The organism is Caballeronia udeis (assembly GCF_001544555.2).
Taxonomy (GTDB): domain Bacteria; phylum Pseudomonadota; class Gammaproteobacteria; order Burkholderiales; family Burkholderiaceae; genus Caballeronia; species Caballeronia udeis.
Map to the genome: position 1 here is coordinate 1 of NZ_FCOK02000062.1, position 56,078 is coordinate 56,078.

56 protein-coding genes and 3 pseudogenes (1 of these 59 running past the window's edge) are annotated in these 56,078 nt (G+C 60.6%); 29 read left to right on the plus strand and 30 right to left on the minus strand.

Going from position 1 to position 56,078, the window contains the following annotated elements; translation table 11 throughout:
• Nucleotides 1-237: hypothetical protein (locus AWB69_RS49755; protein ID WP_231937311.1), on the plus strand; the 237-nt coding region annotated here is incomplete at its 5' end.
• A pseudogene (locus tag AWB69_RS49760) lies at nt 176-322 on the plus strand (alpha/beta hydrolase); the annotation flags it as partial. The gene AWB69_RS49755 and the pseudogene AWB69_RS49760, both read left to right, overlap by 62 nt.
• A 16-nt stretch (nt 323-338) precedes the next feature.
• Here AWB69_RS49760 and AWB69_RS32400 read toward each other — a convergent pair.
• Nucleotides 339-1,340: an AraC family transcriptional regulator gene (locus AWB69_RS32400; RefSeq protein ID WP_062090958.1), complete on the minus strand. Its 1,002-nt coding sequence runs from the start codon at nt 1,338-1,340 to the stop codon at nt 339-341.
• Between the two features lie 257 nt (nt 1,341-1,597).
• Between AWB69_RS32400 and AWB69_RS32405 the strand changes: the two genes are divergently transcribed.
• From AWB69_RS32405 to AWB69_RS32445, 9 genes are all read left to right on the plus strand, one after another.
• On the plus strand, nt 1,598-2,653 hold the full coding sequence (locus tag AWB69_RS32405) for a BKACE family enzyme (RefSeq protein WP_062090909.1): 1,056 nt from the start codon (nt 1,598-1,600) through the stop codon (nt 2,651-2,653).
• Between the two features lie 153 nt (nt 2,654-2,806).
• A complete protein-coding gene (locus tag AWB69_RS32410) occupies nt 2,807-4,126 on the plus strand; it encodes an MFS transporter (RefSeq protein WP_062090910.1) in 1,320 nt (439 codons plus the stop codon).
• 117 nt (nt 4,127-4,243) lie between these two features.
• Nucleotides 4,244-5,224 (plus strand): quinone oxidoreductase family protein, encoded by a 981-nt coding sequence (locus AWB69_RS32415; RefSeq protein WP_062090911.1) that lies wholly within the window; start codon nt 4,244-4,246, stop codon nt 5,222-5,224.
• A 10-nt stretch (nt 5,225-5,234) separates the two neighbouring features.
• Entirely contained in the window at nt 5,235-6,083 is an 849-nt protein-coding gene (locus AWB69_RS32420) for a TauD/TfdA dioxygenase family protein (RefSeq protein WP_062090912.1), read from the plus strand.
• Nucleotides 6,080-6,628: an RBBP9/YdeN family alpha/beta hydrolase gene (locus AWB69_RS32425; protein ID WP_062090913.1), complete on the plus strand. Its 549-nt coding sequence runs from the start codon at nt 6,080-6,082 to the stop codon at nt 6,626-6,628. Before AWB69_RS32420 ends, AWB69_RS32425 begins: the two co-directional genes overlap by 4 nt.
• A complete protein-coding gene (locus AWB69_RS32430; RefSeq protein WP_062090914.1) occupies nt 6,615-6,977 on the plus strand; it encodes a Rieske (2Fe-2S) protein in 363 nt (120 codons plus the stop codon). The genes AWB69_RS32425 and AWB69_RS32430 overlap by 14 nt, the downstream gene beginning before the upstream one ends.
• Nucleotides 6,978-7,018: 41 nt before the next feature.
• Nucleotides 7,019-8,647 (plus strand): 3-(methylthio)propionyl-CoA ligase, encoded by a 1,629-nt coding sequence (locus AWB69_RS32435; protein ID WP_062090959.1) that lies wholly within the window; start codon nt 7,019-7,021, stop codon nt 8,645-8,647.
• Nucleotides 8,648-8,739: 92 nt separating this feature from the next.
• On the plus strand, nt 8,740-9,885 hold the full coding sequence (locus tag AWB69_RS32440) for a porin (RefSeq protein WP_062090915.1): 1,146 nt from the start codon (nt 8,740-8,742) through the stop codon (nt 9,883-9,885).
• 30 nt (nt 9,886-9,915) lie between these two features.
• Nucleotides 9,916-10,302 carry a BON domain-containing protein gene (locus AWB69_RS32445; RefSeq protein WP_062090916.1) on the plus strand — a complete coding sequence of 129 codons (387 nt, stop codon included), beginning with the start codon at nt 9,916-9,918 and terminating at the stop codon, nt 10,300-10,302.
• 160 nt (nt 10,303-10,462) lie between these two features.
• Here the strand turns inward: AWB69_RS32445 and AWB69_RS32450 are convergent, their stop codons facing one another.
• On the minus strand, nt 10,463-11,374 hold the full coding sequence (locus AWB69_RS32450; RefSeq protein ID WP_062090960.1) for an AraC family transcriptional regulator: 912 nt from the start codon (nt 11,372-11,374) through the stop codon (nt 10,463-10,465).
• A gap of 165 nt (nt 11,375-11,539) precedes the next feature.
• Here AWB69_RS32450 and AWB69_RS32455 point away from each other — a divergent pair, with 165 nt between their 5' ends.
• A complete protein-coding gene (locus AWB69_RS32455) occupies nt 11,540-12,373 on the plus strand; it encodes an oxidoreductase (RefSeq protein WP_062090917.1) in 834 nt (277 codons plus the stop codon).
• 7 nt (nt 12,374-12,380) lie between these two features.
• Here the strand turns inward: AWB69_RS32455 and AWB69_RS32460 are convergent.
• Nucleotides 12,381-12,749, minus strand: a pseudogene (locus AWB69_RS32460) (class II aldolase/adducin family protein); the annotation flags it as partial.
• Between the two features lie 106 nt (nt 12,750-12,855).
• Between AWB69_RS32460 and AWB69_RS32465 the strand changes: the two are divergent.
• Together AWB69_RS32465 and AWB69_RS32470 are read left to right on the plus strand one after the other, a co-directional pair.
• The gene (locus tag AWB69_RS32465; protein WP_062090918.1) at nt 12,856-13,182 is read left to right on the plus strand and encodes a hypothetical protein; all 327 of its coding nucleotides are present in this window, start codon (nt 12,856-12,858) and stop codon (nt 13,180-13,182) included.
• Between the two features lie 31 nt (nt 13,183-13,213).
• Nucleotides 13,214-13,627 carry a VOC family protein gene (locus AWB69_RS32470; protein WP_062090919.1) on the plus strand — a complete coding sequence of 138 codons (414 nt, stop codon included), beginning with the start codon at nt 13,214-13,216 and terminating at the stop codon, nt 13,625-13,627.
• A gap of 21 nt (nt 13,628-13,648) precedes the next feature.
• On the opposite strand, the gene AWB69_RS32475 is transcribed toward AWB69_RS32470, so the two are convergent.
• Entirely contained in the window at nt 13,649-14,407 is a 759-nt protein-coding gene (locus AWB69_RS32475) for an SDR family oxidoreductase (RefSeq protein ID WP_062090920.1), read from the minus strand.
• 147 nt (nt 14,408-14,554) lie between these two features.
• Nucleotides 14,555-15,304, minus strand: a complete 750-nt coding sequence (locus tag AWB69_RS32480) for an SDR family oxidoreductase (protein WP_062090921.1) — start codon at nt 15,302-15,304, stop codon at nt 14,555-14,557.
• 101 nt (nt 15,305-15,405) lie between these two features.
• Between AWB69_RS32480 and AWB69_RS32485 the strand changes: the two genes are divergently transcribed.
• Together AWB69_RS32485 and AWB69_RS32490 are read left to right on the plus strand one after the other, a co-directional pair.
• Complete coding sequence (locus AWB69_RS32485) at nt 15,406-16,323, plus strand: AraC family transcriptional regulator (protein ID WP_062090922.1); 918 nt, start codon at nt 15,406-15,408, stop codon at nt 16,321-16,323.
• Nucleotides 16,324-16,432: 109 nt separating this feature from the next.
• On the plus strand, nt 16,433-16,684 hold the full coding sequence (locus tag AWB69_RS32490; protein WP_231937308.1) for a beta/alpha barrel domain-containing protein: 252 nt from the start codon (nt 16,433-16,435) through the stop codon (nt 16,682-16,684).
• A 21-nt stretch (nt 16,685-16,705) separates the two neighbouring features.
• On the opposite strand, the gene AWB69_RS32495 is transcribed toward AWB69_RS32490, so the two are convergent.
• Nucleotides 16,706-17,596 carry a LysR family transcriptional regulator gene (locus tag AWB69_RS32495; protein WP_062090924.1) on the minus strand — a complete coding sequence of 297 codons (891 nt, stop codon included), beginning with the start codon at nt 17,594-17,596 and terminating at the stop codon, nt 16,706-16,708.
• Between the two features lie 124 nt (nt 17,597-17,720).
• Here AWB69_RS32495 and AWB69_RS32500 point away from each other — a divergent pair, with 124 nt between their 5' ends.
• The 3 genes from AWB69_RS32500 to AWB69_RS32510 all read left to right on the plus strand — a co-directional run bounded on the left by AWB69_RS32500 (nt 17,721) and on the right by AWB69_RS32510 (nt 19,943).
• The gene (locus AWB69_RS32500; protein ID WP_062090925.1) at nt 17,721-18,464 is read left to right on the plus strand and encodes an SDR family oxidoreductase; all 744 of its coding nucleotides are present in this window, start codon (nt 17,721-17,723) and stop codon (nt 18,462-18,464) included.
• Between the two features lie 43 nt (nt 18,465-18,507).
• Entirely contained in the window at nt 18,508-19,401 is an 894-nt protein-coding gene (locus AWB69_RS32505; protein ID WP_062090926.1) for an SDR family NAD(P)-dependent oxidoreductase, read from the plus strand.
• A 110-nt stretch (nt 19,402-19,511) separates the two neighbouring features.
• Nucleotides 19,512-19,943: a cyclic nucleotide-binding domain-containing protein gene (locus AWB69_RS32510; RefSeq protein ID WP_156529036.1), complete on the plus strand. Its 432-nt coding sequence runs from the start codon at nt 19,512-19,514 to the stop codon at nt 19,941-19,943.
• Nucleotides 19,944-20,099: 156 nt separating this feature from the next.
• On the opposite strand, the gene AWB69_RS32515 is transcribed toward AWB69_RS32510, so the two are convergent.
• The 8 genes from AWB69_RS32515 to AWB69_RS32550 form a co-directional block, all read right to left on the minus strand.
• On the minus strand, nt 20,100-20,438 hold the full coding sequence (locus AWB69_RS32515) for a type II toxin-antitoxin system HicB family antitoxin (protein ID WP_062090928.1): 339 nt from the start codon (nt 20,436-20,438) through the stop codon (nt 20,100-20,102).
• Entirely contained in the window at nt 20,435-20,689 is a 255-nt protein-coding gene (locus tag AWB69_RS32520) for a type II toxin-antitoxin system HicA family toxin (RefSeq protein WP_062090929.1), read from the minus strand. Before AWB69_RS32520 ends, AWB69_RS32515 begins: the two co-directional genes overlap by 4 nt.
• A 122-nt stretch (nt 20,690-20,811) precedes the next feature.
• Nucleotides 20,812-22,356 (minus strand): methyl-accepting chemotaxis protein, encoded by a 1,545-nt coding sequence (locus AWB69_RS32525; protein ID WP_062090961.1) that lies wholly within the window; start codon nt 22,354-22,356, stop codon nt 20,812-20,814.
• A 293-nt stretch (nt 22,357-22,649) separates the two neighbouring features.
• Nucleotides 22,650-23,816 (minus strand): GGDEF domain-containing protein, encoded by a 1,167-nt coding sequence (locus AWB69_RS32530; RefSeq protein ID WP_075644032.1) that lies wholly within the window; start codon nt 23,814-23,816, stop codon nt 22,650-22,652.
• Nucleotides 23,776-24,387, minus strand: coding sequence for a hypothetical protein (locus tag AWB69_RS32535; RefSeq protein WP_062090930.1), 612 nt, complete (start codon nt 24,385-24,387; stop codon nt 23,776-23,778). Before AWB69_RS32535 ends, AWB69_RS32530 begins: the two co-directional genes overlap by 41 nt.
• Before the next feature lie 544 nt (nt 24,388-24,931).
• Nucleotides 24,932-25,930 (minus strand): DUF1214 domain-containing protein, encoded by a 999-nt coding sequence (locus AWB69_RS32540; protein WP_062090963.1) that lies wholly within the window; start codon nt 25,928-25,930, stop codon nt 24,932-24,934.
• Between the two features lie 369 nt (nt 25,931-26,299).
• Nucleotides 26,300-26,605 carry a hypothetical protein gene (locus tag AWB69_RS32545; protein ID WP_156529037.1) on the minus strand — a complete coding sequence of 102 codons (306 nt, stop codon included), beginning with the start codon at nt 26,603-26,605 and terminating at the stop codon, nt 26,300-26,302.
• 80 nt (nt 26,606-26,685) lie between these two features.
• Entirely contained in the window at nt 26,686-27,648 is a 963-nt protein-coding gene (locus AWB69_RS32550) for a quinone oxidoreductase family protein (protein WP_062090932.1), read from the minus strand.
• 246 nt (nt 27,649-27,894) lie between these two features.
• Here AWB69_RS32550 and AWB69_RS32555 point away from each other — a divergent pair, with 246 nt between their 5' ends.
• A complete protein-coding gene (locus AWB69_RS32555; RefSeq protein ID WP_331712704.1) occupies nt 27,895-28,209 on the plus strand; it encodes a MarR family winged helix-turn-helix transcriptional regulator in 315 nt (104 codons plus the stop codon).
• 51 nt (nt 28,210-28,260) lie between these two features.
• Here the strand turns inward: AWB69_RS32555 and AWB69_RS32560 are convergent, their stop codons facing one another.
• The 6 genes and pseudogenes from AWB69_RS32560 to AWB69_RS32585 all read right to left on the minus strand — a co-directional run.
• Nucleotides 28,261-29,733: an MFS transporter gene (locus AWB69_RS32560; RefSeq protein ID WP_062090933.1), complete on the minus strand. Its 1,473-nt coding sequence runs from the start codon at nt 29,731-29,733 to the stop codon at nt 28,261-28,263.
• A gap of 65 nt (nt 29,734-29,798) precedes the next feature.
• Entirely contained in the window at nt 29,799-31,007 is a 1,209-nt protein-coding gene (locus AWB69_RS32565) for a CaiB/BaiF CoA transferase family protein (protein WP_062090934.1), read from the minus strand.
• Nucleotides 31,004-31,933 carry a hydroxymethylglutaryl-CoA lyase gene (locus AWB69_RS32570; RefSeq protein WP_062090935.1) on the minus strand — a complete coding sequence of 310 codons (930 nt, stop codon included), beginning with the start codon at nt 31,931-31,933 and terminating at the stop codon, nt 31,004-31,006. Before AWB69_RS32570 ends, AWB69_RS32565 begins: the two co-directional genes overlap by 4 nt.
• Nucleotides 31,934-32,117: 184 nt before the next feature.
• Complete coding sequence (locus AWB69_RS32575; RefSeq protein ID WP_062090936.1) at nt 32,118-33,011, minus strand: LysR substrate-binding domain-containing protein; 894 nt, start codon at nt 33,009-33,011, stop codon at nt 32,118-32,120.
• A gap of 109 nt (nt 33,012-33,120) precedes the next feature.
• On the minus strand, nt 33,121-34,158 hold the full coding sequence (locus AWB69_RS32580; protein WP_082913677.1) for an asparaginase: 1,038 nt from the start codon (nt 34,156-34,158) through the stop codon (nt 33,121-33,123).
• A 5-nt stretch (nt 34,159-34,163) separates the two neighbouring features.
• A pseudogene (locus tag AWB69_RS32585) lies at nt 34,164-35,237 on the minus strand (branched-chain amino acid ABC transporter substrate-binding protein); the annotation flags it as partial.
• 256 nt (nt 35,238-35,493) lie between these two features.
• Here AWB69_RS32585 and AWB69_RS32590 point away from each other — a divergent pair.
• On the plus strand, nt 35,494-36,561 hold the full coding sequence (locus AWB69_RS32590; RefSeq protein ID WP_062090939.1) for a GlxA family transcriptional regulator: 1,068 nt from the start codon (nt 35,494-35,496) through the stop codon (nt 36,559-36,561).
• 105 nt (nt 36,562-36,666) lie between these two features.
• Here AWB69_RS32590 and AWB69_RS32595 read toward each other — a convergent pair whose 3' ends face one another.
• Nucleotides 36,667-37,596: a glycosyl transferase family 90 gene (locus AWB69_RS32595; protein ID WP_062090940.1), complete on the minus strand. Its 930-nt coding sequence runs from the start codon at nt 37,594-37,596 to the stop codon at nt 36,667-36,669.
• A gap of 584 nt (nt 37,597-38,180) precedes the next feature.
• Nucleotides 38,181-39,131, minus strand: coding sequence for a LysR substrate-binding domain-containing protein (locus AWB69_RS32600; RefSeq protein ID WP_197500372.1), 951 nt, complete (start codon nt 39,129-39,131; stop codon nt 38,181-38,183).
• A 215-nt stretch (nt 39,132-39,346) separates the two neighbouring features.
• Between AWB69_RS32600 and AWB69_RS32605 the strand changes: the two genes are divergently transcribed.
• Both AWB69_RS32605 and AWB69_RS48120 read left to right on the plus strand, forming a co-directional pair.
• Nucleotides 39,347-40,669, plus strand: a complete 1,323-nt coding sequence (locus AWB69_RS32605; protein WP_062090942.1) for an aspartate aminotransferase family protein — start codon at nt 39,347-39,349, stop codon at nt 40,667-40,669.
• Between the two features lie 24 nt (nt 40,670-40,693).
• Complete coding sequence (locus AWB69_RS48120; protein ID WP_156529038.1) at nt 40,694-40,858, plus strand: hypothetical protein; 165 nt, start codon at nt 40,694-40,696, stop codon at nt 40,856-40,858.
• A gap of 142 nt (nt 40,859-41,000) precedes the next feature.
• On the opposite strand, the gene AWB69_RS32610 is transcribed toward AWB69_RS48120, so the two are convergent.
• A complete protein-coding gene (locus tag AWB69_RS32610) occupies nt 41,001-41,894 on the minus strand; it encodes a LysR family transcriptional regulator (protein WP_062090943.1) in 894 nt (297 codons plus the stop codon).
• A gap of 176 nt (nt 41,895-42,070) precedes the next feature.
• On the opposite strand from AWB69_RS32610, the gene AWB69_RS32615 reads away from it, so the two are divergent.
• From AWB69_RS32615 to AWB69_RS32635, 5 genes are all read left to right on the plus strand, one after another.
• On the plus strand, nt 42,071-43,324 hold the full coding sequence (locus AWB69_RS32615; protein ID WP_062090944.1) for an MFS transporter: 1,254 nt from the start codon (nt 42,071-42,073) through the stop codon (nt 43,322-43,324).
• A 39-nt stretch (nt 43,325-43,363) separates the two neighbouring features.
• Nucleotides 43,364-44,236 carry an amidohydrolase family protein gene (locus AWB69_RS32620; protein WP_231937310.1) on the plus strand — a complete coding sequence of 291 codons (873 nt, stop codon included), beginning with the start codon at nt 43,364-43,366 and terminating at the stop codon, nt 44,234-44,236.
• 51 nt (nt 44,237-44,287) lie between these two features.
• Nucleotides 44,288-45,175, plus strand: a complete 888-nt coding sequence (locus AWB69_RS32625) for an isocitrate lyase/PEP mutase family protein (RefSeq protein ID WP_062090946.1) — start codon at nt 44,288-44,290, stop codon at nt 45,173-45,175.
• A gap of 47 nt (nt 45,176-45,222) precedes the next feature.
• Entirely contained in the window at nt 45,223-46,536 is a 1,314-nt protein-coding gene (locus AWB69_RS32630) for an MFS transporter (protein WP_062090947.1), read from the plus strand.
• A gap of 303 nt (nt 46,537-46,839) precedes the next feature.
• On the plus strand, nt 46,840-47,142 hold the full coding sequence (locus AWB69_RS32635; protein ID WP_062090948.1) for a hypothetical protein: 303 nt from the start codon (nt 46,840-46,842) through the stop codon (nt 47,140-47,142).
• A gap of 88 nt (nt 47,143-47,230) precedes the next feature.
• Here AWB69_RS32635 and AWB69_RS32640 read toward each other — a convergent pair whose 3' ends face one another.
• From AWB69_RS32640 to AWB69_RS32655, 4 genes are all read right to left on the minus strand, one after another.
• Nucleotides 47,231-47,701, minus strand: a complete 471-nt coding sequence (locus tag AWB69_RS32640) for a MarR family winged helix-turn-helix transcriptional regulator (RefSeq protein ID WP_062090949.1) — start codon at nt 47,699-47,701, stop codon at nt 47,231-47,233.
• Nucleotides 47,702-47,743: 42 nt separating this feature from the next.
• Nucleotides 47,744-49,282, minus strand: coding sequence for an MFS transporter (locus AWB69_RS32645; RefSeq protein ID WP_062090950.1), 1,539 nt, complete (start codon nt 49,280-49,282; stop codon nt 47,744-47,746).
• Between the two features lie 247 nt (nt 49,283-49,529).
• Nucleotides 49,530-49,988, minus strand: coding sequence for a GNAT family N-acetyltransferase (locus tag AWB69_RS32650; protein ID WP_062090951.1), 459 nt, complete (start codon nt 49,986-49,988; stop codon nt 49,530-49,532).
• Nucleotides 49,989-50,048: 60 nt separating this feature from the next.
• Nucleotides 50,049-50,804 (minus strand): AAA family ATPase, encoded by a 756-nt coding sequence (locus AWB69_RS32655; RefSeq protein ID WP_062090964.1) that lies wholly within the window; start codon nt 50,802-50,804, stop codon nt 50,049-50,051.
• 152 nt (nt 50,805-50,956) lie between these two features.
• Here AWB69_RS32655 and fabV point away from each other — a divergent pair, with 152 nt between their 5' ends.
• Nucleotides 50,957-52,153, plus strand: a complete 1,197-nt coding sequence (fabV, locus tag AWB69_RS32660; protein WP_062090952.1) for an enoyl-ACP reductase FabV — start codon at nt 50,957-50,959, stop codon at nt 52,151-52,153.
• Between the two features lie 56 nt (nt 52,154-52,209).
• On the opposite strand, the gene AWB69_RS32665 is transcribed toward fabV, so the two are convergent.
• The 3 genes in view from AWB69_RS32665 to AWB69_RS32675 are tightly spaced (at most 20 nt apart) and all read right to left on the minus strand, a layout consistent with a single transcriptional unit that may run on beyond the window.
• Complete coding sequence (locus AWB69_RS32665; RefSeq protein WP_062090953.1) at nt 52,210-53,679, minus strand: efflux transporter outer membrane subunit; 1,470 nt, start codon at nt 53,677-53,679, stop codon at nt 52,210-52,212.
• Nucleotides 53,680-53,699: 20 nt separating this feature from the next.
• Nucleotides 53,700-55,301: a DHA2 family efflux MFS transporter permease subunit gene (locus AWB69_RS32670; RefSeq protein ID WP_062090954.1), complete on the minus strand. Its 1,602-nt coding sequence runs from the start codon at nt 55,299-55,301 to the stop codon at nt 53,700-53,702.
• On the minus strand, nt 55,294-56,078 hold the 3' portion of the coding sequence (locus tag AWB69_RS32675; RefSeq protein WP_062090955.1) for an HlyD family secretion protein. The gene runs 355 nt beyond the window's last position; the window shows 785 of its 1,140 coding nt (coding positions 356-1,140); its start codon lies off the right edge, out of view — the gene reads right to left on this strand; it ends in the stop codon at nt 55,294-55,296. Before AWB69_RS32675 ends, AWB69_RS32670 begins: the two co-directional genes overlap by 8 nt.

Here is a 56,078-nt window from a genome sequence, read left to right on the forward strand (position 1 = left end):
GCCCGAGGCGACAAGCTCAGGGATGTGGGCTGCACCTGCCCTCGGAAAAACCTTGACGGACCGCCTCAGGGCGTGACTCAGATGTTCCCGTCCTCTCAATCAACGACCGGTTCCCGATCTGAAACGGACGCTGCATCTGTGCTCGAGCGCGTGTGCGAACTGGCCGAGAGCGTGATTTTCGAAGCTCATCTGGTAGCTTGCATCGCCGAAATGGAGCGTCGACGATGCAACGTATGACCGGTCCACGGAGACCATCAGGAATCCAGATCATGTTGCAGTTGTGATTGACAACTATCGTTGGCGGCGGAAAATCATTGACGGCCCAAAGCGCAGCGCCATCATTTCAAATGGCTGTTGCGCCAGGCGCGCGGGGTCACGCCGAAGTGTGAACTGAACCAGTTGGTGAAGGAGCCCTGCTGTGAATAGCCCAGCAGGGCGGAAACCCGCCCGATGGGATAGCGTGGGTTGCTCATATAGCGCACGGCAAGTTCGCCCCTGACTTCCTCGACCAGACGCGAGAAGCTGGTATGCGCCAGTTCAAGTTGGCGCTGCATGGTGCGAACGCTCAGCCGTAAATGGCGGGCAACCAACTCGACGGTGGCCTGCTCGAGGGGCAGCAACAAGTAGATCGCCTTGCGCACTTCCAGCGCGGTCGAGTCGACACCCGTCACGTTGAGTGAATCCGCGAGGCTCTCGGCATATCGCACCAGTTCCGGGTCAGCGGAGGGATTCGGGTAATCGAGATCGGCGGCCGCGCACACGAAGCCGTTGAAATCGCTTCCGAACTCCAACGGACAGCCGAAGAACCGTCGATGAAACGTCAGGTCTTGCGGTCCCTTATGAACAAAATGGACGGACCGTGGTTTCCAGTGATCACCCAGCAGGGCGCTGGAGTGGCGCGAGAGGACACCGACCGCGAGTTCGATCGCCTGATTCGTCGGGGTACCCGGTTCGACGACCAGTTCTTCGCGGATGGTGACCGTTTCGCCCGCGTCCTCGACGTACACAGCCAGGGCTTCGTTCAGCAAATGCCGGTATTCGGCCGCGGCCAGCAACACTTCGCGCAGCGTGCGCTTGTGCGCGAGCAGGACATTGACCACACCGGTACCGAACTTCTGCCGGGTTTCGGCCATCTGCAGCGCGAAAGTCGGGCATGACGCCTTTTCAGCCGTCAGTTCCAGCAGCCGGCACGCGGCGGCTGCCGGAATGCGATCGTCGGGATTCGCAAGCGCAGCAGTATCGATCCCGACCTGCTGCGCAAGCTGGACCGGGTTCAGTCCAAGCCGCCGCGTCACGTCGAAATAGCCGCTCATGGCTACCGAGCGCAGCATCGATTCCATCGTCATGCCTCCGCGCGCATCTTATGGGCAGCGCCTTGCCCTCCGGCCATGAAAATGCCTCCCGCGCGCAAATACCGGTGTTACCGGTGTTAACGCGTAGTGGCATGAAATACTAAAAGGATGGCGCCCAATCAGAAAAGTGTAACGCAGGATTGCCGTATCGTGCGATCTCAACGGTTCATCATATTCCGACCAGTTTCCATGCGGCCAGCCGTGCCGGGAGCGTCGGAATACCGTCCCCCTTATTGGAGAACACGATGCAATTCCTCGACGATTCGCTGCACCCCGAGAACCAGGACAAGGTTGTCATCACGACCGCTCCGTACGGCCCGGAATGGATGCCCGAGGACTTTCCGGAAGACATTCCGGTGACGATGGAGGAGCAGATCCAGAAGGCCGTCGATTGCTACAACGCCGGCGCGACTGTCCTGCACCTGCACGTGCGTGAACTGGACGGCAAGGGCTCCAAGCGCCTGTCGAAATTCAACGAACTCATTGCAGGTGTACGCGCAGTCGTGCCGGACATGATCATCCAGGTAGGCGGCTCGATCTCGTTTGCACCGGAAGACGATGGGCAGGCCGCGAAGTGGCTGTCCGACGACACGCGTCACATGCTGGCCGATCTCGACCCGAAGCCCGATCAGGTGACCGTCGCGATCAACACCACGCAGATGAACATCATGGAGTTGCTCTACCCGGAGTATCTGGAAGGCACCTCGTTGTCCAACCCTGCGTTGATGGGCGCCTACAGCGAAATGACAGTGCCCGCGGGTCCGGCCTGGGTTGAGGAGCACCTGCGTCGCCTGCAGGCCTCGGGCATCCAGCCGCACTTCCAGCTCACGGGCATCCATGCGCTGGAAACACTCGATCGCCTCGTGCGCAAGGGTGCCTACAAGGGTCCGCTCAACCTGACCTGGATCGGTATCGGCGGGGGCTTCGACGGCCCGAACCCGTTCAACTTCTCCAACTTCGTGCACCGCGCGCCGGATGGCTGCACGCTCACGGCCGAGTCGCTGCTCAAGAACGTATTGCCGTTCAACATGATGGCGATGGCCATGGGCCTGCATCCTCGCTGCGGCATCGAAGACACGATCATCGACCAGCACGGCAACAGGATGACTTCGGTGCAGCAGATCGAACAGTGCGTGCGCGTGGCGCGCGAACTGGGCCGCGAGATTGCCTCGGGCAAGGAAGCGCGCGACATCTACCGCATCGGCGTGCAGTACGAAACGGCTGACGAGACGCTTGCGGCGAACGGCATGGCGCCGAATCGCAAGGCCGGTGTGAAGAACCTGCCGCTGCGTGCGGCGTAAGGAACACGAGCCCGGCAGACGCTTCGCGGATGCCGGGTTTCAAAGGTAGGGCTCCCCGGCATGCCGGGGAGGGTTGCGCAGTATCCATAAAGGCCCGCTTTGTCCTGCAAGGCAAGGCGGACGCCAACAAGCTGGACACGAAGGAGACGACTCATGTTCACGCATGCCGAGCCCACGACGGCCGATGTTTCGACGACGCAAAAAGACGTGCGCGCGTATGCGTGGGTGGTATTTGCCCTGACGGTGGGGTTGCTGCTCTCCGACTACATGTCGCGGCAGGTGTTGAATGCGGTGTTCCCGATGCTCAAGGCCACGTGGAACCTTTCCGACACCCGGCTGGGTTCCCTGAGCAGTGTGGTCGCGCTGATGGTCGGCGTGCTCACCTTTCCGCTGTCGGTGCTCGCCGACCGCTGGGGCCGCGTGAAAAGCATTGTCCTGATGGCAGCGATGTGGAGTCTCGCGACGCTCGGCTGTGCGCTCTCGACGAACTATCACGAGATGCTGCTGGCGCGCGCCTTCGTCGGCGTGGGTGAAGCCGCCTATGGCAGTGTCGGCATCGCGGTCGTCCTCAGCATCTTTCCCGCACGGCTGCGCGCAACGCTCACCGCCTCGTTCATGGCCGGAGGGGCGTTCGGTTCAGTGCTGGGTATGGCGCTGGGGGGTACGGTCGCGGCTCACCTTGGCTGGCGCGCGGCGTTCGGCGCAATGGCAGCACTGGGCATCGTGCTGCTGGTTTTCTACCGGTTTGCCGTCACCGAAAAACAGCTGGCGCGACTGCAGCCCGCAGGTGTGAGCAAGCAAGTGCAGGGCCGCGGTGTATGCATGAGCTTCCACGCGCTGATGAAAGGGCTCTTCTCGACGAAGTCCGTCGTGTGTGCCTACGTCGGCAGCGGCATCCATCTGCTGGTTCCGGCAGCTGTGTGGGCGTGGATGCCCAGCTTCCTGAACCGCTATTACGGCATGTCCACCGGCAAGGCGGCAATGGGTGCGGCAGTGTTCGTGCTGGCCACCGCTTTCGGCATGGTGGCGTGCGGAAATCTGACGGACCGGCTCAGCAAGCATCAGCGGGAAAGAAAGTGGAGTGCTGCCGTCGCCTTCTGCCTGATCTGCTTCGTGCTGCTCACGATCGGTTTCCGGATGCCGGCGGGTCCGGCACAGCTCGTCGTGATCGGCGCCGGCATGTTCTTCTGCGCTGGCGCGACCGGCCCCTCGGGGGCGATGGTGGCAAACCTCACGCCACCGTCGATCCATGCGTCGGCGTTTGCCACTCTGACGTTGGCGAACAACCTGCTGGGGTTGGCACCCGCCGCCGTCCTGACTGGCATCGTGGCCGACCGGATCGGGCTGCTCGGCGCGTTGCAACTCGTGCCGTTTGCACCCCTGGCCGCTGCAGTCGCCTTCTTCATCGGCAAGCGGAACTATGGCGTCGACCTCGATCGCGCGAGTGCACTGCGTGAACAGGCTGGATGTTGATCCAACGGCCACCGGCCAAGCTTTACGCCTCGCCAAGTGAACCTGAGAGCGGGACGGGCAGCACCGTCAGGGACCCAATATAAATCTGCAGTTCAAGTAAATAACAGGAGATTCGACATGGCAAAAGCAGTGCGCTTCCATGAAACCGGTGGTCCCGAAGTCTTGCGCTATGAAAACGTTGAAGTGGGCGTCCCCGGCCCCGGACAGGTTCGCTTGCGTCATGAGGCCGTGGGCCTGAATTTCGCCGACATCTACTTCCGCAGCGGCCTGTACCCCGTGCCGCTGCCTGCGGGCATGGGTGTCGAGGCTGCAGGTGTGGTCGAGGCAATCGGCTCCGGCGTGACCAACGTCACGGTCGGCGATCGCGTGACCTACACCGGCTTTCTCAACACACTCGGCGCTTACAGCACCGAACGCCTGGTCCCGGCGGCGCCCCTCATCAAGCTTCCGGATGCGATCTCCTTCGAAACGGCTGCCGGCATGACGATGCGAGGCCTGACCTCGTCGTACCTGATGCGCCGCATTCACGATTTCAAGGCAGGTGACACCATCCTGCTGCATGCCGCCGCCGGCGGCGTCGGTCTGATTGTGTCGCAATGGGCGAAGCTGCTGGGCCTCACTGTGATCGGCACGGTTTCGAACGAGGCCAAGGGCGAGGTGGCCCGTGCGCATGGTTGCGATCACATCGTCTACTACAGCCGGGAAGACGTCGCGAAGCGCGTGCGCGAACTGACCAACGGCGTTGGCGTGGACGTCGTGTTCGACAGCGTCGGCAAGGATACCTTCGAGGCGTCGCTCGATTCGCTCAGGCGCCGTGGCCTGATGGTCTGCGTCGGCACGGCGTCCGGGCCGATCCCGCCGTTCAATCCACAGATTCTTGCGATGAAGGGCTCGCTCTACCTGACGCGTCCCGCGCTGGCGGACTATATCGCCGACCCGGCCGAGAAGGACGAACTCGCCGGTGAACTCTTCGGGCATGTCGCAGCAGGCCGCATCAAGATTGAACTCAACCAGCGTTACGCGCTGGAGGACGCGGCGCAGGCCCACCGCGACCTTGAATCGCGCAAGACGACCGGATCGTCGGTCTTCGTCATCTGAGGAGAACGCCATGCGAGTCGAACAATTGACGTGTGCCATTGGCGCCGAACTGGCCGGCGTGAATCTTGCCGATGCCATTGGCGATGACGGCCTGTTTGCGGAGATCCGTGCGGCACTGCTCAAACACCGGGTGCTGTTCCTGCGCGACCAGGACATCTCGCGCGCCGAGCATGTTGCGTTTGCACGCCGTTTCGGCGAACTGGAGGATCATCCTGTTGCCGGCAGCGACCCGGAACATCCGGGCCTCGTGCGCATCTACAAGAACCCGGATCAGCCCAACGACCGGTATGAAAACGCGTGGCACGCGGATGCCACCTGGCGCGAGGCGCCGCAGTTCGGCGCTGTCCTGCGCTGCGTGGAGTGCCCGCCAGTCGGCGGCGACACGATGTGGGCAAATATGGTCCTCGCCTACGAGAACCTGCCGGACCACATCAAGACCCAGATCGCAGACCTGCGCGCCCGCCACAGCATCGAGGCGAGCTTCGGCGCCGCGATGCCGATCGAAAAACGCCTCGCTCTCAAGGCGCAATTCCCGGACGCGGAGCATCCTGTTGTGCGTACGCACCCGGAGACCGGCGAGAAGGTGTTGTTCGTGAACGCCTTCGCCACCCATTTCACCAATTACCACACGCCGGCGCGCGTGCGCTTCGGGCAGGACGCCAATCCGGGCGCGGGTGAGTTGCTGCGCTATCTCATCAGCCAGGCCTGCATCCCCGAGTACCAGGTTCGCTGGCGCTGGAAACCCGACAGCATCGCGATCTGGGATAACCGCAGCACGCAGCACTACGCAGTAATGGACTACCCGCCGTGTCACCGCAAGATGGAGCGCGCCGGAATTACCGGTGACAAGCCGATATGACACCTACCATCCTGATGGTGCCGGGCTTGCGCAACCATGTCGCGGAGCATTGGCAAACGCTGCTGGAGCGCAGGCTCCCCAAGGTGGCCTCGGTGCCGCCGCTCGAGCACGACAAACTCAGTTGCGCGGCACGCGTTGCAGCGCTCGATGCTGCCCTCGCGAAAATCGATGGCCCGGTGATCCTGGTCGCGCATAGCGCGGGCGTGATGATCACGGTGCATTGGGCCCGGCAGCACAGCCGCAAGATTCACGGTGCGCTACTTGCCGCTCCGGCTGACCTCGAGACGCCGCTGCCGGCAGGCTATCCGGCCTTCGATGCGCTCGCCCAGACCGGGTGGCAGCCGATTCCACGAAAGCCGCTGCCGTTCCCGAGCATCGTCGGTGCTAGCCGCAACGATCCGCTCGCGCAGTTCGAGCGTGTCGCGGCAATGGCGAAAGACTGGGGCAGCCGGCTCGTCGACCTTGGCGAGGTCGGTCACCTGAATCCCGCTGCAGGGTTTGGTGAATGGCCGATGGCGGAGACACTGATCCATGAACTCGTCTGATCAGATACCGGTTGGCGCGGTCGATGAACTCGCGCCGGGCCAGCGCAAACTGGTCTTCGTCGATGGCCGCAGCATTGTCCTGTTCAACATCGACGGCACGATCCACGCAATCGATAACGCGTGTCCCCACAACGGGGCCTCGCTGGCAAGCGGTCAGCTGGAGGAATGCGTACTGAGCTGCCCGGCGCACGGCCTGCGCTTCGACGTGCGCACAGGTTGCATGCCGGGCACGGGCGGGTTGAGCCTGACAATTTTTCCGGTCCGGGCCATTGAAGGAAAGCTGGTCGTGAGTCTTGAGGTTTCAGCCACCAGTCCCGCGCAGGGACCGATGTGCAATGCCGCACCGTGATCGGGGCTGCGCGGGAACATACAGTCATTAGGGGAACCATGATGCAAGGTTTGATGATGCAGCAACCGCTGCTGGTTGCGTCGCTGCTCATGCACGCTGAACGCCACCACGGCGAACAGGAAATCGTGTCACGACGGGTCGAAGGCGACATTCACCGGTATCAGTACCGGGATTTGGCGCAACGCGCGCGCCGCATGGCAAATGCCCTCGCAGGCCTCGGCATCCAGCCGGGCGAGCGGGTAGGGACGCTGGCGTGGAACGGCTATCGGCACATGGAGCTGTACTTCGCCGTGTCCGGGGCAGGGTCCGTGTTGCACACGCTCAACCCCCGTCTGCACGTCGATCAGCTCGCGTACATCATCGAGCATGCACAAGATCGTGTCGTGTTCTTCGACTTGACGTTTCTCCCGCTGATCGAAAGCGTCGCGCCGCGGGTCAGGAGCCCTAAGGTTTTCGTGGCAATGACCGACCGTGCGCACATGCCGCAAGACCACGGCCTGTCTACGATGCTGCTGTGCTACGAGGATCTCGTCGATGGTCACGGCGACGCTTTCGACTGGCCTCTGCTGGACGAAAACAGCGCGTCATCGCTGTGCTACACGTCCGGGACGACCGGCAACCCGAAGGGGGTTTTATACAGCCACCGCTCGACCCTGCTGCACACCTACGCGGCAGCGCTGCCGGATTCACTGAACTGTTCGGCGCGCGATGTGATCCTTCCGGTCGTGCCGATGTTCCATGTGAACGCATGGGGACTGCCGTATATCGCCTGCATGGTGGGTGCGAAGCTGGTGTTTCCGGGGCCGGCACTGGATGGCAAGTCGCTCCATGAACTGATCGAGGACGAACAGGTCACGCTGTCCGCCGGCGTGCCGACCGTCTGGCAGGGACTGCTTGCGCATGTCGAGACGATCATGGGTTCCTTTTCGTCGATGAAGCGCACGATTATCGGCGGAGCTCCTTGTCCGACTTCGATGACGGCAGCGTTTCAGGAGCGCCATCATGTTGACGTCCTGCATGCATGGGGCATGACGGAATTGAGCCCGGTCGGCACGGTCTGCAGTTTCAAGGCGCATCAGGTGTCGCGGCCTATGGAGGAGCGCTACGCGCTTCAGGCGAAGCAAGGGCGCCCGGTGTTCGGCATCGACATGAAAATCGTCGACCTGGAAGGCAACGATTTGCCGTGGGATGGCGCCGCAACTGGCGACCTCCTCGTGCGCGGTCATTGGGTCACGCAGGCGTACTTCGGCCATGACGGCAGATCGCCGCTGCGCGACGGCTGGTTTCCGACCGGCGACGTGGCAAAGATCGATCCGGACGGCTTCATGCAGATTACGGATCGCAGCAAGGACGTCATCAAGTCCGGAGGCGAATGGATCAGTTCGACCGACATCGAAAACGTCGCGTACCTGCACCCCGAAGTCACGACGGCGGTTTGCATCGCCGCGCGGCATCCGAAGTGGGACGAGCGGCCGCTGCTGCTGATCGTGAAGAAGCCTGGCAGCGCGCTGGCCGCGGACGAACTGCTCACATTCTTTGACGCCCGGGTTGCGAAGTGGTGGAAACCGGACGCCGTGGTGTTCGTCGACTCGGTTCCACTCGGTGCAACGGGCAAGGTGCTCAAGAACCGGTTGCGGGATCAGTTCGGCGACTACTACCTGCCGGCCTGAGACACCGGCGTGGCAGCAACACAGTTTCATTCGAGCAACAAGCTATAAGCCACCGGGTCCACCCGGCACGCCACACACGAGGAGGAGACGCCATGAAATTCAAATCAAGTAGCTTGGCAGTGCTGATGGTTATTTCAGCAGCAGCCCATGCCCAGTCGTCGGTTACGCTCTATGGCGTACTCGATAGTGGACTTCTGTATCAAAGCACCTCGGCCGCAACATTCCTGCCGACCGCGCATAACCTGGGGCATGTCTATCAACTGAAGGACGGCGGCATCTATGCCAGCTATTGGGGCATGAAGGGCAGCGAAGACATTGGCGGCGGCTACAAGATCACGTTCAAGCTGCAAGGCTCGTTTAACACCACGAACGGCAAGTTCGGGCTGTCCGACACGCCTGGCACGACCGCGCTCTTCAACCAGTATGCGACGGTCGGGGCAACCGGGCCGTTTGGCACGTTTGACGCCGGGCGGCAGATCATCCCGATGATCTACGCGATGGCGGAAACCGACGTACGGGGCGCGCAGTATTTCGGCAGCATCCTGACTGCGTGGCTCGGCGTCAATCAGGCGGCCGGCTGGCCGGGCACCAGCACGAACGCTCCAATCGGCGCCCTGTATGACAGCAACGCGCTGGTCTACACTTCGCCGAAATTCTATGGCACGACGCTTGCGCTCGAGTACGCGCCAGGTGGCGTCGCGGGACAGTTCCAGGGCGGTACACGCGAATCGGCTGTTCTCAAGTATTCGAATTACGGCCTGAACCTGTCCGCTGTGTACTACAACGGACATGACGCCAATCCGTTCCCGCTGAGCTATCCGGCAGCTCCGGCTGCGCCTGCGACAGGCCAGAGCAATAACCGTTTCTACTATTTCGGTGCGATGTATACGATCAGCGGATTTTCGGTATCCGCCTCGTACGCTCTTGGCAAGAACCCGGCGAAGAGCAGTACCGTCGACTTTGAAATGGCGTCGGGCGGCCTCGGCTACCAGTTCAATCCGAGCTTCAAGATCACGTCCGGCTACTATTACCTGAAGGACCGGAACAATTCAGCGAATCACTCGAGCGAATTCGCAATAGGTGCGGAATACAACTTGTCCCTGAGGACCAAGGCATACGCGCAGGTCGGCTATGTCAACAACAAGGGGACGATGAACCAGACGATCATCTATGGAGCCCCGGTTGCGCCGGGTGTCTCTACCACTGCCGCCATGGTCGGCATTCGCCATAGCTTCTGATTCCGTCACCTTCATTAACCGGAGTAATCCATGAAAACAATCAAGGCACTCGAGCTGGCGGTCGCCGCATGGTTCGTTGCAGCGTCCACAACCGCGTGGTCCCAGCCCGGTGAAGCAGCCAGTGCACCCGCGAGTGCACAAGGTGCATCCGGGATGGCGGCATCGGGCCCTGTGGCTCCCGCAGGCAGGAAAGCGGACCGTGCCCTGCGCCGCAGGGTTTATGCGGCCATCGGGAAGGACAAGGAGATCAACGCCGGAGATATCAGTGTCACCGCGAAAGACGGCGCGGTGACACTGAATGGCACGGTGACGGAAGCTGCCCAGATCGGCAATGCCGAGGCGATCACCAGGCGCGTTTCCGGAGTGATGTCGGTGACCAACAAGCTGACGGTGAAGAAACCGTTTGGCGGCATGTGAGCTGCCGCAGTCAAACACGGAGTACGGCGAGGCCAAAGACAATTGGTCACGCCGACTTCTACCAATTGGCGGCGATGCCTGATCAGGCGGCCTCGCGCATCCACCGCCTCCTTGCGAGACTGAAGCAGACCGTTAAAGGTCTTGGGTGGCATTCCGCCCCTCAATGTGATGAGACGAACTTAGACTCTGGAAAGGCCGGAGGCAGCGCAAAGCTGTCGCGGAGGCGTTTCGTCTCCGCGGCAGGCGTCAGGCCAAAGAGTCGCTTGAATTCCCGGTTGAATTGAGAGGGGCTGGCATAGCCGACAGCATGACATGCCGCCTCGGCGGTAATACCTTGGCGCACCATCAGCAAGCGAGCCTGATGCAATCGAGTGGATTTCACGTACTGCATCGGCGAAGTACTCGTGATGGCTTTGAAGTGACTGTGGAATGTCGGCACGCTCATTCCGGCCTGGCTTGCCAATACCGGAAGGTCCAGAGGCTCCGCATAGGTCGCGTGGATACGTTCAAGCGCTCTCCCAATCTTGCCGAATTGCCCTTGCATTGCTAAAGCCGCACGCATTGCGTGGCCTTGTCCGCCGGTCAGAACACGGAAATACAATTCACGTACCAGTCCCGGGCCAAGAATTGCGGCGTCAAGTGGCCGGTTCATTGCCTCCAGAAAGCGCAGTACAGACGCTTGCATTGCCGCATCCATTGGACTTGACATCATGGTCTGCGGCACGTCGCCCGCCGATGGCGAGCCATGATGATCTATCTGAATCATGAGCTCCGCCGCCACCTGAAAGTCCAGGTGCAGATACAGGGCCAGCAGCGGACGCTCGGGCGTCGCGTCGGTCTCCATTGTGAAGGGTACCGGCACTGCAACAGCCAGATAGTGCTGCTCGTCATACACATAAACCCGGTCACCAAAAAATCCGCGCTTTGTCCCCTGGCAGACGATCACGATACCGGGATCGTATAGCACCGGCGTGCGAGACAACGCCCGATCCGAGCGCAGAATACGCACATTGCGCAACGCAGTCAGGTTGTAGCCTTCCTGTGGAGCCAACGCAGTAAGCAAGGCAACCATCCGGTGCTTTTCACGTGCGCCGACGAAGGAAACACTTTGGTCATTGCCTTCCGCGTAGTCCACTTTACTCATAGAAATAGGCAATAAAGATAGAGAATTGGGTCTGATTTCCAGCAGTTATTCAGAATAACATGCAAGCCTTCAAACCAACCCAGGAGTGTTTTCATGCCATCAACCAAAACCATGTTAATCACTGGCGTCAGTAGCGGCTTCGGACGCGCACTGGCAGAAGAAGCGCTTGCTGCAGGGTATCGGGTCGTCGGCACGGTACGAAGCGAGCAGGCAAAACAGACGTTCGAAGCGCTTGGCTCTACTGGTGCGTTCGGTCGCGTACTTGACGTTACTGACTTTGAGTCCGTCGAAAATGTCGTGGCCGGCATTGAGGCAGACGTCGGGCCTCTGGACGTGCTGGTGAACAACGCCGGCTACGGTCACGAAGGCGTAATGGAAGAGTCACCGCTTAATGAAATGCGCCGGCAATTCGACGTCAATGTGTTCGGTGCTGTTGCCGTCATGAAAAGTGTGTTGCCCTATATGCGCGAGCGCCGCCGCGGACATATTCTCAACATCACGTCGATGGGCGGCTTTATCACCATGCCGGGAATCGCATACTACTGTGGCAGTAAATTCGCACTGGAGGGCATTTCCGAGGTCCTCGGCAAAGAAGTCAAGCCGTTCGGCATCCGCGTGACCGCGGTGGCACCTGGATCTTTTCGCACTGACTGGGCCGGTCGTTCCATGGTTCGGACGCCACGCTCGATCCCGGACTACGATTCTCTGTTCGACCCGATTAGAAAGGGACGGGAAGAGAAAAGCGGTCGGCAACTCGGGGATCCTGTGAAAGCTGCACGTGCAATGCTGGCCGTTATCGAAAGCGATGACCCGCCGTCGCATCTTCTGCTGGGAAGTGATGCGCTCGGTTTGGTCCGGGAAAAGCTCTCGTTACTCAGTGCAGAATTTGACGCGTGGGAAACCGTCACGAGATCGACGGACGGATGAATCCGAGTATCTCGCACGCCTTGTTCAGATAGTACATACGCGTGAATGCCTCGGCGATCGAACGGCCCGTTGTAAGAAGCCCGTGGTTCCGCAGTATCAGGTAGTCCTTGTCCCCGATTGATTGCACGATGCGGTCCCGCTCATCGAGCTCAAGCGAAATGCCCTCATAGTCGTGATAGGCAACGCGGTTATAGAACTGCATGCTGATCTGGTTAAGCGGCAGCAACCCGCATTCCATTGCGGCCACCGCCATTCCGGTGGAAGTGTGAAGATGCACCACGCACCCGGAATCGTGACGGGCAGGATGCAAGGCGCTATGAATGGTGAATCCTGCACCTTCATGCCGGGGCGAATTCTGTCTCCTTGTTATCTGAATAGGTCGATGCGATGGATTCGCAACGATGGATTCGCAGTGATGGATTCGCAACGCGACAAGGAGTAACGTTTAATCACGGAAGCAAACGAGTATGAGGGAGGGCGCTATGTCCGACGAAGCTACCCCATGGCGCGTGTTCGAATACGAAGGCTTCGACATCCACGTCCTGCCCCAGTTGAAGTCGCAGCCGGCGCCTGCACACGAGGCGCCGCAAGGAAGCGAGCGTTATGTGTACATCGGCTTTATCTGCCGGCACGGTGCGCATGCCGACGCGCCAGGCGAATCCCTCCAATTCCACGCCGACGGGGACGACGCATTCAAGAGCGTGGACGACGCCGTGCAGGAAGCGCGGCACATCGGGCGAAGCATTATCGACGGCACGCATCCGGATATATCCGTCTTGCCGCTCGTCTCCCATCATCATCCAGGCTGACAACGGCATGGGTTAGAGAGCACACCAGTCGATGAACTTGCCCCCTGCCGGAACCGAGCTGGCGATCGAAGGCTTAAGCGCCATCACGCTGTCCACTTGCGACATGCGCAGCGCCGTGCGCTTTTACCAGGCGCTCGGTTTCCCGCTATTGCACGGCGGCGAAAACGAACCGTTTACTTCATTCGCGACGGGCGCGTCGTTTCTCAACCTCACCGTGGAGACGCACGGTCCGGTCAACTGGTGGGGCCGGGTGATCATCTATGTATCGGACGTCGATGCGATGTACCGCAAGGTGCTCGCAACCGGGTTTCCGCCTGCGTTCCCACCGCGCGATGCGCCCTGGAACGAACGCTATTTCCATGTCAGGGACCCCGACGGGCACGAACTCAGCTTCGCCCGGCCATTGAACCCGGCGCGCGACGGGGCCACAACATCGACGGTGTGATGTCGCGCACTCGAGACCACATCACCACGGGATCGTTTCGTTTTCCCAGCGCGTGAACGTCCCCGTCGGGCTGTCCGGGCCGAGCAGCGCGACGCGCACCGCCTCGCGAGCACCTTCCTCGACAGTCTCCGTGCCCGAATACCCGTTGAGGTTCGTCCTGGTATAGCCCGGCGAGACGGCGTTGACCTTGATCCCCTCCGGCTCCAGTTCGATTGCCATAGCGACCGTCAAAGCATTGAGAGCGGTCTTGGACGCCGGGTAGACCGGACCGAAGATCGCGCGGTAGGCGAAGGCCGGGTCCGAGTTCGTCGTCAGCGACCCAACCCCGCTCGACACGTTGACGATGCGGGCGCCGGGCGTCTCGCGGAGGATCGGCAGCATCGCCTGGTAAACGGCGAGAACACCGAACACATTGGTGTCCCACACCGCGCGCATTTCATCGATCGACACGTTGCTCGGGCGTGTCGTCTTGACGTACTCCTCGACGGACTGGCCGGGCAGCTTGCTCGTATTCGAGATGGCCGCGTTCTGGATCAGCACGTCGAGACGGCCAAACTCGTTGCGCACGCGCTCCGCGGCGGCGGTGATCGAAGCCTGATCCGTCACGTCGAGCTGGAGCGCATGGGCGTCCGGCCCAACCTCCCTGGCCGCAGCCTCGCCACGCTCGACATTGCGCGACCCGACCAGCACGGTGAAGCCGTGTGCAGTGAGATCCTTTGCGATCTGAAGACCGATTCCCTGATTAGCCCCGGTGACCAGAGCGATGGGTTTGTTCTGCATGACACTCTCCTTGCCGCATTGCGCTGTAGCGCGCTGAAGCCATTTCCGTTTTTCAGTTCGAGATCAGGACGATGCCGGCCGGATAAGCCCCCGGCCGTTCGAAAAGTCCCGGTATTCCATGACACTTACGGTGATGGCGCCGGCCCGTCAGCGAGCCTCGGCCGCCCAGGCTTCTGCATCGGCGCCGGCCGGGATGTGCATCGGGGATGACGGGTCGGTCGCCGCGCGCCACACGGCTTCGGCGACGTCCTGCGACCGGGTGGTCGGGGCAGACGTATCCGCAAACCGTGCCATGACGCTATTGACGAGATCGGCATAGGCCTCGTGGTCGAAGCCGTGCATGTGGGCGCGCGCGTTCTCGGCGAACCGGGTATCGGGCGCACGGCCCGGCAGCACGAGGCGCGCACGCACGTCGAACTGCTCCAGCTCCAGCGCTATCGACTCGGTGTATGCGTTCACCGCGGCCTTGCTCGCGCGGTACGCGGAAAGCAGCGGCAGTGCCTTCAGCGTCACGCTCGACGTGACGTTCACGACGACGCCGGCCCTGCGCTGCCGAAACTGGGGCAGCACCGCTTGCGTCAATGCGATCGTGCCGATGGCGTTGGTCTCGAAAACCTCGCGCACCGTCGCGATCGGGGCGAGTTCGGCCGGGGAAGCTGCGCCGAATCCCGCGTTGTTAACGAGGACGTCGATCGGGCCTGCGGCCTCGACAGCCTCGCGAATGCTCTCGGGATTCGTGACGTCAAGCGCCAGCACGCGCAGGCGCTCCGAAGGCGGCAGCACGTCGGCGCTTGGCGTGCGCATCGTGGCAATGACCTGCCAGTCGCGGGCCAGGAAGTAGCGGGCGATCTCAAGACCGAATCCGGACGAGCAGCCGGTGATCAGCACGGTTTTCATGGAAACTCCTGTGGGGTGGCTTGCGGGTACCCCTACGATAGATCGCCAGGACCGTACTTGCTACAATCAATCATCCGAATTTCATTTGCAGGAGTCCGGCAATGATCGATCCGATGGCCGAAGTCGTCACGCTGTTGCAGCCGAGTGCCCGGTTCTCCAAACTCGTTCACGGCGCCAGCCCCTGGCGCGTCAGCCGCTCGGATGCCGGCCAGCCCTTCTATTGCGTGATCCTCGAGGGCGGGTGCCGCATGGCGATCGACGGACACGAGCCAATCGAGCTACTGTCGGGTGACTTCGTCCTGATTCCCGCGGCCTACGGCGTCGCGATGTCCAGCCTCGAGCCGCCACCGCCGGGCGTCGAGACGCTGGCGCCCACCGCGCTGGGCAACGGTGAATTCAGGATCGGCACCCCGGCCAGCCCCATCGACACGCGAATGATGGCGGGCCACTGCAGCTTCGGTTCGCCGGATGCGTCCCTGCTTGTCTCGCTGTTGCCGCAAATCGTGCATGTCCGCGGCGAACGGCGGCTGGCCACGCTCGTGGAACTTGTGCGGGAGGAATCGCGCGAGCAGCGGCCCGCGCGCGAGGTCGTGCTCTCACGACTACTGGAAGTGCTGCTGATCGAGGCGCTGCGGTCCGCAGCCGGAACCAGCGCGCCACCGGGCCTGGTGCGCGGGCTCGCCGATGGCCGCCTCGCAGCCGCGATCCGCCGGATGCACGAACACCCGACGCACGCGTGGACGGTTGCTGAACTCGCGAAGGAGGCCGCGCTCTCGCGCTCGACGTTTTTCGAGCGCTTCAGCCGCGCGGTCGGCATCGCGCCGATGGAGTATCTGCTCACCTGGCGCATGGCACTCGCGAAGGACCTGCTGCGCCGCAATGAAGGCCGTATCGCCGAGATTGCGCAGCGCGTGGGCTACAGCTCCGCCAGCACCTTCAGCGTCGCCTTCACGCGGCACGTCGGCCGGCCGCCTACGCAGTACGCGCGCGAGGAGCAGGAAGCCACGAACGGCGCGTAAGGTGACGCAAATAAGCCGACATCAACGCTCGTCCGGGCGCTTTTGGGAGGCGGAGTATCCGCAAATTGATGGGGAAAACGGACTCAACTTCGCAGGTTGGGCAAAGAAGGTGACCGGCGCTGCAACGATCAGTGTGGGATCCGTCGGTCTTTCAGGCGATCTCCTGAGCACGTTCGGCGGCGAGAGTTCCACTCCGGCGAGTCTGGACAACTTGCTCGAACGAATGGAACGCGACGAATTCGATCTGATTGCCATTGGCCGCGCGATACTCAGCGATCCGGAATGGGTGACGAAGATTCGTTCGGGCGATACCAGCAGCTTGAAAGACTTCAGTCCCGCAGCATTGGGCGAGCTTTACTGATCTTCGATCGGCTACATCGCCTCAACCCGCCGCTTCAAAAATCTCGCGGACCCATTGCGCAAACACGCGAACCCTCGCCGATAACTGCCGGTTCTGCGGGTACAACACCGAAACCGGCATGGGGGGCGGCGGAAACGCATCGAGCACGACCTTCAGTTTCCCCGCCGATAGTTCTCCCAGCACCCGGTATCGCGGCACCTGCACCAGTCCCAGTCCCGCCACCGCCGAGCCGGTGTACAGGTCGGCGCCTGTCACCGACACAACCGCTGCAAGCTGAATCTCGACCACCCGGCCATCGACGGTAAATTCCATTGGCAAGGCGCGCCCCGATCCGCTCGACAGATAGTTCACCGCCCGGTGCGCGGTTAGGCCCTCGGGCGTCTCCGGCTCCCCGAACTGCTTCAGGTACGCGGGACTCGCCACCGTGACCTGCTCCATCAGCGCCACGCGGCGTCCGATCATCGACGAATCCTGGAGCGTCCCGGCCCGCAGCACGCAGTCGATGCCTTCACGCACCAGATCTACCAGCCGGTCGTCCTCACCGATCTGCAGTTCGATGTCCGGATACTGCGCGATGAAATCAGGCAGCGCCGGCACCACGAAATGCCGGGCAAGCGTCCCCTGCAAATTCACGCGCAGCAGACCCTTCGGCGCGACATTGCGGAACGACCCCTCCGCTTCCTCCATGTCCGCGACCAACCGGACGCAGCGGCGGTAGAACGCCTCGCCGTCGTGCGTCAGGCGCACTGTGCGCGTGGTGCGCTCGAGCAGCCTCGTTCCCAGCCGCTCCTCCATGCGCTTCAGCAGGTTGGTCACCGTGGCGCGCGGTATCTGCAAGTCGTCGGCAGCCTGCGTGAAGCTGCTGCGCTCGGCGATACGAATAAACACCTGCATTTCCTGAAACCGGTCCATGGCGACTCGCGAGCTTGGATTGTTAAAGTAAATGGAATGATATTAACAAATTAAGGCTAATTATCAATCGATGTGAATGATCAATACTTCATTCCACGTACTCACCACTCCAAAGGAGCGAATCATGAACACCGTAAAGAACAGCCAGGTAGCCATTGTCACGGGCGCATCGCGCGGTATTGGCGCAGCAGTGGCGCGGCGTCTCGCCAACGACGGTTTCGCAGTAGCGGTCAACTACGCATCGAGTTCGAAAGAAGCTGACGCGCTTGTCGCAGAACTCACCGAGCAGGGCACGAAGGCGATCGCGATCAAGGCAGATGTGTCGAATGCCGACGAAGTCCGCGCCATGTTCGAGGCGACCGAACAGCAGCTCGGCAAGATCGACGTGCTGGTGAATAACGCCGGCGTGCTGAAGACAGTCCCGCTGGCGGACACCTCCGACGCGCTCTACGACCAGACCTTCGGTATCAACGTTCGCGGCACTTTCAACACGCTGCGCGAAGCGGCGGCGCGGATGAACGGTGGTGGCCGCATCATTAATTTCTCGAGCACGACGCTTGCCCTGAACATGCCCGGCTACGCCGTCTACAACGCGACGAAAGCAGCCGTGGAAGCGTTCACGCATGTGTTCGCTAAGGAACTGCGCGGCCGCAACATCACGGTGAACGCGGTTGCTCCCGGTCCGATCGCCACTTCGCTTTTCCTCGATGGCAAGACCGAAGAACAGATCCAGACCTTCGCGAAGATGCCGCCGCTGCAACGCCTCGGCCAGCCCGAAGATATTGCTTCGGTCGTGTCGTTCCTCGCCGGTCCGGATGCTGGCTGGGTCAACGGCCAGATCCTGCGCGCCAATGGCGGTGTTGCTTAACAAATTACAAACATTAGCTTAGCTAAATATATCGGAGAACATCATGAAATCAGTCATTCTGGTAACGGGTGCAGGCACGGGTATCGGCAAGTTGAGCGCGCTGGCGCTGGCCGAAGCGGGGCACATTGTGTACGCAAGCATGCGCGACGTCGAAGGCCGCAATCGCGGACGTGCCGATGAACAGCGGGCTATGTCGGCGGAGAAGGGCATCGCGTTGATGCCGCTGAAACTCGATGTCCTCTCGCAGGATTCCGCCGATGCAGCCGCTGCGACCATCGTCCGCGAGCAGGGCAGGATCGACGTGGTCGTGCAGAACGCGGGACATCTGGTGGTCGGTCCGTCAGAGGCATTCACGCCGGAAGAAATGATGAAGGTGTTCGACACCAATCTGTTCGGCGCGCAGCGCGTCAACCGTGCGGTGCTGCCGACCATGCGCCAGCAGGAATCCGGGCTGGTGCTGTGGATCAGCAGCACCACGACCAAGGGTGGTTTCCCTCCGTTCATGGGCCCTTACGGCGCGGCCAAGGCGGCGATGGATTCGCTTGCCGTCACATTAGCTTACGAACTGGCGCGGTTTGGCGTGGAGACCTCCATCGTCGTGCCCGGTGCATTCACCAGCGGCACCGACCACTTCCCGAGCGCGGGCAAACCGGCCGACTCGGCAAGGGCCGCAGCCTATGCCCGATACGACGGCGTGATGGACCAGATCGGCGAGCGTTTGACCGCTTTGACGCCGCCCGACGCGGATCCGAAGGCGGTCGCGGATGAGGTCGTGCGCATCGTCGGGCTTGCGAAGGGTACGCGGCCAATGCGCTCGGTGATCGATTTTGTCGGCGATGGCGCGGCGCAGGTGCTGGAGGTGTCCGAGCGGGTGCGGATTGACTTCGCGAAGCGCATCGGTATGGGCGATCTGCTGGAAGCGACGGTGTCACGATGATAAGCGTGACAAGGACCGGGCGTATCGTTCGCGGCGCCTGGCTTGGCTTTCTTGTGCTGACCGCTGCTTGCGGTCAGCAGCAGGGCTACGGGCAGCAGGAGGGCAGGGCCATGAAAGCATCGACGACGTATTTGTATCTGCTCAGGAAGACGCCGTTTTTTACGGGGCTTGATACGGAGCAGTTGCGCTGGACTATCGGTCATTCGCGCGAGTGGGAAGCGCAGGCTGGCACGGTGGTCGCGGATTGTTCCGCGGCGGATAAGAGCGATGATTTCTGGATCCTGCTCGATGGCCGCTGGCAAGTGGAACACGATAGCCATACCTACCCGGCGGGTCATGCCGATGCGGGCAAGTGGTTCAGCGCGGCGGAGGCCTCGGGGAACTGCCGGCTGGTCGCGACGGAACATAGCTACGTGATGAAGATCACCCGCGCCGATATGAACGAGATGCTGAGCCGTGGATTCGCTTTTGAATCGTACCTGAAGCAGGGGCGTGGTTATTACGCGAAAGTGTTTGCGGCGGTTCCAGCGGAGGAACGATGAAACTTTGCGAGTTCGATCGCCACGTATTCTGGCAATATCGGGGCAGCAAGCAGCTTCTGGCAGATGGAAAAACAAAACGCCCGATCTTGCCGTCGGGCATTTAGTTAGTGGTACGGAAGAATCTTTGACCCTCGCGGATATCACAAAAAAGCGAAGTTATTCGGCATGCGAAGCGCGTGCCAATACTTCGTCAGCCCACTGGCTGATGCTTTTTCCAGCGGCTGCGGCAGCTATGCCCACGGCAGCATGGACTTCCGGTCTTATCCGCAGCATGAGTTTGCCCGATGCCGGTTTTTGCGGATCGCGCCCTGTCTTGGCGCAATCCTCGAGATAGTGATCGACTGCCTCATGAAACCCGGTGGTCAACTCAAGCACGGTCTCACCGTGGAAGCTGATGTGTTCCGATACGCCGAGCACATGTCCGACGAAAATGTTGTCGCGCGGATCGAATTCGACCCGCGCAAGATACCCCTTATAGTTCATTGCGTTTATCACGGCTTCACCTCCAATTCGATAAACCACTCTCGCACTTCTTCCACCTGATACCTCTTGGCATCCTTGCCTGGATGCGGACGATGCAGATATCGGCGGCGATCGTTCAACTCGAATGCGACTCGTGAGCCAGAGCCCTCCCGTACCTCACCGCCAAGCGCGATGACCAGCGATTCAATTTCCGCGAAAACAATACCGCCGTTCGTGGGCTTTCTGAATATCGCTTCGAGCGTCTTCCTATGCTTGGCTTTCATTGTCAAATGATATCACAAATTGATATCATTTGAGATGAGTCAGCTTTTGATGAGACGAGCAATCTGGGCTCGTACCAGTGAGTGATGACCGCGCTGCGGCAGGAACGCCGCCGTGAATTCCCCTAAACCCGAAACACCGCCACCGCGACATCCAGCTGCGCCGCTTGCTGCTCCAGCGACGCCGCCGCGGCTGCGGCTTCCTCCACCAGCGCCGCATTCTGCTGCGTCACCTCGTCCATCTGCGCGACCGCGCGGTTGATCTGTTCAATGCCGCCAGTCTGCTCGTTCGACGCCGCGCTGATCTCGCTGATGATGTCCGACACCCGCTTCACCGCCGCGACTACTTCGCTCATGGTCTGGCCCGCTTGTCCCGCCAGCGCGTTGCCGGCCTGCACCTTGTCCGCCGATGCATTGATCAGTTCCTTGATCTCCTTCGCCGCGGCGGCGCTGCGTTGCGCGAGGTTGCGCACTTCACCGGCGACCACTGCAAAACCGCGCCCTTCCTCACCCGCCCGCGCCGCTTCCACCGCTGCGTTCAGCGCGAGAATATTCGTCTGGAATGCAATCCCCTCGATCACGCCGATGATGTCCGCAATCCGCGTGGAACTCGTCGCGATGTCGTCCATCGTATGAACGACCTTGCCCACGACCGTGCCGCCGCGCACGGCTGTCGCCGATGCATCGACAGCCAGCTCGCTCGCCTGCCGCGCGTTGTCGGCGTTCTGGCGGACGGTCGCCGTCAGTTGCTCCATGCTCGACGCCGTTTGCTGCAACGAAGCCGCTTGCTCCTCCGTGCGTTGCGACAAATCGATGTTGCCCGCCGCGATCTCACGGGCGCCATGCGAGATCGCGCCGGTGCCGCCGCGTACCTGCTGCACCGTCCCCACCAGCCCCTGCTGCATCTTGCCGAGCGCCGCAAACAAGCGGCCCATTTCGTTATCGCGCGAGGAGTCGATGCTCGCCGTCAGATCGCCCGCGGCAATCTGTTCGAAGTGATGGATCGCCGACTCGATCGGTTTCATCACCGCCGCGCTCAATGCAGCGCGCGCAATGAACCCCAGCACGAGTGCCAACGCCGCGACAATCACGGCCGCAGTCGCCATCGTGTGGAACTGAGCCTGCGCCTGCGCAAAACGGTCTTGCTGATGCGCGATCTGGAACGCTTCCAGCGCGGACATCGCGTGATCGTAGGTCGCATATAAACCGTCCGCCGTCTGAACCTGGAGCGTGCGGAACGTCGTGAAGTCGTTCTGCGCGAGGGCATCGAATTCAAGGTTGAGCGCCTTCGCGATCAATGCATCGCGCGCGGTCCTGGCAGCCTGCACGAGCGGCTCTTCCTGCGGGTCACGCGGCTTGGCGAGGTACGCGTCGAATTCGGCATCGCTTGCTTTCAGCGTCTTGCGTGCGTTGGGCAGCAAGTCGTCGCCGGCCTTGCCGAGCATGAACAGCGTCTCGAAGCTGCCGAGCGAAAGGCGCACTTGCAGCAGCCGTTGCGAACTCGTCTTGAGATGCGTGATGGCGACGGTATCGGTGGCGACCATCTGTTCTAGCGCCTGATTGCTCTGGCGCAGGCAAAAAGCGGCGGCAAGCAGCACCGCCACGAGCGCGAGCGTATAACCGGCGATGGTAATTGTGAGTCCGCGGCGTATCGTAAAGTTCTTGAGCATGGTCTTGATCGCGGGCAAACACGGCACGCGTGGGTTTCCTCGGTTGGGCCTTTGGCTGATATCGTTTAGTTTTCTTGAATAAACAGCGGGCGATGCCGGTTTCTGGCCGGGCGGGTCAAACCGATCGCCATAACAGGCCGGCTAGTCGATAGGGCTCGTTACGCGATTTTCACGCAGGTCAAGCGATGGCGACATCGGGAAATGTGCGCCTTCAGATTCTGTGTGTTTTGCCGATAAGCGGGGGATGCTGCGCGGAAAGTGCGTAATGGCGAGATCAATACGATCCGTTCAGTTCAGTGGGTCCCTCGGTTCGTCCGGGCGGCGAACGCGTAACCGTCCTTGCCGCTCCGCTTCACCTGGTACATGGTTTCGTCGGCAACGGCGACGAGCTGATGGTAATCGCCGACCGGATCGGGAAAGCTCGCAATGCCGATACTGGCGCGGACAAATCCAACGCCCATCTGCTCGTCTGTCTGCCGCACGCAATCAATCAGCCGCTGCGCAATAGCGTCCAGTTCTGTGTTCGTTGAAAACTCGCGGATCAGCACTACGAACTCGTCGCCGCCAAAGCGAGCGACGACATCGACCGAACGCACCGTCTGACGAAAGAGCCTGGACACGGCGATCAGGAACTCATCGCCCACGCGATGGCCGAGCGAGTCGTTGACCTGTTTGAAGCCATCCAGATCGATATAGAGAACGGCCATTTTATGACGCATCGGATTGCTGGATGACCCCGCTGCTGTCTCCGCCAGCGTGGCAAACAATTTGCGTCGGTTGGGCAAGCCGGTCATTGCATCGTGCAGCGCTGCATGCTCGAATTTGTGCGATTCGCCCGCCAGTTGGCGCGTGCGTTTTGCATACATTCCCAGCGCGGTGATCAGCGCGCCGAATACCAACGCGGACAACACGATCAACGTGCTCGCCACGCGGGTAATGCGAGTGCGCGCGTCGGTGCTGTCATGATCGCGCCGCGCTCGCCAGTAGACGGACTGGACGGCAAGCAGCGTGTCCGTGTCGTCGAGATTTGCGTCCGGGGACAGCGCTGATTGAGGGATACGGGGTGCCGCCGAAGGACTCGCATTCACCAATGCCGCGAGCGAAGCGAGGCGGGCGGCGAGGGCGATCCGTGCCTGCCGATAGTCGGCCGATTGTTCCGCTCGCCCTGATTCCGTGTTGGTGTTATCGGCTTGTTGTTGCCGGACGCGGACCACCGTGCGGGCACTTTCCGCCCGTTCGATTCCTTCGAGAACGAGCCCGCTGTATTCCTGTTTTAGCTGGTCCGAGAAGATCGTCCTGATTTGCAATGCGAGGAACAGCAGGCCAATCAGCAGGCACACGAAGGAAATGAAGGCGATCGTTGCCGGACCTGGCCTGAAACGAATAGGGGGGACAGGTTTGTAGCCGGTGTGCGGTTGCTCACGGATGAGCGTAGATATCTCGCTGGCTTTCGGTGCCATGCTGCCGGTAGCTTACGCGATGAAAAAATGAACCCACGCGGGTGAACAGAGCGCCATTCGACTTGACGCGCGACACTGGGCGATGGTGTTCCTCGTTCGCAGCACAACTTCCTCGAACATGATGTGTGACAGCGAGTTTGGGCGCGACAGGATAAGAAAGCGCGGCGGGGCGATCGAGCTGGGTGGATGACACGGGCGCAGTCATATCCGCGCTGGCGCTGGCGATGGCGACTGCACGAGAAGGGGGCACGGGTGCGGGCGCCTCGACGTAATCGGACGAAGCCATCTGTTGCGCCGCCGGAGCCGGCTCTGGTGCCGGCGCCGGCGCGGCCAGCCAGAGCGTCTGCCGCGCATGTTCCATGGCTTCGGCGTAGGCGTGCTGATCCTGGTTGAACCAGACACCATACGCGACCGTACCCATGACTCCGATTGTCAGTGCGCTTGCCGAGGCGATCCAAAGCGCGAGGCGACCGAATCGTATGGGCGTTCGGGCAAGCGCGGGTTCGGCGTCGAGGTTGAAGTCTGTTTCGGATCCGTCGGTCTCCGACGGCAACTCGGTATGCTTGGACATCACAACACTCTCCGATCATTTCGTCTGATATTTCGACGAAATCAGTTCATACAATTGTGCGAAATTCTGGGGTGCGAAGCTGCTGACAGGATTGTCCCGCAACGCGCGGAGGCAATACGACCAATCAGCACTTAACGTGCCAGCGCCTTCACGCCAATTGCGGCGTGGGAGCTGCCCTGCGGCAGCGGCATCAGCAATGGCCGAAACGCAAATTATTGCACCAGGTACGGTATCGCTGCCAGATCGGCTTTCTTTCGAACCTTGCTGACGGGCACTTCTATTGAAGCACGAAGATCGAAGAGGCGGATGATTGGCGGCGATCGAGGATCTGGAAAATGGGGGAGTCGCGCCCGGCGTGAAAGCGGGCACGATGGAATGCGGTCTTGAATGAATGACTGTCAGATTGACGCGAGAAACAGTAGGAATCCTTTCTAAGGACTCCTGCTGCTTGAATACGACATCGCCGCGCATGCGTGGCAGCGAGACCGGCGCCCGGTCAACTGGGCTCGTCTCGATGCCATTCGGGGAGCGCCGGCTGTTTGATTTAACTGGCCGGTTGCGCTTCGGGGAAGTGCCAGTTGCCGTTCAACACCTGTGGCTGAGGACGATAGAGGCGAACCATGTAGTTCCATCCCGATGTGATCGGCAAGCAGTTCGCCGTTTTTCCGTCGCAGCCGCCGAACTGGATGTTGATTGTCCCGTCAGCGCCTTTCTTTGCGGTGACGTTGTTGAGCGAATAAGCACCGGCCGCATTGGGCTCGTAATAGCCTTTGGCGTCGTACACGCTAACCGACCAGAATCCGTCGACCGGCACGTCCTTGGCGCTCAGTTTGTAGATGGTTTTTCCGTCGTTGCCGGCAGGCGTGAAGTTGAGATAGGTTGCGTCCTTGTCCGGATTGCCGCCCCAGGCTGCCGCTGCGCCCACCAACCGGCGCACGGGGTCGACTTCGGCCTTGGTGCCGAACGCTCCCTTGAAGTCGGGGATTGTCGAAGCCAGGATCAGGAGCGCATCGCGTAGCTTCTTTTGGCTTGCCGCGTCCCAGTTGGGCGTTTCAAGCTTGCCCGGGCCTGCCTGGCTGACCTGGACACCGTCCTGCAGCACGTGGACCTGCTTGATATCGTCCGGGCTGCCCGGGTCGACCAAGGTGGGGATGGCGACGACCATGTAGCGCGTGCCCACGTTCTCACGCGTCAGGATATGGGTGCCCGCGCCGTAGAACACGTTCGGGGTGTAGTGATCCTCATTGATGACCTGCATGGCCATGAAGCGCTTGCCTGGATCAGGCATGGTGATTGTCACCGGTCCTGCGTCAAGGTCGAAGACACCGGACGAATAGAGCGTGTCACGATTGAGCCGGATGACGGTCTGGTGAGCAATCGATGCCGGCTCTCTCCGATGCAGGAATTTGCCCAAGCCTCCCTGCTTGGCCAAGGCGTTGACGTACATGTCGGACTCGGCACGGACGAAGTTGTCGACGGTCACGGGAACAGTGGCGCCGGCAGGGGGTGTCGTGGCAGTTTGCGCATGGGCGGCGCCAAGCATGGCGATAGCGGTGCCGATGACGCAGGTGGTCTTCAGGATTCGTTTCACAGGTCATTCCTTTCAGTTGCGGGCAGGGACGGTCGATGGCCGATCACCAGGTCCACCAGGACGGCCCTGTTCCCGACCGATATCAGAAACGTCAACCAAGCGCAATCGAAGCGATCAAGCGTTGGCAATTTGACGCAGCACAACGCAGCTAGACCTGAATCCGCGAGGGAATTGGGTGGAATGTGTGGGGGTTTTAGCCTTGCCTATACCAAATCGACATGGGTGAAACGGCACGGGGACAAGGCAAGCGGGTGATGCCGGTCGAATGACCGCTCGTAGCAGGACTGACGGTTGCCAATCGGGGAGCGTCGTGGATGGGGTTCACATTCGCGCGCACATGAGTCGACCGCGGGTGCGCAATCCGTCCTTGCGACGATGCAGGTAACACTGATTCAATTCATCGGGCTCGGCGGTTTCTGCCTCGATAAAACCCAGACTGAGGACCTGTTGACGTAGCAAGGCAGGCTCGAACGCGGACACCCAAGGCTCGCCCACGGCAGCCGCGCGTTGCCCCATGACCTCGCCAATGACCCGCTGGACCGGATCGAGCATTGAAGAGGCCACCCGGAAGTCGAAGCTGATCGAGCTGCCTTTGGGCAGGCTTGCGACAAAGCCCAGCGACCTCATGACAAGATCACGGATTGATCTGGCGCCAACCATGCTGGGACGCGAATGGACGACCCGGACGAAGTCCATCCGCCCAGTTGTCACGGTTGAAAACCTGTCGTAAAGACCGTGCGTTCCTGGTTTTCATTGGCCCAGTGATCCTCGACCTGGGACAAGGGAACCGGGTTCGTCGCGATCTTGAAGCCGCCGGGGACTGTGGCGTTCAACAAGTGTTCGATCGAACCCAGGATGCGCGGCATTGGAATGCTGCCAAAACCGCTGCCCATCAGTTCAATAGCCGATGATCGAAGTACTGCGCCAGGCAGCGTGATGGTTCCCGCGCTCATGGCGCCAATCTCGACAAACCGGAGTGGGATAGTCTCCGGCGATGCCTTGGCGGCAGCCACCAGCAACATCTCTGCGCTTTGCCCCCAAAGATAGTCGAGCACCACGCCAACACCCTCCTTGAACTGCTGCTGCAACTCGCTCTCCAGCGCGGCGTTGTCCTGCGCGAGACTGATCGTCACGTCAGCGCCGAGCGCTCTCAGAGACTGCAGGGTGTCAGCGTTTCGCCCGGTTGCAATCACCTTGCCTGCACCCAGGTATTTCGCAACCTGCACGGCGAGCCGGCCCGACACGCCGGTCGCGCCATTGATCAGTACGGTCTCTCCCTTCACCAGCTTTGCGCGTTCCGTCAAAGCCGCCCATGACGACATCCCCGGAATAGCGATTGCCGCCGCAGTCACATCATCCAGCGCCGCCGGCAAAGGAATGCATTGCGTCTTCCTGACGATGCAGTACTCGGCCATGCCGCCGAAGGGCGCCTCGGGCAGGGCGAAATAGACGCGTGTGCCATCCTCGAGAACGCCCGTGCCATCGACTCCGGGCACGAGAGGGAGCCTGGCGGACGAGCTATAGTGCTTGCCCGATGCCCGGCTCCTGGTGACATGGCTCAGCGCGGATGCTACAACCGCGACACGGACCACGCCTTCGCTTGCGGCTGGATTGGGGAAGTCGGTATAAACCGGCGTCGCGCCGGATTCCTTAACGAGTGCTGCTTTCATGTCTGCTCTCCTTTGCCAGGTATCCGGGCGTGGGCATCACCCAGGATTGAATCATCGAATGTATGTGTATTCTGCACATATAAAGCAATTGACACGGAATCGAACCGCGATGGGGAAGGAAATACGCGAACTGCGCGAAGCACTATTGGACCTTGCCGGCGTGCTCAACCGGCCGCAACCTGATGCTGCGCTCATTGAAGCGCCGGCGTCGATCTTGATCGTGCACTTTTTCCGCTGCTTGCCAGAGTGGCACGGCTGGGGCCGCTTGGGATTGTCGAACTGGCCGAACTGGCGGGGCGCGACTACACCACGGTCAGCAGGCAGATCGCCAAGCTGGAGAGCCTGGGACTTGTCGCCCGTTGTCCAAGCCCGAACGACGGACGGGTTCGCGCAGCCGTCATTACAGACCAGGGGCAGGTAATGACAGACGCGCTGGACGCAGCGCGTCAGAAAATCATTGAAGAATTGCTGGCCGGCTGGGATGCAAAAGAAGTGGGTGAGCTAGCCCGTCTGCTTCGAAAATTTGCGGATGATGCGCTTGGGTGGGTCAAGACTTCGTAAATAGCGTCGTACGTGACTCGGTGAAGGTGGCTTCGTCACAGTGTGAAGTGCTCATGTGGATATATTCTCCAGCGCAACATTCCGGGTCTTCGGTCCGAGTATTGCAATAGCGCAAATAACCACGATCATGGCTCCCGAGATAAACACGAACACTCCGTTCACGCCAAACTCCTTCAGGCACCAGGCAATCACGAAGGCGGAGAACATAGCGGAGACCCGGCTCCACGAATACACGAAGCCTACGGCCCGTGCTCGAATGCTGGTGGGGAACAGTTCGGCCTGGTATGCGTGATAACTGAACGAGATGATGTTGCCCGCAAGGACCAGACATACGCCGAGGCTGACCAGCATGATTGTTTCACGCGCCTGGCTGAACATCAGGCCACACGCGACATTGATTGCGGCCATCACAATGATCACTGTCTTGCGCTCGAATCTGTCGGCGATCAGCATTCCGAGCAGCGGCCCGAGGGGGGCGGCAATCGCGATGATCGATGCATACATGAGGCTGCTGGTGACCGTGATGCCCTGCTTGATCAACAGGGTGGGAATCCAGTTGGCGAATCCGTAATAGCCCATGGTCTGGAAGACATGGAAGATGATTAGCATAGCTACGCGCTTACGGTAAGGTGCCACCAGCAAGTCCCGGAACGACGCCCGGGCTCTCACCGGCTCGGGCAGCGCGGGCGCGGGCAACGCCCTTCCGTATTCTTTTTCGACGCGCGCTTCAATGCGTGTCATGACGGCGTCGGCTTCATCAATACGCCCTTGCTGCGCAAGCCAGCGCGGACTCTCCGGAAGCCGCCTCCGTACCCACCATACGACCAGCGCGCCAACCACGCCCGTGAAGACCACACAACGCCAGCCATCCATACCGAACACCTGACGCGGAACCAGCAGGTAAGACAGGAACGCAACCATAGGAACCGCACAGAAGCCGATAGCCTGCGAGCATGCCGACGCACGACCTCGAATGTGCTTCGGAACAAGCTCCGAGATATATGTCCCAATGGTCACTATCTCCACGCCGATCCCGACGCCTGCTATAAAGCGCCACAGGTTCAATCCGAAGGCGGTGTCCTGAAACGCCATGATGATGTTCGCCACGGTGTACCAGAGCAGCGAGTAAGTGAAAATCGCGCGACGGCCGAATTTATCGGCGAGAAAGCCGCACGCTGCCGTTCCGATAAAAAGACCGGCGAACAGCGCTGCGATGAAACTCGCTACGCCGCTCGTGCCGAACAGGCCACGTGTGGTCGAAGTCAGGATGCCGCTCCTGACCAGTCCCGGTGCGATATAACCGGAAAACATCAGGTCGTAGAGTTCAAAGAACAGGCCGAGACTCAACAGCATCACGAGCTGCCAGATCGTCTTTGTTGCGGGCAGCCGGTCTAGCCGCGCCGAGATCCGCGCTGCGCCGAGCGCAACGTCGTTCGCGGCGGCTTCGGCTTGGGCAGACGCATCCGGCATGGCGCCGGGATGGGCAACGGCTGTAGAAAAAGCAGCATGATTCGACGATTCCATCGCCTGTCTCCATGAGTTCCGGTCTTGTGCCGGGTTGAATAATGTTCCGGGATTTTTATGCACTCTCAGGCGGCTTTCGGGTGCACGGCGGAAGTGAGTTCGGCGATCTCTGTTTCACTGTAGCCGAGCGCGCGTAACACCTCGGCCGTATGCTCGCCAACCTTCGCAATAGGTTGACGCGGTTGCAGGCGCTCGCCGTTCATGGAGATGGGCAGGAGCGGCATTGCTGTTTCGGTTCCGTCGTCCAGTGTCAACGTCGCAAGGCCGCCGCTTTCGATCAAATGCTTGTCTTCGAAAAGATCCTCGGGCTTGGTGATCGAAGCAAACGGGATATGACTGCTTTCGAACTGCGGTGTCAGCGCCGAGCCTTCGAACTGGCTCAACGTTTCACCCAGCGTTTGGAGTAGCCACGGACGCACGACCACGCGATCATTGTTGGTCGCCAGCCGCGGATCCGCGAGCAGATCGGGCCGGTCGAGAATGGTGCACAGCGCGCGCCACTGCGTATCTCCCGTCGCCGCAATGAACATCTGTTCGCCTCCGCGAAGCGTAAGGACGTCGTACACGGCCCACGCGCTGATGCGCTCAGGCATCGGGGCAGCCGCGACACCTGTCGCAGCGAACTGCTGCATATGCTGGGCTGACAGCAGCACACAATTCTCGAACAGTGCGCTTTGCACTTCCTTGCCGGCACCGCTCGACTTGCGCTCGAAGAGCGCAGCAAGCACGCCAATCGCGCCGAACATGCCGCCCATGATGTCGTTCACGGAGCTTCCCGCCCGCAGCGGCCGGCCGACCGGACCCGTCATATAAGCGAGGCCCGCCATCATCTGCACGACTTCATCAAGTGCGAGGCGATGTTCGTAGGGACCGTTGAGAAAGCCCTTGTGCGACACATAGATCAACCCGGGATCGCGCGCTTTCAAACTCTCGTAGTCGAGCCCAAGCGTTGCCATGCGGCCAGGCTTGAAGTTTTCGATAAAGACATCGGCCGTATCGACCAGCTTGTGAAGCGCGCTGAGACCCGCTTCGGTATCGAGGTCGAGCGCGATGCTCTTCTTGTTGCGGTTGAAGGTACGGAAAAAGCCTGCCCCGGTGCCCAGCAGGCGCCGTGTGCCGTCCCCGCGCGGCGGTTCGACCTTGATGACTTCAGCGCCGAGATCTCCCAGGATCATGCCGCAGGTCGGCCCCATCACCATGTGCGACAACTCGATCACGCGGATACCTGCCAGGGGCAGGGCGGTGCTTTGTTCGGAAGACGTGGAGGGGTTCATCGAGCGGCCTTTGATGCATGGAATTGAGAGGGAACACCGGCGCGTGCGAGGTATCCATACAGTGGCTCGCCGGGCAGCGCTTGTTCGAGCACGCTGCGCGAGGCGATCAGTTTTTCTATATTGATGCCGGTCTCGTAGCCCATGCTTTGCAGCATGAAGACAAGGTCTTCGGTGTTGACGTTGCCGGTAGCGCCCGGCGCATGCGGACAGCCGCCGAGTCCGGCCAGCGAAGAATCCATCTCCCGGATGCCGTGTTGCAGGGCGATCAGCGTGTTGGCAAGGCCAAGACCGCGAGTGTCATGGAAGTGCACGGAGCGAAGCCTGTCGCCCGCAATGCCACGCACCAGGTCGATGATCTCTCCCACTTGACGGGGCGTGGCCTGACCCGTCGTATCGCCGAGTGCGATCACGTCGGCGCCTGCTTCGAGCGCTTGCCGTGCGATGTCGCGGATATCGTCATAAGGCACGTTGCCTTGCAACGTGCAGCCAAACACGGTGGATAGTCCCGCAATGGTTTCGGCACGGCCTTTGGCGAGCGAACATATCTCTGCAAACGCGCTGATCATCTCTGCGGGCGTTTTGCGCACGTTCGCGAGACTGTGGGCGGCGCTGACGGATATCGGCGCGACGATCCGGTGGACGCCGGAGCCGATCGCACGCTGCGCCCCCTTTACGTTGGGAACGAGGGCGGTCACCACGAGGCCGTCGTGGGTTAGCGCATGGGCAATGACTGCTTCGGCGTCCGCCATTTGCGGCAGCAGCTTCGCCGGCACGAATGACGCGACCTCCATGTGACGAACGCCGGCTTCGAAGGCGGCGTCGATCCAGCGTTTCTTGTCGTCCGTCGACATGATCCGCGAGATGCTCTGGAGGCCGTCGCGCATGCCGACCTCGGTGACGATCACGCGTTCGGTGGGGAGGTTCATCGTTTTCTCAACTCAACATGACAAAGTTGAATTGGAGCGTGACGCGCCAGGCCCGTGATGGAAAGACTCGTTTGGCGATGCAGTCCATCTTGCCCCGCGATGGCTGATGACGCTTATGTGACGGGGCGAGATGCCTGAAACGGGAAAACCCTTAAGGGCTTGTGGGGAGTAGTGGCGCGGTGCTTCAGCGAGTGGCCATCAGGTGCTCGATCAGTCGCGATGCCGGCAACGTCAGGGCCGCACGATCACGCACGCAAATGACGAAGCGCCGTTCGGCCCACGCTTCGGCCAGCGGAATCACTGCGAGCCCGTACTGTTCCCGGACCAGGGGGTTCACCGCTTCCAGAGGCAGGATCGCCACAGCGAGGCCCGCCTGGATGAATCGATACGCCGCATCGAAAGTCGAGACGTAGGCGCGGTAAGTCAGCTCTCGCCCCTTTTCCGCGGCAATGCGCTGCATCAGCGCGTTCACTGACGCGTTCGACGATAGCCCAAGGTGATCCAGGTCAAGCGTCTGCACGAAGCCGATTGCCGGCTCTCCTGCCAGCGGATGGTCCTTCGGGACCACGAGCGCAAGATGGTCTGAACGGTACGTGGTCACGTCGAGTTCACGGGTGGAGACGAAATCGCGGCAGATGCCGATATCGGCGGCTCCTTCTTCCAGTCCGCGTACGATGTCGGCGCTCGTCCGTTCTTCCACGTCGACGCGCACGCCCGGGTTAGCTTCCAGGAACCGGGAGAGCGCTTCAGGAAGAAACTCGACCATCGAAGACACGTTCGCCAGAACGCGCACATGTCCGCGGCCACCGGCGGCGTATTCACTGAGCTCCGCCTGCAAGCGCTCATGGTCACGCATGATCAGCCGCGCGTGCTTGAGCAGCGCCTCGCCTGCGGCGGTCGGCCTGACGCCGCGCTGGCTACGCGACAGCAATGCCGTATCGACCAACGTTTCCAGGTCCGCTAAACGCTTGCTGACGGCCGAAGGCGCGATGAACTCGCGCTCGGCGGCGCGCGCGATCGTTCCTTCTTCGCATACCGCGATGAAAAGTCGAAGACTGATCTGGTCGATTTGCCACATGGTTGAGCGCCCGGGAGTAAACGACCGTAGTTTGCACCAGCTTGAGCGTATTGACCGCTGGGACGTCTCCCGTCTATTGGCGTCCTGGGCCTCGCGCGCATAGGCCGGGTCAATAAGTCAAAAAGGCGTTCTGGAGTTTGCGCGCGTTATGCTCGCTGGTGAGTGCCAGCATCATCAGGATGCGCGCCTTGTGCGGAACCTGATCGTCTGCGACCAGCCAGTCGTAGTGATCATCGGGCTGGGCGGCATTTCGGATAACCACGCCGCTTCCCGTCCGCGAAGCTCGGACTACATGAATGCCACGCGCTCTCGCGTCGACCAGGGAGGCCACTACCGAGGCCGCCACGTTGCCGTTGCCGGTCGCGGCATAGATCAATGCCTTCACACCTGAGTCAAGCAGGGCGCGCACCATAGAGTCGTTCATGCCGCCATGCGCATAGACGATGCCGACCTCCGGCAAGACGTCGATCTCGTCGATGGACCATTCGCTTTCCACCGTGTGAGGACGCGCCGGCAGCCGGTAGAAGACCGGCTTGCCCTCGACGATATATCCCAGGGGACCGTAGGGCGACCTGAATGCCTCCTGCTTGAACGTGCTTGTCTTGACGACATCGCGCGCTGTGTGGATCTCGTCGTTTGCAACGACCAGCGTGCCCTTGCCGTGGGCCAACGGACTCGCCGCCACGACGATCGCGTTGTACAGGTTAAGCGGTCCGTCCGAACTGAGTGCGGACGGTGGCCGCATTGCACCAACCACAACTACGGGCTTCGCGCTCTTCAGCGTCAGATGCAGGAAATAAGCAGTTTCATCGATCGTATCGGTGCCGTGCGTGACCACGACACCATCCACGTCATCGCGTTTCAGCAGCGATGAAACGCGCTTTCCCAACTGCAGCAGTTGCGCGCTGCCGAAATTCTCCGAGCCGAACTGGAATAGCTGCTCGGCGCTGATATCCGCAATCGATGCCGCGGCGGGCAGGTCAGCAACGATGTCGTCGATGGACAGCACGGAGCAGTCATAAGCCGACGTGTTGACCGGCGATGCGCCGCGGCCCGCAATCGTGCCGCCCGTCCCAATCACCATGACCCTTGCTTTAGGCTCGGCAGTCAGGCCGATCACGCCGGCGCCGGGAACAAGGACGCCCATGAGCACTACATCTTCACGACGGTGAGCAGCGTCTGCTTGCCGCTTTTGTAGTCATACAGCGAGATCGCACCCTGCTTCAGGTCGCCATGCGCGTCGAACTGCGTGCGGCCCAGCACGCCGACGAAGTTGGCGCTCGGCATGGCGGCGAGGATGTCCGCGGCGCGGGTCGAATCGGCGCGCTTCATTGCATCGACGACGATGTACACGGCGTCGTAGGCGAACGGTGCGTTGAGCTGCACGTGCTGATGAAAGCGTGCTTCGTAGCGTTGCTCGAAAGCGGGACCGTCCGGCATTTTCTCAAGCGGCATGCCCGCGATGGAGCACACGACGTTGTCCGCCGCCTGGCCGGCCAGTTTCGCCAGCGAATCGGCGCACAGGCCGTCACCACCCAGCACGCGCGCAGTAATGGCGAGCTGTTGCGCCTGCTTGGCGAACGGACCGCCCGTGGCGTCCATTCCCCCGTACATGATGATGTCCGGATGCTCGCCCTTGATCTTGGTGAGAATCGAACGAAAGTCGACTGCCTTGTCATTGGTTGCATCGTGTGAGAGCACGGTCAACCCGTCCGCCTTCGCCTGCTTCTCGAACTCGTTGGCGAGACCCTGGCCGTATGCGGTTGCGTCGTCCACGATCGCCACGGACTTTGCCCCGAGCGTTTTTTTCGCATAGTCGGCCAGTGCCGGACCCTGCTGCGCATCGGTTGCCACGACCCGGTAGGCCGTCTTGAAGCCTTGTTGCGTATAAACCGGATTGGTCGCCGACGGGGAGACCTCGACAATACCCGCGTCGCTGTAGATCTTTGACGCCGGGATCGTGGTCCCTGAATTCATGTGACCCACCACCGCGACCACTTTGTCATCCACCAGCTTCTGCGCGACCTGCGTGCCCTGACGCGGGTCCGACGCGTCGTCCTGTGCATCGAGTTCGAGCGTCACCTTCCGGCCCCCGATCACCAGCCCCTTCGCGTTGATTTCCTCCACCGCGAGCCGGGCGCCGTTTTCGGTGTCCTTTCCCCATTCGGCATTAGCGCCCGTCAACGGCGCCGCATGTCCAATTTTGACAACTTCGTCTGCGAACGCACCGGCCGAGCCGAGCATGATCAGACCCACTCCGATGTTGGCGCATAGCACGCCGTGAAATCTAGCTGTCATGAGACTCTCCTGGTTATGCAGCTTGCTGGATGATCGATCGAGGGCAGGTGACAGGAGCGACTTTAGTGACGACAAAATGGCCGGCATTGCACCGACTCGCAAAAAAATAGAAGAAACACGACATGCCGGCCAGGCGCATTTTTTGGCCTATATACTCGGTTCACCAACGCCTTGCAGGAACGTCATGGCACGCGAAACAACACCGTCCCTTGGCCGGGAACTCGTGGACCAGCTCGACCGCGCCAGCGTCAAGCGGGACGGCAACGCGTCGCGCGCGGGAGCCGAGCTCAACATCGGATTCTTGCTCTGGCCCACGTTCCCACTGCTTTCCTTAGCGGGCTTCTGTGATGCATTGCGCCATGCAGCCGATCTCGGCGACCAGAGTCGTCCGCTGCGTTGCACATGGATGCTTCTCGGCATGGCCGATGAAACCGTGGAGGCGAGTTGCGGTGTGGCGGTGCCGGTGCACGCGGTACAGGGATCGCCGCGGCAATTTGATTACCTCGTCGTGATCGGCGGTCTCCTGCCGAAACTGGAACAGGTTGACCGGCGCTATTGGGATTATTTGCGCGAGGCCGACGCCGAAGGCGTGCCGCTGATCGGCATGTGCACAGGAAGCTTTGTGCTGGCCAAAGCCGGTTTGATGAGCGACCGTGTTGCATGCGTGCACGCGTTCCACCTGGAGGACTACAAGGCGATGTTCCCGGCCTTGCGAGTCGTCGCCAATTCGGACTACCTGATCGACGGCAACCGCATGACATGCGCCGGCGGCGTGTCCGTTATTGAACTGGCAACACGCCTGATCAGCTTGCATTGCGGCTCTGACCGAGCCTCCAAGGTGATCCATCAAATGACAGTCAGCCGTCAGGGCGGCACCTCGTTCGTGGAGCGCCGCAAGGCGCTGGGCTATCTGGCAGTCGGTGATCTGCTGGTACGGCACGCTATCGTGCTGATGGAAGAAAACCTGGAGGCGCCGCTCAACGTCACGGTGATCGCGAAGATGACGGGTACGAGCGTCAGGCAACTCGAACGCAACTTCCTGAGCGAAATGGGTGTATCACCGAAGGAGTTTTATCGGACGATGCGACTTCGATACGCGCGCTGGCTACTGCTCAATACGGAAAAACGCATTACGGTAATCGCGTATGAATGCGGATTTGCCGACTCCGCACATTTTATTCGTGGCTTCAAGGAAGTCTACGGTGTGACGCCCGGCAGACTCAGGACGTCACTGGAAGAGCGTTTGTCCTGAGACGTGGCGCACGTACGGTACGCCATATGCCGGGTCGTGGCGCTGGCAGTCAGCACGACAACAAGAGGCATGCCGGAGCAGAACCTCTGTGAGGTGGCCGACCCCTTATTGACCGGAAAGATCGAAGTATTTCTTGAGGACCAGCAGCGAGATGAGTTTTTCCCGTCTCGTGTCGAGAAACTGCATGGCGTACTGATTGGCGTTTCTAATGATCGCCATCGCCTTGTCTGTATGCTTTATGTAATATTTTATTTTATCTTCAAGGTCGGAAAAATCGTCGTCCAAGAGTACGTAGTGGTGATCAGGTACTAATGATCCTTCCATGAACCAGCTCTCCACGCGCGGTTTGCGCATGAAGCAAACGGAATTGGAAAGCATGATCCATTTCAAGTTGGTTGCAACGTCATTGCCTTCCAGACTGACAATGAATTTGTACTTCAACTGATCCAAAATGCTCATGTAGGGCCGGTGTCCATGTTGCCCTTTTTTCAAATCATCAGTGTCGCCTATGTCAGCGATTGGTGAGGAGAAGTATCTGGCGACGAACTCTTTCCGATGTTCCTGGTAACACGCACCCCGAAATACCGCCATGTCGAGTTTGCTGTGAAATGGCCTTGTGTCTTCGACGAAATTGAAATGCCTTATTTTATCCAGCTTCAATATGACGGAGTTATTATTGGCTTCGGTGAGAGGTCTGGTTTTAAGTAGGGTCGGCTCATCTACCGTTTCCTTGATGTCGGTAAAAACATAGTTGAATTTTAGTGACCGATCAAAGTAGCGGGATATTTCTTTGAAATCATAGTAGTAGGCGCTGGGATTGCCTCGCAGGGGCAGAGCGCCGCTGCGGCTCGCCGTTTCGTTCAGGACAAACCGCTGCTCGAGCTTATTATAATAATTAGCGCGCGTACGAATGTAGTTCCATTGCTGTTCGTCCAGGTTCCTGAACAGCCGATCGTATCTTTTTTCAAAAATCAACGACGGAAAGAGATCGAAAATAACATTTTTTGCGTAGAATTTAATTTTTCTGGCATGCATAAATCTGACTCGTTCATCCAATTGAAGCACTAAATTTAACGAAAATTAGTTGAAAACATTCACGGGGCAGGTGAGCCGTGCTTCTTCGAAAGCTGCATCACCTTTGAATCACACCGACATGCTCTGCCGCGGTTGTTGCGATGTCATTACTTTGCAAAAACTTCGCAAAGGTAACGTGACAACGCGGGATGCCACGCAGTAATAAATTGAACGGACGGAACTGCTGCTGCATAAAGCGAAACACCCAAGTATCGCTAGTCTACTAGCTACCACTTTTTCGAAGAAATAGTCAATCATTTTTTACAGTTGAAAGGGGAGTCAATCCCCTGCGACCATTGATGGACGCAGGTTCACTGCGGGTATTGGGTTGTGCAAGGGGCAACCGTTTGCGGACCCCGAAAGGGTTCATCGGAATGACATGGTCCGCGTTTTCTGGCGGATAGGTTCGATAGAATGACGACCAACACGTACATATTAAGCTTTGCTGATTATTTCCAGTTATCGGACAAGCGACTCAGCAATAAGCAACCACTCCGGCAAGGCCGGGCGGGGACTGCAGGCAGTCATCCCGCCTGACTTATAACTTATATCCCCCCTAAACTCGACATCAGGTTCGCCGCATTGAAAGCAGACCGCAACCAGGTCTCGAATGTCGCTGCTGCTTGCGAGCTGGTTTTATACCCTCTCGATCGCACCAGGTAATAGGACGTCACTTTGACGCTGAACCGGGCGTCGTCGAAAGGCGCGATAAGCCGTCCGTCGCTTAACTCTTCCGCCGCCAGAACCTCGCTTTCAAGTACGACGCCCAGACCATCGACCGCCGCCTCGATCGCCATGACTGACCGATCGAGCCAGAGCTCGTTGTCGGGTCTGACCTCCGCGTCGCAAACCCGCCGCAAATACTCCGACCACGTCAGCCCGTTGGATGAATGGATCAGGGTTGCACGCAAAAGGTCCTCGGGTGCGCGCAGTGCGAGCGCGGCGGCCAACGCAGGACTGCACAAGGGACGCAGCCGTTCCAGCAACAAGGGCTCAACATCAAGTTTCGACGTATTCGACGTATTGGGGTGCCCATAAGCGATAGCAATATCAAACCGGGTTGTCTCGAGATCATCGTGATCTGAAAGCGTGGACAGCCGGATCCGGATGTCCGGATTGGCGCGCAGGAATTCCGGCAACCTGGGTTGCAGCCATTTGGCGGCGAAACTCGGACCCGATGCGACCACCAGATAACCGCGTTGCGACTGCGGCGCGACCAGGCTGGTGGCTTCAGCGATGACGCCGAATGCGCGCTCAAGCTCGCGGGCGTAGGTGCGTCCCGCTGCCGTCAGTGCCGCGCGCCCCGGATGCCGCTGAAACAACGGCACGCCCAAAAAATCCTCGAGCTGCTGGATGTGGTGACTGACCGCCGACGGCGTGACCGCGAGCTCTTCCGCGCCAAGCGCGAAGCTTCCCCGTCGTGCTGCTGCTTCGAACGCGAGGAGCGCCTTGAGCGGCGGCATGCGGGATTTGGTCGTGTTTCTGCTTGAGCTCATTTGACGGGGTGCTGAGTTATATGCGTTGGCGCCGGGATTTTCGCCTGCCTATGATCTTTTCTGACGGCGGCCAGCCAACGCAAATCGTATGCCAAATTTTGCACGTCGACGAGCATGGCGCGGTAGCGGTCGTTCGATGATGTCATGCAACCCAGGTTATGCGGCCAGCGATCAAGGACCAGGACTGGCGGGATAACGAGCCAATGGAGTGAACGATGAAAGAAGGACTTCTGCAAGCATCCCGGGACTTTTTGGTCAGATACGGTGGCGACACCTTCCCGAATCTGTTCACGTCCGCGAAGGGCACTATCGTAAAGGATAGCAACGGGCGCGAGTACCTGGACTTCACATCAGGGCAGATGTGCGCCACGATCGGGCACAACCATCCTGCGATTGTGGAAGCCGTCCACCGGGCTGGCGAGAAGGCGTTCCACATGTTCAGCGGCATGATCCCCGAGGTCGTGGCCGAGCTAGGCCAGACGCTTGCACGCGACTGGTTGCCCGGCGACCTCAGGAAGACGATCTTCATCAATACCGGTTCGGAAGCAACCGAGGTCTCGCTGCGCATGGCCAAGATGTACACGGACGGCTATGAGGTCCTCGCGTTGGGCGGTTCATGGCACGGCATCACCGGCGGCGCCAGCACCGTGTCCTTCGCGAGCGACCGCAAGGGTTATGGCGTTCCCGCACCCGGCGTTTTCCTGATTCCCGAGCCGAATTCATATCGCCCGTACATTCAGGCGGCGACCCCGGAAGAAGCTGCGCTGGCAAACCTGAACCTCGCGTTGAAGATGTTCGACATGCAGTCGAGCGGACGCGGCGCGGCGATCATTGTCGAGCCCGTGATCAGTGCCGGGGGTGTGCTGGTGCCGCCGAAGTCGTTCATGCAGGCACTGAGAAAGGCGGCGGACGACCGCGGCATGCTGCTGATTTTCGATGAAGCGCAAACGGCGTTCGGTCGTATCGGAACCCGTACCGGATCCGAATTCTTCGGTGTCGTTCCCGACATCATGACCATGTCAAAAACGCTGGGCGGCGGGTTGCCGCTGGCAGCGGTATCGACGACTGCGAAGATCGAAGAAGTGCTCCACCAGAAACACTTCACGTTTTATACGAGCCACGTTTCCGACCCGCTGACGGCGGAAGTCGGACTTGCGGTCCTGAAGGTGATCAAGGAGGAGAACCTCATAGCGCGCGCTAATGAAATGGGGGGATACCTGCGCGGCCGCTTCGAAGAATTGCAGCAGCGCTACGAGGTGATCGGTGACATTCGGGGAGCAGGTCTTCTGCTTGGCGTTGAGCTGGTGACCGACCGGGCTTCGCGCAATCCGGCTCATGAGTTGGGTGCAATGACGACCCGGAAATGTTTCGAGAACGGCCTGAGCATGAACATTCGCCGCCGGCCGGAACGCGGCTCCGTGTGGCGCATTGCGCCGCCGCTGACGGTTTCGATAGACGAGATCGATCGTGCGGTGGACATCCTCGATAAGGCCTTGCGCGACAGTCTCGACGAAACAGCAGTAGCGAAAGCTGCGTGACGGCTTGACGGCCTGACGTTTGGCGTGGATATCGAACGGATTTTTTTAAATGGTGGGGAAACCATGAAGCGCACCGCGGCGAGACATTGGCTGTTCATTACGGCCATTACCGGCTTTGGACTTACTGCTCCCGCAGCGCACGCGGAAAGTCCGACGCTCGACAAAATCCGCCCCGGCGCAATTTTTTGACACGCCTCAACATGAACGTACGAGAGCGTTTCTGGGGCGTGTGCTGCGCGGGCAAGCTGAAGTCGCGTGAAGATTGACGTACGGCCGGGCGATGACGTGATGTCGTGCGCATCTATTTAACAGCCGCTAAGCACTACACCGGCTAATCCGCTGAATAAGGCTCGATCAATTCAGCGAAACGGTCGGCGAGTGTCGGCCTTGCACGAGCAGGCCAGATTGCGCTGAGTTCGAAATACGGCAGCGCGGCGCCATCGGTTATCTCGCACAGCCTCACTCCGCTAAATTGCAACGCGCGAACCGAATGCGGCAGCAGCGATACACCGCACCCTGCCGCCACGCACGCGAGCACGGTCAGCGACCGATTCGCCTCCTGCACAATCTCCACCTCGCAACCCGCTTGCCGGAACGCACTCAGAATGCCCGCGCGAACGCCGGGTAACTGCCCTTGGGGAAACCATACGAGCCCGTGCGCCGCGAGGTCTCGCAACGACACGCGCGCGCTCGACGCCAGCGGAAATGCCTCAGGTAACACCGCGATCAAGGGCTCCCGCGCGATCAGCTTTTCGCGCATTCTGCCGCCGACCGCCACCGGTGTATGCAGCAAGCCAATATCGATCTCACCTTTCTCCAGTGCGCTCGCTTGCTCGGCATTGCTCATCTCGCGCAGCACCAATTCGACATCCGGCACCGACGCGCGCAGCGCCGCTATTGCACGCGGCAGCACTTCGAACAACGCCGCCGAGGCGAACCCGACCGTCAGCCGCCCCGCGCGTTGCGCGCCGATCTCGCGCGCGCGGTGCGAGGCGGCGTCGATCCTCGCAACGCTCATGCGCACGTCTTCCACAATCGCCAGTCCGGCTGCGGTGAGGTCGGCGCCGCGGCGCGTGCGGCTGAACAGCTTGACGCCCAGGTCCTTCTCCATGCGTGTGAGCGCCTGGCTCAGCGCGGGTTGCGCGATGTTCAGACGCTCGGCGGCGCGGGTGACGCTGCCGGCATCGACGACGGCGAGAAAGTACTTCAGGTTGCGTGTGTCCATATTAAAACGATATGAAAGATGATCGTTTACATCATATATGTTTATCCAAACGATCCCTAAAATGCCTCCATGGATGAGACGCGCGATTGACCTTGTCGCGAAAAATATAGATTGCTGTACATGGGACCAGAGTAAAGCGCTAAAGCGCCAACTCTGGATCGACAGGAGAGACGACAGTGAGCTGGTACCGGGATATATCCAAGACGGAAAAACGCACGCTCTGGAGTTGCTTCGCCGGCTGGGCGCTCGACGGCGTCGACACGCAATTGTTCAGCCTCGTGATCCCGACCCTGCTCGTGACGTGGGGTATCGGCAAGGGGCAAGCGGGGCTGATCGGCGGCGCGACGCTGGTTGCCGGTGCGCTGGGCGGGCTGCTCGCGGGCATGCTGTCGGACCGCTACGGCCGCGTGCGCGCACTGCAGATCACCGTGGTCTGGTTCTCGCTCTTCACCTTCCTCAGCGCCTTCGCGCAGAACTTCGAACAGTTGCTTGTCCTCAAGGCTCTTCAGGGCGTAGGTTTTGGCGGTGAATGGACCGCGGGCGCGGTGCTCCTGAGCGAGACCATCCGCGCGGAACATCGCGGCAAGGCGATGGGCATTGTGCAGAGCGCGTGGGGTTTCGGCTGGGCAGGCGCCGTAGTTCTTTACATGTTCGTGTTCTCGTTCGTGTCGCCGGAGTGGGCGTGGCGGCTGCTGTTCGGCATCGGCGTGATTCCTGCCGGGCTCGTGCTCTATCTGCGCCGCAACGTGGTCGAACCTCCCAGAGTAGTCGTAAGCGCAGGAGCATCCAGACAGGTGCTGCCCGTGGCAAGCAGCATCTTCGACCGGTCGGTGATCCGCACGACGATCGTGGGCGGATTGATCGGCGTGGGGGCGCATGGCGGCTATCACGCGATCACCACATGGCTGCCCACCTACCTCAAGACCGAACGGCATCTGTCCGTGCTCGGCACAGGCGGCTATCTTGCCGTCGTCATCACGGCATTCATCTGTGGCTGTTTTGCGAGCGCCTGGCTCCAGGACCGGATCGGCCGCAGGCTCAACGTGATCCTCTTCGCCGTCTGCTGCGTTGCGACGGTCAACCTCTACGTCTTCCTGCCTATGGGCGACACCGCGATGCTGTTCCTCAGCTTTCCGCTAGGCCTCTTCGCAGCCGGCATTCCGGCCACGCTCGGCGCACTCTTCAACGAACTCTATCCGCAAGGCATCCGCGGCACCGGAGTAGGCTTTTGCTACAACTTCGGGCGGATCGTCTCGGCAGGTTTTCCTGTGCTGGTCGGACACATGGGCAACTCGATGCCGCTCGGCTCCGCACTTGGCATCGATGCGGGCATTGCCTACGGGCTCGTGGTCGTCGCTGCGCTCATGCTTCCGGAAACGAAGAACCGGCGGATCGCGACGGTAGCGGCCAATGCGCCAACCCGAGCCTGAACGAACAGCAAACCCATGATCGACGAACGGATTCAAACCATGCAGGCACAAGACATAACGGCGGTGGACCAGTGGTGTGACATCAACGATATCAACGATGCGCGGATCACCGCTATCGATGCTCATGTCCACGTTTTCATACGCGGCTTGCCGCTGGCGCAGCAGCGTCGCCACGCGCCGGACTACGACGCGACGCTCGACGCATACGCAGGCCATTTGCTGGCCAACGGCGTCTCGCACGCCGTGCTGGTCCAGCCCAGTTTTCTCGGCACGGACAACAGCTTTTTCCTCGATGTGGCGAAGCGCTATCCGCGACGCTTTCGCGGGGTCGCGGTCGTGGATTGCGCAGTTACTGACACCGAGCTTGCACTACTCGATAGCATCGGCGTGGCGGGTATCCGGTTGAACCTGATCGGCTTGCCGGTTCCTCAGTTGAGCGCACCTGAGTGGCGACGATTGCTGGCGCGTGTCAATGCGCTCGGCTGGCATGTCGAGGTCCATCGCGAAGCGGTGGATTTGCACGCGGTAACAGGTCCACTGCTGGAGCAGGGATGCACCGTGGTCGTCGACCATTTCGGCCGCCCGGATCCGCGTACTGGCGCTAACGATCCGGGTTTCGGATACCTGCTCTCGATGGCTGCGACAGGGCGTGTCTGGATTAAGCTATCGGCGGCTTACCGGAGTGCGCCCGGCGATGACGGAACCGTTTTGGGGACCACTCTGGCAAGCCGGCTTCTCGATGTCTACACGCCCGAGCGTCTGGTCTGGGGCAGCGATTGGCCGCACACGCAGCACCAGCAACTGGTCGATTACGACGCCACGCGGCGCGCGCTCGATCAATGGGTTCCCGACGCGGCGCAGCGCGAGTGGATCCTCACTCGCTCGGCCCGAACGCTGTATCGATTCGAATAAGTTGCCCCGTACGTCACCATCGTCACTAACGTCAACACGGAGAGTTCAACCATGTCGCTTCCCTCTGCTGAACGTCGCAGCGCCTTCCGCTCGCTGGTCGAAAGCCGGCAAGCGTTGCTCGTGCCCGGCGCCTTCAACGCGCTGAGTGCGCGCGTTGTTGCCGATACCGGCTTCGGTGCGCTGTATATCACCGGTGCCGGCGTGACCAACATGTTTTTCGGGCTTCCGGATCTCGGGTTTATCGGCCTGAACGAAATGGCCGACCATACCGCGCGTATTCGCGACGCGGTGGACTTGCCTCTCATCGTCGATGCCGATACCGGCTACGGCAACGCGCTCAACGTGCGTCATGCGGTTCGCACCCTGGAACGCGCGGGTGCCGACGCCATCCAGCTCGAAGACCAGGTGAGCCCCAAGAAGTGCGGGCATTTCGCCGGCAAGGCGGTGATATCGACGAGCGAGATGGTCGGCAAACTGCACGCTGCCGTCGATGCCCGCGAGGACCCCAATCTGCTGATCGTTGCCCGCACCGATGCCTGCGCGACCGATGGATTCGATGCCGCTATCGAACGCGGCCATCGCTTCGCTGAAGCTGGCGCGGATGTGCTTTTCATCGAGGCAGTTGAAACAATCGAGGAGATCCAGCGCCTGCCCGCGATGTTCAATGCGCCTCAGCTCATCAACATTGTGATCGGCGGCAAGACGCCGACGCTTCCGCAATCCCGGCTGGCGGAGCTTGGCTTCGGGATCGCGCTATACGCAAACGCATCGCTACAGAGCGCCGTACGCGGCATGCAGCGGGCTTTGGGGGTACTGAAGGCCCAAGGGAAGCTGGACGAAGATCCGGACCTCGTGGTGCCGTTCAGCGAGCGCCAGCGCCTGGTCGACAAACCCTTTTATGACCAGCTCGACAAAAAATACGCCGCACACGATGACTGAGCCGGTTTCACCGCATAACAAACAAAACAGACAAAAGGAGACTGCCTATGAGCGCCCCTCGAATGGAAGGACCCGCGGCTCGGCCGCCGCTGTTGAGATCCATTGCAGGGGGCCTCGCCGGTAACCTGATCGAGTGGTACGACTTTCTCGCGTACAGCATCTTTTCGATCTACTTCGCCAAAGCATTTTTTCCCAGCGACAACGCCACGGTCCAGTTGATGAACGCGGCGGCCATCGCGGCAGTGGGGTATGTGGCGCGTCCGCTCGGCAGCTGGTTGATCGGGTTGTATGCGGACCGTCGCGGCCGCAAGTCGGCGCTGACCTGGTCGGTATCGGTCATGTGCATGGGTTCGCTGATCATTGCCGTTACGCCGGGCTACGCGACTATCGGCGCTTTCGCCCCCGCTATCCTGATCGTTGCGCGGCTGTTGCAAGGCTTGAGCATGGGCGGCGAATACGGCACGAGCGCGACTTATCTCAGCGAGATCGCGCCCGCGAACCGTCGGGGCTTTTACCTTGGGTTCCTGCAGGTCAGCGTGGTGGCGGGTCAGTTGCTCGCGCTCGGTCTGCTGCTGGTCATGCAGCACCTGCTGTTCACCTCCGGGCAGATCGACCGGTGGGCGTGGCGAATACCGTTTGTGATTGGCGGCATGCTTGCATTGTTTGCGCTCTACATGCGCCGCAATGTGATGGAGAGCGAGGCATTCCAGCACAGCGGGACGCGCCATGGGCCACCCATCAGCCGGGAAATGCTGCTGCACTGGCGACAGCTTCTATTGGCTGTCGGGATTACCGTGGGCGGGACGGTGGGGTTCTATACCTACACCGTCTATATGCAGAAGTTCCTTGTGAATACCGTTGGGCTCGGCAAGGAAACAGCGACACTGGTTTCCGCTTTGGCGCTGTTGTTGTACATGCCGTTGCAGCCGCTCTTTGGCCTCGCCTCCGACATCCTGGGACGCCGGCCGGTCCTGATCTTTTTCGGGCTGAGTTGTACTTTGTTTTCCGTCCCCATTTTCAATGCGCTTGCCAGCACGCACGATCCCCTGGTTGCATTTGTCTTGTCGTTTTGCGGGCTCTTCATGCTGAGCGGTTTTACGTCGGTTCACATGCTGGCCAAGACCGAATTGTTTCCGGTGCGCATCCGGGCGCTGGCGGTGGGGCTGCCCTATGCACTGACCACGGCCATCCTGGGCGGCACCACGGAATTCGTCGCGCTGAAGTTCAAGTCGATCGGGCACGAGCAGTATTTTTACTGGTACGTGTCGGCGTGGTCCGCTATTTCGCTGCTCGTCTATTTGAAAATGCCGGAGACGAATGGGCGCAGCGCGAGACTTAAGCTTCAGGAGACGATCGAGTGACAAGGGCGGCCGGGAGAAGCGGGCGATGCCGTTGATGAGCCGCGTTGTCGTGCCCCTTTTTCCCGGTCCGCGCTCCCTTGTGCATTCGCTGGAACCGTGTCAATCTATTTCCCGTTCGCCGCGCGGCGTCTGCATTGAAAAATCGATTCCCAGCGACTTCCGCCGAAGCCTGTCGAAGCCCGCAACCCGGCGAACCGTGTCACGCGAACCGTCCGTCCCCAAGCTCTATATAAGAATAAAAAAAGCGCCGCCGGACGAGGTCGCCGTTTCATTGAGGTGCTTCATTAATAGACGGAGTCAACCATGTCTATTGTTGCCATTGATGGTGTTCGCTGGACCAATGATCGCGTCACTCATGTACGTTGGGGCAGCATCGATGAATTGACGGCCAGCTGGACGTCAGCGCCCAAAGTAGTCGATGTGGACCATGTTGTAAAAGTCCTGGAAAAAGGGGAGACGGTGCGCACGGTGTTCAAGCTCGGGGGGCGAAGCTATCTGGGTCCTCAGGTCAGCTCGATCCCTTACGCTAACGGCCACATCGGCATTGAGACCTCTTTCGAAGAGGGCCGGATTGAAAAGACGCTGGAAGATCTGCCAGCTGTTTAGTCGATTCAACTGACTTCGTTTTACTCTTCCGCGATAGTGGACACGCTTGGGGCGGGGCGATTGCGTCGCCCAAGCTTGTCCGTTGCAATCATTCGTCCAGGAACGATTGCTCCAGCTCGTCGGAATAAACCTCCGCAAGCAGCGCGCGCAGCTTCGACGCCCTGGCCGCGCCATAGGCGTTTTCGAAACGCATTTGCGCTTCATTCCAAAGGGCTTTCGATTCCGCCAGCTTCTTTTTTCCTGCCGGCGTCAGGGCAACGCGGCGCCCGCGTTTATCCGTTTCATCGGGAAGCGATTCGACAAAGCCGTCGCGCTCAAGCGGCTTCAGATTGTGTGAAAGCGCGGAGCGGTCCAGCACCATGTCTTTGGCCAGGTCGCTCATGTTCGGAGCGCCTGCCCGATCGATATGCGCGAGCGTTGAATGCTGCGACAGCTTGAGGCCGCAAGGGGCGAGCACGGTGTCGTAAAGCTGGGAGAGCCTGCGCGTGGCTTTACGCAGCGCGGCGCCGTTACATACCGAGACCGCGGCGGACGAGTGCTGCTTGTTCGAAGTGTTCATGGCTCGCGTGAAAATGGCTGTTCGAAAGATCGTCCGGAGATCTTAGTCTATGGACACATCCAGGCGCATGGCAGATTGCCGATCCTGATGAGGCGCCGTTTCCTCGGCGCTGATCAGCAGCCAGCACGACACGCTCGCCACGAATGCAACGGCCGCCGCCGCAAACAGCACACCTTCATACCCGTACCCAAGACTGGCCCGCGCGATTGATCCAAGCCCCTGGTGCGATGAAATCAGCGACGCTGCAGACGCCAGATTCCCGTTCGCAATCGAACGGGTAATCTCGAGCTTGTCGTGGCCGCCGAGTGCGGGCAGTTCTCTCTCAATGCTCGCCTGGATCCGATAAAACAATAGCGCGCCCAGCGCCGCGAACCCCACCACAATGCCGCTGAACCGCATGGTTCCGGATACCCCGGACGCCATCCCCGCCCGTTCCACGGGAATCACGGTCATGCTGACCTTGGCGATCTGTCCGTTGAGAATCCCGGCGCCGGTGGAGGCGATCAGCATGGGGGCGAAGATCGCGCTATAGCTGAATGCCTGGATCTGCAGCGCGGTTCCGGACAAGCCAACTGCGACCAGCAACAGGCCGCACACAAGCAGCATGCGTCCCGACATCCGATGATCAAGGTACACGGACACAATGCGCGGCACCCCGAACAAGGGCACGGCGAGCGGCAGCATCAGCAGGCCGGCATTGAGCGGAGAATAACCGAGCGCGCCTTGGAAAAAGAAGGGCAGATAGGTCAGCATGGTCAGGAACGCGACCGCGTACGACACGCCGGCGAGATTCGCGCCGAGATAGGTCCGCTTGATGAAATAACCAAGCTCGACCATGGGCCGCGCCTGCCCGAGTTCGACGATCACGAACGCTATCAGGAAAATGACCGAGCCCGCCAGCCGCGCTCTGACGGACGTGCTCAGCCATCCCTCACGATTGCCTGAGATCAACGCCCAGGTCAGCAGTCCGAGAAATGCGCTGAACGTCATGACGCCCCGGACGTCAATGGCGAGCGCATGCGGATCCCTGGATTCATCGACTACGAAATACGTCAGCGCGATCATGATTGCGCCAACCGGCAGGTTCACATAGAAAGCCCACTGCCAGCCCAGCGACTGCGTGATCAATCCGCCGGCCACGGGGCCGAGCATGATGGCCACGCCGATCACCGAGCCCCAGAACGCAAACGCCTTGGCGCGTTCCTTCCCCTGAAATCCATGTGCGAGAACGGCGAGTGCCGCGCTAAGCTGCAACGCGGCGCCTACGCCTTGCAATGCGCGAGCGCTGTTCAGGACAACCGTTGACGTAGCCGCGCCGCAGATGAAAGACGCGGTGGTGAAGACGAACAAGCCAATGATCAGCAAGCGCTTTCTGCCGAAGCGGTCGGCGAGCGCGCCGGCAGGCATGACCAACGTTGCAAACGCCAGCGTGTACGCCGAGATCACCCATTCAATCCCGGCGAAATCCGCATGCAGCGAACGCGCGATCGAGGAGAGCGACACCGCGACAATATTGGCGTCCAGGTTGATCATGAATGACGGTACCGACACGCATAACAACAACAGAAACCTTTTCTGCATAACTTTGCCTTGACGGGATAAGCGGCCGCGGACCGGGGCGCATCGATAGTTGCAGGTACATTCAATATAGTTGCATATGCCAATATATTATCTTGTGCAGAAATTTAGGCAAGCAAATTCTGTTGCGTGCCTATGCGCGGTAAGAACTCGCCCTGGCGGAAATGAAGACGCACGGAAACCCGTGCGCTGGTGTTCTGGAGCAAAGAGGAGGCTTGTGGGCAGCTTTCAGGCAGAGCCCGACGGGGCTCTACAGGGCGAGTTTGTAACCCTCGTGGCTGGCCTTGAAGCCGAGGTTTTCATAGAACCGGTGTGCGTCGGTGCGGCTCTTGTCGGTGGTGAGCTGGACGAGACTACACCCTCGCGACTTACACTCGGAGATCGCCCATTCGAACATCTTGTGGCCTAGCCCGGAGTCACGCCTATGCGCGGTAATTCGAACTGCCTCGATCTGCCCCCTCCACGAACCCATGCGTGCAATGCCGGGGATGAACGAAAGTTGCAGTGTGCCGATTATCTCGTTGCCGTCGGCGACCACCACCAGCCGTTGGTTCGCATCGGCTTCTATAGCCTGGAACGCATCGATATAACGTTGATCAAGCGGCGTGCCGGTGTTTTCTCTCTTGCTCCCCAGTTCGTCGTCGGCCAACAAGGCGACGATTGCAGGGATATCGGCCAGGAGAGCGGTCCGGAAAACAAGGTGGTCCATGCTGGAACCTCAGAGCGGTGGCGGTAAAGGATACAAACCGGGGTTGCTCGACGAACCACACTATTCCTCGTCGCGCAGAAGTGTGCGCAGCATGCGCTCGGGATTGGCCAGGAACGACCGCATGACCTGGAAGTGTTCAGTCTCTTCGTAGCTGACGCGCGTTACGCCTTCCGCGGTGAATTCATAGATCCACGCGTCCGGATACGCCATCAGAATAGGCGAGTGAGTGGCAATGATGAACTGGGAATCGTCGCGGGCCAGGTCGTGAAACCGGGCAAGTGCGGTGAGTTGACGTTGTGGCGATAACGCGGCCTCAGGTTCATCGAGGAGGTAAAGACCCTTGCCGCCGAAGCGATTCATCAACAGCGCCAAAAATGACTCACCATGCGAGCGCTCGTGCAGTGAATTTCCGCCGTAGGAGTCAATGACGGGAGGACCGAACGAGGGTTCCGCATCGAGCTTCTCGATCTCGGTGGCCACGTTGAAGAAGCTTTCCGCGCGCAGAAAGAACCCATCCTTCGGATGTTTTACTCCCTTGGCTATGCGGAGGTATTCGTCAAGCACCGAGTGCGAGGCTCGGGTCCCGAAGTTGAAGTTCTTCGTGCCGCCCTCCGGGTTGAATCCCATGGAGACAGCAATAGCTTCCAGGAGCGTGGATTTCCCCGAGCCGTTTTCACCGACGAAGAAAGTCATCTTTGGATGCAGTTCCAGCGTCTCCAGTGATCGGACAGCCGGCAACGAGAACGGATAACGATCGAATGATTCGACCTTGTCTCGCTGCAAAGTGATCCGGCTGATGTACTGGGTAGAGATCATGACGTAAGGGTTTTGACGAAGCACTATCTTAACCCGGTGGAACATCGCGAAATGAAATGAGCGGGTACCCACATGACGTCCCTCAATTACAATGCTGAAAATTTTTCGTGCCGCCTGACCATAATCCCGGCATCCCCACAAGCGAGGTCTTCATGATCGTCAAACCACGCGTGCGCGGTTTTATCTGCGTGACTACTCATCCCGTCGGCTGCGAAGCCAATGTCGAAAAACAAATCGGCTATGTGACGGCACAAGGCCCCATTGCTGCGGGACCGAAGAAAGTCCTGGTGATCGGCGCGTCGACCGGGTACGGGCTCGCGGCCCGGATCACGGCGGCATTTGGTTGCGGCGCCGAGACCCTTGGTGTCTTCTTCGAACGCGCCGGTGAAGACAGTAAGCCCGGTACGCCCGGCTGGTACAACACCGCGGCTTTCACCCAATTCGCGACCGCGAAGGGGCTCTATGCAAAGAGCATCAACGGCGACGCTTTTTCCGACGAGGTCAAGCAGAAGACCATCGATGTCATCAAGCGAGACCTTGGACAGGTCGATCAGGTCGTGTATAGCCTCGCGTCACCAAGAAGGACTCACCCGAAGACGGGAGAGGTGTTCAGTTCGACGCTGAAACCGGTCGGCAAGGCCGTCACGTTGCGCGGCCTTGACACTGACAAGGAGGTCATCAAGGAAAGCATCCTGGAGCCGGCCACGCAAAGCGAAATTGATAACACCGTGGCCGTGATGGGCGGTGAAGACTGGCAGATGTGGATCGACGCACTACTCGCTGCGGGCGTTCTGGCGGAGGGAGCGAAGACCACGGCGTTCACCTACCTGGGCGAGAAGATAACTCACGACATCTATTGGAACGGCTCCATAGGCGCGGCGAAAAAGGATCTGGATCAAAAGGTCCTGGCAATTCGCGAGAGCCTCTCGAGTCACGGTGGCGACGCACGCGTCTCGGTATTGAAAGCAGTTGTGACACAGGCGAGCTCGGCCATTCCCATGATGCCGTTGTACTTGTCGCTGTTATTCAAGGTCATGAAGGAGGAGGGCACGCACGAAGGCTGCATCGAGCAGGTCTATGGCCTCTATAAAGACAGCCTGTATGGCGCGTCGCCGTGCATGGATCAAGAGGGCCGGTTGCGTGCGGACTACAAGGAACTCAGTCCGCAAGTTCAGGCCCGGGTGCAGGAACTATGGAGTCAGGTCACGAACGACAATCTTTACGAGCTCACCGATTTCGCCGGCTACAAGAGCGAATTCCTGCGGCTGTTCGGGTTCGAAATCGACGGCGTGAACTATGAAGCCGACGTTAATCTCAAGGTGGACATTCCAGGCATGGTCCAGGATTGAATCCACATGCGCCGGCCCGATTTTATCGAGGCCGGCGCGACCTCAAAGCGCTCGCGTCACCCTTCCACGCGCCAGCCGAGTCCCAGGCTTTTCTGCAACGACACGAAATCCTTCAGCAATTCAGCTTGCGCGGCGACCACGTTTTGCTGCGCGATGAACTGAGTGCGTTGAGTATCGATCAGGTCGATCAGGCTTGATGTTCCGGCGACATACCGCTGACGCATCAACGTGGCTGAGCGGTCCGCCGACGCTTGCACTTGCTGCAGCGTAGCCAGATGTTCGCGCTGATACCCGTAACGCGACAACGAAGTGTTCGCGTCCTGCAACGCGGCAAGCACCGTATGCGCGTATTTCGCATCGGCCTCGTCGCGCGACGCTTCGGCGCCGCGAACGCTCGAGAGCGTGCGGCCGAAGTCCAGCACGTTCCACTGCAGATAAGGCGCGCCGATCCAGCTGAAGTTGTTCTTGCGGACCAGGTGGCCGGGATTGGCAGCGGTATAGCCGAGGTCGCCGAACAAGGTCACCTTCGGGAAGAAGTCGGCCTTATGCTCGCCGATCTGGGCGTTGCTGGACGCAAGGCGCCGTTCGGCCGCGCGAATATCGGGCCGCTGCTGCAGCATTGATGCAGGGTCACCTATAGCCACGGACGCCGGCAGGGCCGGCAGGGGGCCCAACGCGGACAACTCCTGATCGAGCGCGCCTGGAGCCTGGCCCGTCAACACGGCAAGCTGATCTAGCGACTCGGCAACCTGCGCGTCGAGCGGCGAAAATGTCGAGCGGGTGTTCTCGACTTGCGTGGTCAGGCGCTCCACGTCGACGTCGGCCGCTGTGCCGTGCGCGCGGCGCTGCTGGGTCAGCGTGAGCATCTGTTGCTCGAGTTCCGCAGAACGCTTTGCCAGCGTCAGACGCTGCTGCTCGTCACGCAGGCCGACATACGCTTGCGCGACTTCCGCCGCGAGCGACACTTGTATGTCGGCGAGGTCGGCGTCGACCGCATCCGCTTCCGCCGTGGCCGCTTCCACCGCGCGCCGCGTGCCGCCGAACAGATCGATTTCCCACGATGCATCGAAGCCCGCGGTATAGAGCTGCAGCGGTCCTCCTCCGGACGAAGACGAGCCACCCTGGGACGATGACAGCGAACTCAGGTTCGGCTCGCGCATGCGCAACGCGGCGGCGTCGAAAGAAGCGGTCGGCATGCCGTTCGCTTTCTGGTGCTGCAACTGCGCGCGCGCTTCGCGCAGACGCGCTTGCGCCGCGTGAACGTCCGGGTTATGGGCGAGCGCGGCGTCGATCAGCGTGTTCAGTTGGGGATCGTCGAGCGCGAGCCACCATTGACTCGGCGCACGGGTTGAGACCATGCCGGCCGCGGGCGTGCGCACGAAGTTGGCGGCATGCGCCGCGTCGGGCGCGACCTGCGGCGCACCGGCATAGTCGGGGCCGACAGTACAGGCCGAGAGGGCGCAGACCGACGCCAGCAGCGTAAGAAGCGGTGTAAGAGACAGAGGAGCAGTAGGGCGAGCGAACATCGTGGATAGTGTCTTTGCCGTCAATGGCCGGCGGACGTCGAAACGGGGCCGCGTGGAGTCTTCAGGAGGAGCGCGAGCGGCACGCAGGCAAGCAGCGCGAGACCGAGCAGATAGAACGTTTCAGAGTACGTCATGACGGTGGCCTGCATCTGGATCTGTGCCGCGATCTGGCCGAGCGCACGCATTTTGGCGTAGGCCATGTCGCCGGTTTGTGCGAACCAGTTCGCGGCGCTCGATGCCACCCGCTCCTGCCCTATCAGCGAATTGGCCGTCAGCGATTCGCGGATCATCGCGTTATGGAAGGTGGTGCGCCGGTCGATCACGGTCCCGATGATCGCGAGGCCGACCGAGCCGCCGAGATTGCGGGCCATGTTGTAGAGACCGGCGGCGTCGCCGGAGTCTTCGCGTGAGACCGCTGCCATTGACGCCTGGTTCAACGGCATCAGCGCGAGGATTTGCGCGAAGCCGCGTACTAGCTGGGACCAGAAGAAGTCGTGCCCGACACTCTGCGCGGTCAGGCCGATATCCAGCATGCAGCTCAGCGCGAACAACAACAGTCCGCTGATCACCAGCATTCGAAAGTCAAGCTTGCCGAGAATGCGCGGCAGGATCGGCATGATCAGGAAGGCCGGCACGCCCGATATCAGCATGATGGCGCCCGACTGCTGCGCGTTGTATCCGGACACCAGGCCGAGGAACTGGGGCAGCAGGTACGACACGCCATAGAGCGCCGCGCCGACTGCAAACACAATGACAATGACGCTTGCATAACGCGGGTTGCGCATCAGGCTCAGACGCATGATCGGCCGTTGCGCGGTGAGTTGCGAAATGGCGATCAGAACCATGCCGGCCAGCGAGATGCAGGTGAGCGACACGATCATGCTGGACTCGAACCAGCGTTCGCGCTGGCCTTCTTCCAGTACCACGGTCAACGAACTCAGGCCGATCGCAAGGCCGACAATGCCGATCCAGTCAGCCTTGAAAAACGTGCTCCATTGCGGCCGGTCCGACGGCAGCCCGACGATCAGCAAGGTGATCAGCGCAATACATACGGGCAGGTTGATAAAGAAGCACCAGCTCCAGCTGATGTTTTCCGCCAGCCATCCGCCAACCACAGGCCCCAGCAGCGGACCGAGCAACACGATCAGGCCGAACATGGTCATGCCAACGGGCATTTGCGAGCGCGGCAGGCGGGTCCGGATGATGGTCTGCGCAGTCGGAATCATTGCGCCGCCCGCGAAGCCCTGGCCAATGCGCCCGGCGATCATCATGGGCAAGCTGTGCGACCATCCGCACATCATGGAGAACGCGATGAACAGCGTGGCATTGGCGAGCAGGAAGTTACGCAAGCCGAACACGCGCGTGAGCCATGCCGCGAGCGGGATCATCACGATCTCGGACATCAGGTAGCCGGTCGAGATCCATGTACCCTCGGTGCCGGTTGCGCCAATCTCGCCCTGGATTTGCGGCAAGGCCGAGTTGGTGATCGAGATATCCAGCGTGGCCATCAGCGCGCCCAGCGAGCCGGCTGCAACGGCGAGCCAGTCCGTCGCACTCGCGCGTTCCGCTTCCGGTGCGGGCGCCGCAGGCGAGGAAGCGGCTGTCGTGGTCACATCAGCCATGGTCGTTCTCGGCCTTGATGCGCTCGTCGCCTTCACGCGATGAGCGGGTATCGACATCGGCCGTCACCGACAAACCGGGCAGCAGCACGCTGCGTGTTTCCGGTCCTGTCTCAATGCGGATGCGCACAGGAATTCGCTGGACGATCTTGGTGAAATTGCCGGTGGCGTTTTCAGGCGGCAGCAGCGCGAACTGAGCGCCGGTGCCGGGGGCAAAACTGTCCACCACGCCGTGCAGGTCCGTACCGGGCAGTGCATCCACATGCAGGATCACGGGTTGGCCGACGCGCATGTGGCCAACCTGCGTTTCCTTGAAGTTGGCGGTCAGATAGGTGCTTTGCACCGGTACGACCGACAGCATCCGCGTGCCCGGCTGCACGTACTGACCGACGCGTACCGAGCGGTCGCCGACCTTGCCGGCCAGTGCGCTGCGCACGACGGTGTCCTGCAGGTCGAGGTGCGCTTGCCGCGCGCTGGCCTCTGCCGCCTCGAGTTGGGCACGTGCCTGGGCGATCTGCGCGGTGAAGGCCGCGATCTGTGTCTCCGCGGCATTGACCGCGGCAGTGTTGGCTGTCAGCGTTGCCAGTGCCTGGTCGCGCGTGCTGGTCAACTCGGACAGCCGTTCGCTGGTTTCGGCGCCGGTGGCGGCAAGCGGTGCGTAGCGCTGGACTTCATCGCGGGCATGCTGGGCGCTTACGCGAGCGACTTGCTGCTGCGCTTTGGCCTGTTCAATGGTGGCGTGCTGCTGGAGGATGTCGGCTTGCGCGCGCTGGATGTCCG

Excerpts from the sequence above, each read along its gene's own strand:
- AWB69_RS32450 (WP_062090960.1), bottom strand. The coding sequence starts at position 11,374 with ATGGTTGCCTTGCTTACTGCGTTGGCTCCACAGGAAGGCTACAACCTG.
- AWB69_RS32475 (WP_062090920.1), bottom strand. The coding sequence starts at position 14,407 with ATGCAGAACAAACCCATCGCTCTGGTCACCGGGGCTAATCAGGGAATC.
- AWB69_RS32595 (WP_062090940.1), bottom strand. The coding sequence starts at position 37,596 with ATGCATGCCAGAAAAATTAAATTCTACGCAAAAAATGTTATTTTCGAT.
- AWB69_RS32645 (WP_062090950.1), bottom strand. The coding sequence starts at position 49,282 with ATGCAGAAAAGGTTTCTGTTGTTGTTATGCGTGTCGGTACCGTCATTC.
- AWB69_RS32465 (WP_062090918.1), top strand. The coding sequence starts at position 12,856 with ATGTCCGACGAAGCTACCCCATGGCGCGTGTTCGAATACGAAGGCTTC.
- AWB69_RS32470 (WP_062090919.1), top strand. The coding sequence starts at position 13,214 with ATGAACTTGCCCCCTGCCGGAACCGAGCTGGCGATCGAAGGCTTAAGC.
- fabV (WP_062090952.1), top strand. The coding sequence starts at position 50,957 with ATGATCGTCAAACCACGCGTGCGCGGTTTTATCTGCGTGACTACTCAT.
- AWB69_RS32405 (WP_062090909.1), top strand. The coding sequence starts at position 1,598 with ATGCAATTCCTCGACGATTCGCTGCACCCCGAGAACCAGGACAAGGTT.
- AWB69_RS32410 (WP_062090910.1), top strand. The coding sequence starts at position 2,807 with ATGTTCACGCATGCCGAGCCCACGACGGCCGATGTTTCGACGACGCAA.
- AWB69_RS32650 (WP_062090951.1), bottom strand. The coding sequence starts at position 49,988 with ATGGACCACCTTGTTTTCCGGACCGCTCTCCTGGCCGATATCCCTGCA.
- AWB69_RS32635 (WP_062090948.1), top strand. The coding sequence starts at position 46,840 with ATGTCTATTGTTGCCATTGATGGTGTTCGCTGGACCAATGATCGCGTC.
- AWB69_RS32550 (WP_062090932.1), bottom strand. The coding sequence starts at position 27,648 with ATGAAAGCAGCACTCGTTAAGGAATCCGGCGCGACGCCGGTTTATACC.
- AWB69_RS32540 (WP_062090963.1), bottom strand. The coding sequence starts at position 25,930 with ATGCTTGGCGCCGCCCATGCGCAAACTGCCACGACACCCCCTGCCGGC.
- AWB69_RS32575 (WP_062090936.1), bottom strand. The coding sequence starts at position 33,011 with ATGTGGCAAATCGACCAGATCAGTCTTCGACTTTTCATCGCGGTATGC.
- AWB69_RS32485 (WP_062090922.1), top strand. The coding sequence starts at position 15,406 with ATGATCGATCCGATGGCCGAAGTCGTCACGCTGTTGCAGCCGAGTGCC.
- AWB69_RS32520 (WP_062090929.1), bottom strand. The coding sequence starts at position 20,689 with ATGAAAGCCAAGCATAGGAAGACGCTCGAAGCGATATTCAGAAAGCCC.
- AWB69_RS32545 (WP_156529037.1), bottom strand. The coding sequence starts at position 26,605 with ATGAGGTCGCTGGGCTTTGTCGCAAGCCTGCCCAAAGGCAGCTCGATC.
- AWB69_RS32655 (WP_062090964.1), bottom strand. The coding sequence starts at position 50,804 with ATGATCTCTACCCAGTACATCAGCCGGATCACTTTGCAGCGAGACAAG.
- AWB69_RS32625 (WP_062090946.1), top strand. The coding sequence starts at position 44,288 with ATGTCGCTTCCCTCTGCTGAACGTCGCAGCGCCTTCCGCTCGCTGGTC.
- AWB69_RS32510 (WP_156529036.1), top strand. The coding sequence starts at position 19,512 with ATGAAAGCATCGACGACGTATTTGTATCTGCTCAGGAAGACGCCGTTT.
- AWB69_RS32445 (WP_062090916.1), top strand. The coding sequence starts at position 9,916 with ATGAAAACAATCAAGGCACTCGAGCTGGCGGTCGCCGCATGGTTCGTT.
- AWB69_RS32415 (WP_062090911.1), top strand. The coding sequence starts at position 4,244 with ATGGCAAAAGCAGTGCGCTTCCATGAAACCGGTGGTCCCGAAGTCTTG.
- AWB69_RS32425 (WP_062090913.1), top strand. The coding sequence starts at position 6,080 with ATGACACCTACCATCCTGATGGTGCCGGGCTTGCGCAACCATGTCGCG.
- AWB69_RS32600 (WP_197500372.1), bottom strand. The coding sequence starts at position 39,131 with ATGAGCTCAAGCAGAAACACGACCAAATCCCGCATGCCGCCGCTCAAG.
- AWB69_RS32560 (WP_062090933.1), bottom strand. The coding sequence starts at position 29,733 with ATGGAATCGTCGAATCATGCTGCTTTTTCTACAGCCGTTGCCCATCCC.
- AWB69_RS32620 (WP_231937310.1), top strand. The coding sequence starts at position 43,364 with ATGCAGGCACAAGACATAACGGCGGTGGACCAGTGGTGTGACATCAAC.
- AWB69_RS32455 (WP_062090917.1), top strand. The coding sequence starts at position 11,540 with ATGCCATCAACCAAAACCATGTTAATCACTGGCGTCAGTAGCGGCTTC.
- AWB69_RS32665 (WP_062090953.1), bottom strand. The coding sequence starts at position 53,679 with ATGTTCGCTCGCCCTACTGCTCCTCTGTCTCTTACACCGCTTCTTACG.
- AWB69_RS32640 (WP_062090949.1), bottom strand. The coding sequence starts at position 47,701 with ATGAACACTTCGAACAAGCAGCACTCGTCCGCCGCGGTCTCGGTATGT.
- AWB69_RS32570 (WP_062090935.1), bottom strand. The coding sequence starts at position 31,933 with ATGAACCTCCCCACCGAACGCGTGATCGTCACCGAGGTCGGCATGCGC.
- AWB69_RS32500 (WP_062090925.1), top strand. The coding sequence starts at position 17,721 with ATGAACACCGTAAAGAACAGCCAGGTAGCCATTGTCACGGGCGCATCG.
- AWB69_RS32630 (WP_062090947.1), top strand. The coding sequence starts at position 45,223 with ATGAGCGCCCCTCGAATGGAAGGACCCGCGGCTCGGCCGCCGCTGTTG.
- AWB69_RS32565 (WP_062090934.1), bottom strand. The coding sequence starts at position 31,007 with ATGAACCCCTCCACGTCTTCCGAACAAAGCACCGCCCTGCCCCTGGCA.
- AWB69_RS32440 (WP_062090915.1), top strand. The coding sequence starts at position 8,740 with ATGAAATTCAAATCAAGTAGCTTGGCAGTGCTGATGGTTATTTCAGCA.
- AWB69_RS32430 (WP_062090914.1), top strand. The coding sequence starts at position 6,615 with ATGAACTCGTCTGATCAGATACCGGTTGGCGCGGTCGATGAACTCGCG.
- AWB69_RS32480 (WP_062090921.1), bottom strand. The coding sequence starts at position 15,304 with ATGAAAACCGTGCTGATCACCGGCTGCTCGTCCGGATTCGGTCTTGAG.
- AWB69_RS32670 (WP_062090954.1), bottom strand. The coding sequence starts at position 55,301 with ATGGCTGATGTGACCACGACAGCCGCTTCCTCGCCTGCGGCGCCCGCA.
- AWB69_RS32590 (WP_062090939.1), top strand. The coding sequence starts at position 35,494 with ATGGCACGCGAAACAACACCGTCCCTTGGCCGGGAACTCGTGGACCAG.
- AWB69_RS32530 (WP_075644032.1), bottom strand. The coding sequence starts at position 23,816 with ATGGCACCGAAAGCCAGCGAGATATCTACGCTCATCCGTGAGCAACCG.
- AWB69_RS32525 (WP_062090961.1), bottom strand. The coding sequence starts at position 22,356 with ATGCTCAAGAACTTTACGATACGCCGCGGACTCACAATTACCATCGCC.
- AWB69_RS32435 (WP_062090959.1), top strand. The coding sequence starts at position 7,019 with ATGCAAGGTTTGATGATGCAGCAACCGCTGCTGGTTGCGTCGCTGCTC.
- AWB69_RS32535 (WP_062090930.1), bottom strand. The coding sequence starts at position 24,387 with ATGTCCAAGCATACCGAGTTGCCGTCGGAGACCGACGGATCCGAAACA.
- AWB69_RS32605 (WP_062090942.1), top strand. The coding sequence starts at position 39,347 with ATGAAAGAAGGACTTCTGCAAGCATCCCGGGACTTTTTGGTCAGATAC.
- AWB69_RS32580 (WP_082913677.1), bottom strand. The coding sequence starts at position 34,158 with ATGGGCGTCCTTGTTCCCGGCGCCGGCGTGATCGGCCTGACTGCCGAG.
- AWB69_RS32610 (WP_062090943.1), bottom strand. The coding sequence starts at position 41,894 with ATGGACACACGCAACCTGAAGTACTTTCTCGCCGTCGTCGATGCCGGC.
- AWB69_RS32505 (WP_062090926.1), top strand. The coding sequence starts at position 18,508 with ATGAAATCAGTCATTCTGGTAACGGGTGCAGGCACGGGTATCGGCAAG.
- AWB69_RS32400 (WP_062090958.1), bottom strand. The coding sequence starts at position 1,340 with ATGGAATCGATGCTGCGCTCGGTAGCCATGAGCGGCTATTTCGACGTG.
- AWB69_RS32420 (WP_062090912.1), top strand. The coding sequence starts at position 5,235 with ATGCGAGTCGAACAATTGACGTGTGCCATTGGCGCCGAACTGGCCGGC.
- AWB69_RS32495 (WP_062090924.1), bottom strand. The coding sequence starts at position 17,596 with ATGGACCGGTTTCAGGAAATGCAGGTGTTTATTCGTATCGCCGAGCGC.